Annotated in this window: 48 protein-coding genes and 1 pseudogene; 30 read left to right on the top strand and 19 right to left on the bottom strand. The window is 68.1% G+C overall.

Going from position 1 to position 51,509, the window contains the following annotated elements:
* Positions 1-600: 600 nt before the first annotated feature.
* Genes VGP60_RS31065 through VGP60_RS31055 form a run of 3 tightly spaced genes read left to right on the top strand, consistent with a single transcriptional unit; the run spans position 601 to position 3,373 of the window.
* A complete protein-coding gene (locus tag VGP60_RS31065; RefSeq protein ID WP_327551701.1) occupies positions 601-1,500 on the top strand; it encodes an SRPBCC family protein in 900 nt (299 codons plus the stop codon).
* Positions 1,501-1,550: 50 nt separating this feature from the next.
* Positions 1,551-2,705, top strand: a complete 1,155-nt coding sequence (locus VGP60_RS31060; protein ID WP_327551700.1) for a sensor histidine kinase — start codon at positions 1,551-1,553, stop codon at positions 2,703-2,705.
* Positions 2,702-3,373 (top strand): response regulator transcription factor, encoded by a 672-nt coding sequence (locus VGP60_RS31055; RefSeq protein ID WP_327551699.1) that lies wholly within the window; start codon positions 2,702-2,704, stop codon positions 3,371-3,373. The genes VGP60_RS31060 and VGP60_RS31055 overlap by 4 nt, the downstream gene beginning before the upstream one ends.
* On the opposite strand, the gene VGP60_RS31050 is transcribed toward VGP60_RS31055, so the two are convergent.
* Together VGP60_RS31050 and VGP60_RS31045 are read right to left on the bottom strand one after the other, a co-directional pair.
* Complete coding sequence (locus tag VGP60_RS31050) at positions 3,366-3,761, bottom strand: PPOX class F420-dependent oxidoreductase (protein WP_327551698.1); 396 nt, start codon at positions 3,759-3,761, stop codon at positions 3,366-3,368. The genes VGP60_RS31055 and VGP60_RS31050 overlap by 8 nt on opposite strands.
* Positions 3,762-3,775: 14 nt before the next feature.
* A complete protein-coding gene (locus VGP60_RS31045; protein ID WP_327551697.1) occupies positions 3,776-4,606 on the bottom strand; it encodes a GNAT family N-acetyltransferase in 831 nt (276 codons plus the stop codon).
* 102 nt (positions 4,607-4,708) lie between these two features.
* On the opposite strand from VGP60_RS31045, the gene VGP60_RS31040 reads away from it, so the two are divergent.
* The 5 genes from VGP60_RS31040 to VGP60_RS31020 all read left to right on the top strand — a co-directional run bounded on the left by VGP60_RS31040 (position 4,709) and on the right by VGP60_RS31020 (position 10,885).
* Positions 4,709-6,346 carry an acyl-CoA carboxylase subunit beta gene (locus VGP60_RS31040; RefSeq protein WP_327551696.1) on the top strand — a complete coding sequence of 546 codons (1,638 nt, stop codon included), beginning with the start codon at positions 4,709-4,711 and terminating at the stop codon, positions 6,344-6,346.
* Positions 6,347-6,353: 7 nt separating this feature from the next.
* Positions 6,354-6,572, top strand: a complete 219-nt coding sequence (locus VGP60_RS31035; RefSeq protein ID WP_327551695.1) for an acyl-CoA carboxylase subunit epsilon — start codon at positions 6,354-6,356, stop codon at positions 6,570-6,572.
* A 79-nt stretch (positions 6,573-6,651) separates the two neighbouring features.
* Positions 6,652-8,547, top strand: coding sequence for a Xaa-Pro dipeptidyl-peptidase (locus tag VGP60_RS31030; RefSeq protein ID WP_327551694.1), 1,896 nt, complete (start codon positions 6,652-6,654; stop codon positions 8,545-8,547).
* 101 nt (positions 8,548-8,648) lie between these two features.
* Complete coding sequence (locus tag VGP60_RS31025; RefSeq protein WP_327551693.1) at positions 8,649-9,281, top strand: PadR family transcriptional regulator; 633 nt, start codon at positions 8,649-8,651, stop codon at positions 9,279-9,281.
* Positions 9,278-10,885: a DHA2 family efflux MFS transporter permease subunit gene (locus VGP60_RS31020; protein WP_327551692.1), complete on the top strand. Its 1,608-nt coding sequence runs from the start codon at positions 9,278-9,280 to the stop codon at positions 10,883-10,885. The genes VGP60_RS31025 and VGP60_RS31020 overlap by 4 nt, the downstream gene beginning before the upstream one ends.
* Before the next feature lie 64 nt (positions 10,886-10,949).
* Here the strand turns inward: VGP60_RS31020 and VGP60_RS31015 are convergent, their stop codons facing one another.
* On the bottom strand, positions 10,950-12,710 hold the full coding sequence (locus VGP60_RS31015) for a glycoside hydrolase family 3 protein (protein ID WP_414640431.1): 1,761 nt from the start codon (positions 12,708-12,710) through the stop codon (positions 10,950-10,952).
* A 216-nt stretch (positions 12,711-12,926) separates the two neighbouring features.
* Between VGP60_RS31015 and VGP60_RS31010 the strand changes: the two genes are divergently transcribed.
* Together VGP60_RS31010 and VGP60_RS31005 are read left to right on the top strand one after the other, a co-directional pair.
* On the top strand, positions 12,927-13,556 hold the full coding sequence (locus VGP60_RS31010; RefSeq protein WP_327551690.1) for a nucleoside triphosphate pyrophosphatase: 630 nt from the start codon (positions 12,927-12,929) through the stop codon (positions 13,554-13,556).
* A gap of 100 nt (positions 13,557-13,656) precedes the next feature.
* A complete protein-coding gene (locus tag VGP60_RS31005; RefSeq protein ID WP_327551689.1) occupies positions 13,657-15,036 on the top strand; it encodes a dicarboxylate/amino acid:cation symporter in 1,380 nt (459 codons plus the stop codon).
* A gap of 68 nt (positions 15,037-15,104) precedes the next feature.
* On the opposite strand, the gene VGP60_RS31000 is transcribed toward VGP60_RS31005, so the two are convergent.
* Entirely contained in the window at positions 15,105-15,368 is a 264-nt protein-coding gene (locus VGP60_RS31000; protein ID WP_327551688.1) for a hypothetical protein, read from the bottom strand.
* A gap of 608 nt (positions 15,369-15,976) precedes the next feature.
* On the bottom strand, positions 15,977-16,165 hold the full coding sequence (locus VGP60_RS30995; RefSeq protein WP_327551687.1) for a hypothetical protein: 189 nt from the start codon (positions 16,163-16,165) through the stop codon (positions 15,977-15,979).
* Positions 16,166-16,168: 3 nt separating this feature from the next.
* Here VGP60_RS30995 and VGP60_RS30990 point away from each other — a divergent pair, with 3 nt between their 5' ends.
* The gene (locus VGP60_RS30990) at positions 16,169-17,029 is read left to right on the top strand and encodes a hypothetical protein (RefSeq protein WP_327551686.1); all 861 of its coding nucleotides are present in this window, start codon (positions 16,169-16,171) and stop codon (positions 17,027-17,029) included.
* 72 nt (positions 17,030-17,101) lie between these two features.
* Here VGP60_RS30990 and VGP60_RS30985 read toward each other — a convergent pair whose 3' ends face one another.
* Complete coding sequence (locus VGP60_RS30985) at positions 17,102-17,821, bottom strand: hypothetical protein (RefSeq protein WP_327551685.1); 720 nt, start codon at positions 17,819-17,821, stop codon at positions 17,102-17,104.
* A gap of 50 nt (positions 17,822-17,871) precedes the next feature.
* Between VGP60_RS30985 and VGP60_RS30980 the strand changes: the two genes are divergently transcribed.
* The 7 genes from VGP60_RS30980 to VGP60_RS30950 all read left to right on the top strand — a co-directional run bounded on the left by VGP60_RS30980 (position 17,872) and on the right by VGP60_RS30950 (position 24,167).
* The gene (locus VGP60_RS30980; protein ID WP_327551684.1) at positions 17,872-18,159 is read left to right on the top strand and encodes an SAV_915 family protein; all 288 of its coding nucleotides are present in this window, start codon (positions 17,872-17,874) and stop codon (positions 18,157-18,159) included.
* A 122-nt stretch (positions 18,160-18,281) separates the two neighbouring features.
* Entirely contained in the window at positions 18,282-20,075 is a 1,794-nt protein-coding gene (locus VGP60_RS30975; protein ID WP_327551683.1) for an acetyl/propionyl/methylcrotonyl-CoA carboxylase subunit alpha, read from the top strand.
* A 77-nt stretch (positions 20,076-20,152) separates the two neighbouring features.
* Positions 20,153-20,671, top strand: coding sequence for a DUF1707 domain-containing protein (locus VGP60_RS30970; protein WP_327551682.1), 519 nt, complete (start codon positions 20,153-20,155; stop codon positions 20,669-20,671).
* 36 nt (positions 20,672-20,707) lie between these two features.
* A complete protein-coding gene (locus VGP60_RS30965; RefSeq protein WP_327551704.1) occupies positions 20,708-21,070 on the top strand; it encodes a DUF1707 domain-containing protein in 363 nt (120 codons plus the stop codon).
* Between the two features lie 22 nt (positions 21,071-21,092).
* A complete protein-coding gene (locus tag VGP60_RS30960; protein WP_327551681.1) occupies positions 21,093-22,223 on the top strand; it encodes a dipeptidase in 1,131 nt (376 codons plus the stop codon).
* A 10-nt stretch (positions 22,224-22,233) separates the two neighbouring features.
* Positions 22,234-22,767, top strand: a complete 534-nt coding sequence (locus tag VGP60_RS30955) for a GNAT family N-acetyltransferase (protein ID WP_327551680.1) — start codon at positions 22,234-22,236, stop codon at positions 22,765-22,767.
* On the top strand, positions 22,746-24,167 hold the full coding sequence (locus VGP60_RS30950; protein WP_327551679.1) for an AMP-binding protein: 1,422 nt from the start codon (positions 22,746-22,748) through the stop codon (positions 24,165-24,167). Before VGP60_RS30955 ends, VGP60_RS30950 begins: the two co-directional genes overlap by 22 nt.
* Positions 24,168-24,171: 4 nt before the next feature.
* Here VGP60_RS30950 and VGP60_RS30945 read toward each other — a convergent pair whose 3' ends face one another.
* Positions 24,172-25,920: a glycerol-3-phosphate dehydrogenase/oxidase gene (locus VGP60_RS30945; RefSeq protein WP_327551678.1), complete on the bottom strand. Its 1,749-nt coding sequence runs from the start codon at positions 25,918-25,920 to the stop codon at positions 24,172-24,174.
* A gap of 246 nt (positions 25,921-26,166) precedes the next feature.
* On the opposite strand from VGP60_RS30945, the gene VGP60_RS30940 reads away from it, so the two are divergent.
* Together VGP60_RS30940 and glpK are read left to right on the top strand one after the other, a co-directional pair.
* Entirely contained in the window at positions 26,167-26,907 is a 741-nt protein-coding gene (locus VGP60_RS30940) for an MIP/aquaporin family protein (protein ID WP_327551677.1), read from the top strand.
* A gap of 15 nt (positions 26,908-26,922) precedes the next feature.
* A complete protein-coding gene (gene glpK, locus VGP60_RS30935; RefSeq protein WP_327551676.1) occupies positions 26,923-28,437 on the top strand; it encodes a glycerol kinase GlpK in 1,515 nt (504 codons plus the stop codon).
* Positions 28,438-28,512: 75 nt separating this feature from the next.
* Here glpK and VGP60_RS30930 read toward each other — a convergent pair whose 3' ends face one another.
* From VGP60_RS30930 to VGP60_RS30915, 4 genes are all read right to left on the bottom strand, one after another.
* The gene (locus tag VGP60_RS30930) at positions 28,513-29,286 is read right to left on the bottom strand and encodes a VOC family protein (RefSeq protein WP_327551675.1); all 774 of its coding nucleotides are present in this window, start codon (positions 29,284-29,286) and stop codon (positions 28,513-28,515) included.
* Between the two features lie 92 nt (positions 29,287-29,378).
* A complete protein-coding gene (locus tag VGP60_RS30925; RefSeq protein WP_327551703.1) occupies positions 29,379-29,981 on the bottom strand; it encodes a class F sortase in 603 nt (200 codons plus the stop codon).
* A gap of 137 nt (positions 29,982-30,118) precedes the next feature.
* Positions 30,119-30,610: a hypothetical protein gene (locus VGP60_RS30920; RefSeq protein WP_327551674.1), complete on the bottom strand. Its 492-nt coding sequence runs from the start codon at positions 30,608-30,610 to the stop codon at positions 30,119-30,121.
* A 94-nt stretch (positions 30,611-30,704) separates the two neighbouring features.
* Positions 30,705-32,108: an NAD(P)H-quinone dehydrogenase gene (locus VGP60_RS30915; RefSeq protein ID WP_327551673.1), complete on the bottom strand. Its 1,404-nt coding sequence runs from the start codon at positions 32,106-32,108 to the stop codon at positions 30,705-30,707.
* Positions 32,109-32,239: 131 nt separating this feature from the next.
* Here VGP60_RS30915 and VGP60_RS30910 point away from each other — a divergent pair, with 131 nt between their 5' ends.
* Positions 32,240-32,692, top strand: a complete 453-nt coding sequence (locus VGP60_RS30910; protein ID WP_327551672.1) for a gamma-glutamylcyclotransferase — start codon at positions 32,240-32,242, stop codon at positions 32,690-32,692.
* 76 nt (positions 32,693-32,768) lie between these two features.
* Here VGP60_RS30910 and VGP60_RS30905 read toward each other — a convergent pair whose 3' ends face one another.
* The 6 genes from VGP60_RS30905 to VGP60_RS30880 form a co-directional block, all read right to left on the bottom strand.
* On the bottom strand, positions 32,769-33,602 hold the full coding sequence (locus VGP60_RS30905; RefSeq protein ID WP_327551702.1) for a DUF559 domain-containing protein: 834 nt from the start codon (positions 33,600-33,602) through the stop codon (positions 32,769-32,771).
* Positions 33,603-33,850: 248 nt separating this feature from the next.
* Complete coding sequence (locus VGP60_RS30900; RefSeq protein WP_327551671.1) at positions 33,851-35,161, bottom strand: amidohydrolase; 1,311 nt, start codon at positions 35,159-35,161, stop codon at positions 33,851-33,853.
* A gap of 249 nt (positions 35,162-35,410) precedes the next feature.
* Positions 35,411-35,713: a hypothetical protein gene (locus VGP60_RS30895; protein ID WP_327551670.1), complete on the bottom strand. Its 303-nt coding sequence runs from the start codon at positions 35,711-35,713 to the stop codon at positions 35,411-35,413.
* Positions 35,714-35,790: 77 nt separating this feature from the next.
* A complete protein-coding gene (gene meaB, locus VGP60_RS30890) occupies positions 35,791-36,777 on the bottom strand; it encodes a methylmalonyl Co-A mutase-associated GTPase MeaB (RefSeq protein WP_327551669.1) in 987 nt (328 codons plus the stop codon).
* Positions 36,778-38,946: a methylmalonyl-CoA mutase gene (scpA, locus tag VGP60_RS30885; RefSeq protein ID WP_327551668.1), complete on the bottom strand. Its 2,169-nt coding sequence runs from the start codon at positions 38,944-38,946 to the stop codon at positions 36,778-36,780.
* Positions 38,946-40,835 (bottom strand): methylmalonyl-CoA mutase family protein, encoded by a 1,890-nt coding sequence (locus VGP60_RS30880; protein ID WP_327551667.1) that lies wholly within the window; start codon positions 40,833-40,835, stop codon positions 38,946-38,948. The genes scpA and VGP60_RS30880 overlap by 1 nt, the downstream gene beginning before the upstream one ends.
* Positions 40,836-41,026: 191 nt before the next feature.
* Here VGP60_RS30880 and VGP60_RS30875 point away from each other — a divergent pair, with 191 nt between their 5' ends.
* The gene (locus tag VGP60_RS30875; RefSeq protein WP_414640430.1) at positions 41,027-42,721 is read left to right on the top strand and encodes a serine/threonine-protein kinase; all 1,695 of its coding nucleotides are present in this window, start codon (positions 41,027-41,029) and stop codon (positions 42,719-42,721) included.
* On the opposite strand, the gene VGP60_RS30870 is transcribed toward VGP60_RS30875, so the two are convergent.
* On the bottom strand, positions 42,705-43,346 hold the full coding sequence (locus tag VGP60_RS30870) for a MerR family transcriptional regulator (RefSeq protein WP_327551665.1): 642 nt from the start codon (positions 43,344-43,346) through the stop codon (positions 42,705-42,707). The genes VGP60_RS30875 and VGP60_RS30870 overlap by 17 nt on opposite strands.
* 92 nt (positions 43,347-43,438) lie before the next feature.
* Between VGP60_RS30870 and VGP60_RS30865 the strand changes: the two genes are divergently transcribed.
* From VGP60_RS30865 to VGP60_RS30855, 3 genes are read left to right on the top strand one after another with little or no spacing between them, the layout of a single operon-like run.
* The gene (locus tag VGP60_RS30865) at positions 43,439-44,392 is read left to right on the top strand and encodes a hypothetical protein (RefSeq protein ID WP_327551664.1); all 954 of its coding nucleotides are present in this window, start codon (positions 43,439-43,441) and stop codon (positions 44,390-44,392) included.
* Positions 44,389-44,820, top strand: a complete 432-nt coding sequence (locus VGP60_RS30860) for an ABA4-like family protein (protein WP_327551663.1) — start codon at positions 44,389-44,391, stop codon at positions 44,818-44,820. The genes VGP60_RS30865 and VGP60_RS30860 overlap by 4 nt, the downstream gene beginning before the upstream one ends.
* On the top strand, positions 44,813-45,610 hold the full coding sequence (locus VGP60_RS30855) for a purine-nucleoside phosphorylase (RefSeq protein ID WP_327551662.1): 798 nt from the start codon (positions 44,813-44,815) through the stop codon (positions 45,608-45,610). Before VGP60_RS30860 ends, VGP60_RS30855 begins: the two co-directional genes overlap by 8 nt.
* A 63-nt stretch (positions 45,611-45,673) precedes the next feature.
* Here VGP60_RS30855 and VGP60_RS30850 read toward each other — a convergent pair whose 3' ends face one another.
* Positions 45,674-46,837, bottom strand: coding sequence for a glycosyltransferase (locus VGP60_RS30850; protein WP_327551661.1), 1,164 nt, complete (start codon positions 46,835-46,837; stop codon positions 45,674-45,676).
* Between the two features lie 31 nt (positions 46,838-46,868).
* Between VGP60_RS30850 and VGP60_RS30845 the strand changes: the two genes are divergently transcribed.
* The 5 genes and pseudogenes from VGP60_RS30845 to VGP60_RS30825 all read left to right on the top strand — a co-directional run bounded on the left by VGP60_RS30845 (position 46,869) and on the right by VGP60_RS30825 (position 51,362).
* A complete protein-coding gene (locus tag VGP60_RS30845; protein WP_327551660.1) occupies positions 46,869-48,527 on the top strand; it encodes a phospho-sugar mutase in 1,659 nt (552 codons plus the stop codon).
* Between the two features lie 45 nt (positions 48,528-48,572).
* On the top strand, positions 48,573-49,025 hold the full coding sequence (locus VGP60_RS30840; RefSeq protein ID WP_327551659.1) for a flavodoxin family protein: 453 nt from the start codon (positions 48,573-48,575) through the stop codon (positions 49,023-49,025).
* Positions 49,026-49,305: 280 nt separating this feature from the next.
* On the top strand, positions 49,306-49,728 hold the full coding sequence (locus VGP60_RS30835) for a helix-turn-helix transcriptional regulator (RefSeq protein ID WP_327551658.1): 423 nt from the start codon (positions 49,306-49,308) through the stop codon (positions 49,726-49,728).
* A pseudogene (locus VGP60_RS30830) lies at positions 49,725-50,244 on the top strand (hypothetical protein). Before VGP60_RS30835 ends, VGP60_RS30830 begins: the two are co-directional and overlap by 4 nt.
* Positions 50,245-50,273: 29 nt before the next feature.
* The gene (locus tag VGP60_RS30825; RefSeq protein WP_327551657.1) at positions 50,274-51,362 is read left to right on the top strand and encodes an MAB_1171c family putative transporter; all 1,089 of its coding nucleotides are present in this window, start codon (positions 50,274-50,276) and stop codon (positions 51,360-51,362) included.
* Positions 51,363-51,509: the final 147 nt, after the last annotated feature.

Raw genomic sequence — 51,509 nt, 5'->3', positions numbered from 1 at the left:
GTTAGAACACTCGTTGCCACTCACGACCCCACCCACAAAACCCAGCCATGCGGGTCTTTAGTCCGTAAAGCCGGTCACCACGACTTACGGCCGGCCACGGCCGGAAGTCTTCACCCGCGCGCGCTCGCCGAAGGCCAGGTTTGCGGGAGCAGGGCGCCCCCGGCACGATCGCAAGCGACCTGCCCATGCCACGCCCTGGTCACGCAAACCTGATCGCGCGCCTGCCAACAAACACAGGCTTCTAGCCGCACCTCACGACCCAACCGCCAGCTTTAAGCCGTACAAGCCAGAGGCCAACCACAACCTCAACCCACCGCATCCCCAAATACTCCGCGCACCGCCGATGACCGCCGACGAACTGGCCTGGAGCCGGGTACTGACACTGCACGCCCGCGTCGAGCAGGAACTCACCAAAGCACTGCACCGGCGGCACGGACTCGGCCGTCCGAATACCGCGCGCTCAGCAAGCTCGCCGCAGCCAAAGAAGGCGAGCTGCGCATGCAAGAACTCGCCGAGGCGGTGACCGCGGTCCGCAGCGCTTGACACCGTATATGCCTCACTGGATATATTGCTCTCACGGCACTAACGAGGAGAAGCATCGTGGACGAGCAGCGCGCGACCCTGCAGACCGTCGAAGGCCGACCGGCCGTGCGACTGGAGCGAAGGCTGAAGCACCCGCCGTCCAAGGTCTGGCCCGCGATCAGTGATCCCCAGGAACTCGCGCACTGGTTCCCCGCCACGGTCGAAGCCGAGCTGAAACCCGGCGCCACCATCCACTTCAGCATGGAAGGTACGACCGACGAAGGCGAAATCCTCGAGTACGACGAACCGAACGTCTTCGCCTTCACCTGGAACAGTGACGTGCTGCGCCTGGAACTCTTCCCCGACGGCGACGGCTCGCGGCTGGTGTTCACGCATACCTTCGGCCGCGGCGAACCTGTCATCGCGAAGCTGACCGCCGGGCGTACCGCGACCGGCTGGGGCGTCTGCCTCGATTCGCTGGAAGCACGGCTCGACGACCGGCCGTTCGAGCCGCCGACGGACTGGCTCAGCCCAATCGAGCGCTACGTCGAGGAATTCGGCCTCGGCGAAGGCGAGGTCCTCGATCGGCCGGACGGGTACCTGGTGCGGTTCCGGCGGGATGTGATGTGGAAGTCCGTCGAAGAGATCTGGGCACTGCTGACCGAAGAGAACACGACAAACGTCCATTTCACGCCGGGCGAAGTCACCGAGACCGAAGCGCCGCGAGTCCTCGAATACGAGTGGCTGCAAGGAAACACCCCGAACGGGCGGGTGCGCTGGGAGATCTCGCACGACCCGGCCGAAGGCACGCGCGTCGAACTCACACAGACCCTGCCGGACGTCGAACGCGTCCCGACCGCGCTCGCGGTGTGGCAGGTCCAGCTCGAACTGTTCTTCGCCGTGACCCACGGCCAAGTGCGCCTGTGGCCCGCCGAGCGCGTGAAGGAACTCGAAAAGCGGTATCAGTCCAGAGGATGACGGTCGCCGGACCGACGCGCCGACCCCCCGCGCGCCGCTACGGTCAGACGGTGTCCGAAACACATTCGCTGTTCGCCGCCGGTCGGCTGAAACGCCCTTGGCTCATCATGTTCGACGTCGTGGCCGCGGCGGCGATCCTGCTGGCGACCGGCGGCAATCTCGCGGCGGGCGGCTGGGAGACTCCGTCCGGGATGCCGCACTCGCTGGCGTGGGTGCTGGCACTGGCGGTGGCCGTGCCGATCATCCTCCGGCGGGTGTGGCCGCGGGTCGCCTTCGGGCTCGGCCTGGCGCTCTCGTTCCTGGCCGTGCCGTTCGGCGGCCCGGTTCTGGCGCTCATGCCGTTGGTGATCGCGTTCCCGCTGTACGTGCTTTCGGCGAACGAAACGCGGCGGAACTCCTTGCTGGCACTGGGCATCGGCCTCGCCACGGCCGTACTGACGAACGTTCTCACCCCGAGCCTGGCGTCGCTGGGGTCGATCGCCTTCGCCACCGCGGCGCTCGTGGTGATGTGGACCTTGGGCCGATCGAGCTTCGAGCGCCGCGTCTTCGCCGAACGCGCTGTCGAGGGTTACGCGCAGCAAGCCGTCGCCGAAGAACGGCTGCGGATCGCCCGCGAAATGCATGATGTGGTGGCGCACGGCATGAGCCTCATCGCGGTCAAAGCGGCCGTCGGCAACCACGTCGCCGTCGAGCAGCCCGAAGAAGCCCGCGATGCGCTGAGGGTCATCGAGGCCACCAGCCGCGACGCGCTCGTCGAGATGCGGCGCATGCTCGGCGTGCTGCGCTCCGGAAGCGACGACGTCACCGAACTCGTCCCCGCGCCGACGGCCACGGACATCCGCGAACTCGCCGATCGCGCGGCGATGGCCGGAATCCCCGTGGACATCGAGGTGCGCGGTGTGGACGATCTTCCCGAGGGGGTGGGGTTGTCGGTGTACCGGATCGTGCAGGAGGCGCTGACCAACGTCGTCAAGCACGCGCCGTCGGCGAAGTGCCGGGTGAAGGTGGTGGCGGACGGCCAGGAGGTGCGCATCGAGGTCGTCGACGACGGCCACGGCGAGCCCGTGCTGTTCGGTACGCCGGGCCACGGCCTGATCGGGATGAGGGAACGCGTACTGGTCTACGGCGGCGACTTCTCGGCCGCGCCCCGCCCGGAAAGCGGCTTCCGCGTCTTCGCCCGGCTGCCCTACGAGGTGGCTTCATGATCCGCGTGCTCGTCGCCGACGACCAGGCGTTGCTGCGCGGCAGTTTCCGCGTGCTGGTGGACAGCGCGCCGGGACTCCAGGTGATCGGCGAGGCGGCGAACGGCGTCGAAGCGGTCGAGTTCGCGACGCGGGAACTGCCGGACGTCGTGCTCATGGACGTGCGGATGCCGGAGATGGACGGCATCGAGGCGACCAAACGGATCTGCGGCGCGCCCGAAACGGCGGGCGTCCGCGTGCTCATCCTGACCACGTTCGACCTCGACGCGTACGTCTTCTCCGCGCTTCGAGGCGGTGCCAGTGGTTTCCTGCTCAAGGACACCCCGCCCACCGAGCTGCTCACCGCGATCAAGGTGATCGCCGACGGCGACGGCCTGCTCGCGCCTTCGGTGACGCGGCGGCTGATCGCCGAGTTCTCCCGCCGGCCGGAACCCGCGACGACGCCGGCCCGTGCGCTCGGCGGGGTCACCGAACGTGAGCGTGAGGTGCTCGGGCTCGTCGCGCGCGGGCTGTCCAACACCGAGATCGCCGCGCATCTGCACCTCAGCCTGGCCACGGTGAAAACCCACGTCGGGCACCTGCTGGCGAAGCTGAACTCGCGTGATCGGGCTCAGCTGGTGATCGTCGCCTACGAAAGCGGCCTGGCGATCGCCGGGAAGCCCGTTACTTGATGTGCCCGGTGACCTTCGCCGGCTCGACCCGCACGACCACGCGGACCGCGCCCGGGGCGTCCTCCCCCGCGTCCTTGCCGTCGTACTTCCACGACAGGTCGTTGTCGAGTTTCAGGCCGCCCTCTTCGGTGATCGTCGCGGTGCCGCGGATCTCCGTGTAGTTCTCCGGGTTCTCGCGCTGCATGATCGTCACGCTGACGCGGGGGTCCCGCCGGATGTTGCGGTCCTTGAGGCGCCCCGCGATCGTCGAGAACAGCAGGTCGTCGCCATCACGGCCGACCCACATCGCGGAGGTCTGCGGACTCCCGTCGGCGTTGATCGTGGCGAGCGTGGCGTAGTTCTTTCCGTCGACGAGCTCCCGGACGGCGTCACTCAGTGAGATACCCATGAGGGCCAGCGTATTCACCCCAGCGCGCGCAGCACCGGGGCGTAGCGGCGGGCGACATCGCCGGGCAGCTCGCGGTCGCCGAACACCATGCAGGGCGCGACCACCCCGGGCGCGAGCCCGCCTTTTTCGGCCCACTCCAGCAGATCCGGGTTGCGGGTGTCGATTTCGATGCGGACCGGACCCTCGACGGCCGCGGCGATGTCGGCGATCAGCGCCCGCGCGCTCGGCTCGTCGGCGGCGATCACCGGGCCGATATGGGTCAGGTTCTCGTGGCGGGTGCCCGTCGCGTAGCCGGTGACCTTCCCGCCGGTTTCGACGATCCGCACCTGCTCGGCCTCGCGCAGCAGGACGTCGAGCAGCGCGCCGCGCTCGGACCCGGTGACCTCGGCATCGAGGCGTCGGAGCCCCGGCGAGTCGTCGACCTGCTTGGTCGTGAGCGGCGCGGCCGCGTCAAAGTACCCGAAGAAGTTGGTCGCGGAGCTGACGTGCCGGAAGCCGAGCTTCTCGTACATCGGCCGCCCGAGGGTGCTGGCGTGCAGCAACACCGTGCGCTGCCCGGCCCGCTCGATCGTGTGCCGCATGATCCGCTGCCCGAGCCCCTGCCGCCCGAACCGCTCGGCGACCACGACCATCGAGATGGCCGCGAGCCCGTCACCCAGGTTCGTCAAGATCCCGCAAGCGGCGAGCCCGCCAGAGGGATCCTCGATGCCGTACGCCTCGCCGACCTCGAACAACATCCGCCACTGCCGCTCGGCACGGGCCCAGTCGCGGCTGACCGCGAGATCCAGGCATTCCGGCAGGTCCACGACGTCGAGCCGACGGATCGGCGAGTCCAAGATCGTCACACCATCGAGCGTATTGCCTTATTACCGGAAAGTAGAAACGAGCCGTGACGTTGGCTACGCCACACCCGCAAAAAAGGTGAACAGTCGTTAAGCTGCCGTGCCATGAGCAGCGCGACGGAGTCGATGGGGACTCCCCCCGAGGAAGAACCGGACATCCACACCACCGCCGGCAAGCTCGCCGACCTGTATCGCCGCTACGACGAAGCGGTGAACGCGGGCTCCGCGCGCGCGGTCGAGAAGCAGCACGCGAAGGGCAAGAAAACCGCCCGCGAGCGCATCGACCTGCTACTGGACGCCGGTTCGTTCGTGGAGCTCGACGAACTGGCCAAACACCGCTCGACGGCGTTCGGCCAGGAGAAGAACCGGCCGTACGGCGACGGCGTGGTCACCGGCTACGGGACCGTCGACGGCCGCGGCGTCTGTGTGTTCAGCCAGGACGTCACCGTGTTCGGCGGGTCGCTCGGCGAGGTCTACGGCGAGAAGATCGTCAAGGTGATGGACCTCGCGATCAAGACCGGCCGCCCGATCATCGGCATCAACGAAGGCGGCGGCGCGCGCATCCAAGAGGGTGTCGTCTCGCTCGGGCTCTACGGCGAGATCTTCACGCGCAACGTCAAGGCCTCCGGGGTCGTCCCGCAGATCTCGCTGATCATGGGCGCGAACGCCGGCGGGCATGTGTATTCGCCGGCGCTGACCGACTTCGTGGTGATGGTCGACAAGACCTCGCAGATGTTCATCACCGGCCCGGACGTGGTCAAGACCGTCACCGGTGAAGACGTCACATTCGAGGAGCTCGGCGGCGGGCGCACGCACAACACGAAGTCCGGGGTCGCGCACTACCTCGGCTCCGACGACGAAGACGCGATCGCCTACGTCAAGGAACTGCTCGCGTACCTGCCCAGCAACAACCTGTCCGAGGCGCCGGTGTTCGAAACCACCGAGCCGCCAAGTGGTTTCTTCGAGGACGTGTCGGAGTCCGACCGCGAACTCGACACGCTCATCCCCGACTCGCCGAACACGCCGTACGACATGCGCGAGGTGATCACGCGGGTCGTCGACGACGGCGAGTTCCTCGAGGTGCACCAGCTGTTCGCGCCGAACATCCTCGTCGGCTTCGGCCGGGTGAACGGTCAGAGCGTCGGCGTCGTGGCGAACCAGCCGACGCAGTTCGCGGGCTGCCTGGACATCGACGCCTCCGAGAAGGCCGCGCGGTTCGTGCGGACCTGCGACGCGTTCAACGTGCCGGTGCTGACCTTCGTGGACGTGCCGGGCTTCCTGCCGGGCACCGACCAGGAGTGGAACGGCATCATCCGACGCGGCGCGAAGCTGATCTACGCCTACGCCGAAGCGACCGTCCCGCTGATCACGGTCATCACGCGCAAGGCCTACGGCGGTGCGTACGACGTCATGGGCTCGAAGCACCTCGGCGCGGACCTCAACCTGGCGTGGCCGACGGCCCAGGTCGCGGTCATGGGTGCCCAGGGCGCGGCGAACATCGTGCACCGCAAGACGCTCTCGAAGGCCGCCGAAGAGGGCAAGGACGTCGACGCGTTGCGCGCCGAGCTGATCCAGGAGTACGAGGACACCCTGCTCAACCCGTACGCGGCCGCCGAGCGTGGATACCTCGACTCGGTGATCGTGCCCGCCCACACCCGCGGTCACATCGCCCGCGCGCTGACCCTGCTGCGGGACAAGCGCGAAACCCTGCCGCCCAAGAAGCACGGCAACATCCCGCTGTGAGGTGCGTATGACTGAGCAGAAACGTCCGCTGCTGCGTGTCGTGCGTGGCAACCCCGACGACGCCGAACTGGCCGCGTTGACCGCGGTCATCGCCGTCGCGGCTTCGGCCCCCGCCGCGGAGCCGAAGCCGCCTCGGCGGTCTTGGTGGGGCGACAAGGGACTAGGCGTCCGGCAGCCGTTGCGTCCCGGCGAGGGTGCTTGGCGGGCATCGGCGCTGCCCCGGTAGAGCTCCAGACTTTCGGCCGTGCCGGGAGGAGTTCGTGAACGTCTAACGTGATGCGCATCGCGACGGACGGGAGTTCTCCTTGAGGCGTCTAGGTTTTCCGGTTCTCCTCGCCGCGGGGTTGCTTCTGCTGGGCGGCACGCCCGCTGTCGCGGCCCCGCCGCCGTTCGAGCTTCGCGACGGGGTGTCGCAGCCGGTGTTTTCGTCCGCAGACGCGATCAGGGAGACCGTCTGGGTCGAAACCGGGCTCGACCGTGATCGGGACGGCGTGAACGACCGCGTCGCCGCCGACATCGTCCGGCCGTCGGAACCGGCGGCGCGCGGGCAGCGGGTTCCGGTGATCATGGACGCCAGCCCCTACTACCAAACCCTGGGGCGCGGCAACGAAGCCGAGTTGAAAACCTATGACGCGGCGGGCAAACCGGTGCGGTTTCCGCTGTTCTACGACAACTACTTCGTGCCGCGCGGGTACGCGGTGGTGCTCGTGGACGTCACCGGAACCTCCCGCTCGCGGGGTTGTCTCGACGCCGGAGGGCCCGGTGACATCGCGTCCGGCAAAGCGGTGATCGACTGGCTGAACGGCCGCGCGCCCGGGTTTTCGGCGCTGTCCGGCGGTTCCGCGGTCACCGCGAACTGGGCGACCGGCGCCACCGGGATGATCGGCAAGTCCTGGGACGGCACCATCGCGAACGGCGTCGCGGCCACCGGCGTGGACGGCCTGCGCACGATCGTGCCGATCGCCGCGATCAGCTCCTGGTACGACTACTACCGCTCCGACGGCGTCTCGCTCACCAACGGCACCCTCGCGAACCTGGCCAACAGCCAGGAAAACAGCACCGCGCGGAGCAAATGCGGCACGGTGCAGAGCGAGCTGACCGCGGGCACGCCGTCCAACGGTGATGTCACTCCACTGTGGACAGAGCACGACTTCACGCGCAACGCGAGCAACGTCAAGGCGAGCGTGTTCGTCGTGCACGGCCAGGCCGACCTCAACGTCAAGACCGTCAACTACGGCCAGTGGTGGACCGCGCTGAACGCGGCGAACGTGCCGCGGAAGATCTGGCTTTCCCAGACCGCGCACGTCGACCCGTTCGACTTCCGGCGCGCGGAGTGGGTCGACACGCTGCACCGGTGGTTCGACCGGTGGCTGCTGGACGTGCCGAACGGGATCGAAAACGAGCCGCAGGCGTCGATCGAGCGCCGGCCGGACGTGTGGGTCGACGACCAGGTCTGGCCGGGCACCGCGCCGACGGGCACCCGGCTGTACCCGAACGCGGGCAGCGTCGCCGGCGTCGGCTCGCTGTCGACGACCCCGGGCACGCAGACCACGGCCTTCACCGACAGCGGCAGCGGCTCGCCGTCGAACTGGATCACGCGCCCGTCGGAGACGTCGACGTCCCGCGTGCTGTTCAGTACCGGCGCGCTGACCTCGGACCTGCGCCTTTCGGGGACCGGCCGCGTCACCGCGAAGGTCACGCCGTCGACGACCACCGCGCACCTCTCGGCGTACCTCGTCGACTACGGCCCGGCGACCATCCGCAGCGGTGAAGGCATCCGCACCCTGACGACCGAGTCGTGCTGGGGCGAGAACCGGACCGGCGACGACGCCTGTTACCTCGACGCCGCCGCGACCAGCCAGAACGTCGACGCGCAGATCATCAGCCGCGGCTGGACGGACCTGGCGAACTACGCCTCGCTGAGCCAGCCCCGGGCCTTGCAAGCCGGGACCGCGTACTCGATCACCTTCCGGCTCTCGACCACCGACCGCGTCATCCCCGCCGGGCACCGGCTCGCGCTGGTCATCGCGGGCACCGACAGCAGCGCCATCGTCGCCCCCGCGCGCCCACCGAAACTCACTGTCAGCCTCGCGGGCACCTCCGTCCTCCTGCCGACGGCCTCCCTCCCCCTCACCACCCACGCCCCCGCCCTCCAGGCCACCCACCTCCCCGTCGAGTCCCTCCCCACCGACTTCCGCTAGTTCGCGCGGTGGCTGGGGTCTCGCTGGACAGGTGATTGCTCCTGGTCGTATAGTCCGCGTGGAATAACCGGAACGGACTTATCCACGAGGAGTAACTGATCATGGCCGCCGCGAAGCTGACCACGCTCGCCATCGCTGTGCTGGAGCTGCTGCACGAGCAGCCGATGCACCCGTACGAGATGTCACAGCTGATGCGGGAGCGCCACGTCGACACGCGGGTCAAGGTCAAGGCCGGGTCGCTCTATCACACGGTCGAACGCCTGCTGGACAACGGTTTCATCGAGATCGTCGACACCCAGCGCGACGGGCGGCGGCCGGAACGCACGGTGTACGGGATGACCGAGGAGGGGCGCGACGCGTTCGTCGCGCGGGCGCAGGGCATGCTCGCCACCCCCGCCGAGGAGTACCCCGAGTACCTGAGCGGGCTGGCCGTGCTCGACGAACTCGGTCCGGACATGGCGAAGGAACAGTTGCGGCACCGCATCTTCCGGCTCGAGACGACGGTCGCATCGGACCAGGCCGTGGTCGCCAAGCTGAGCGAAATGGAACTGCCGGAGATCTACTGGCTGGACTGGCGCTACTCCACCGCACGCCGGGCTTTCGAGCTCGAGTGGACCAAGAAGCTGTTGGAAGAACTGGAATCCGGTGCGATTGGGTTCATGAAGGCCGGGCCAACGGCGGCCGCGACCGCACACACACTGGGGAAACCTGTCTCGAAGGAAGACGAACAATGACCAAGCAACCGAACCCGTGGGCCGCGCTTTCCGCGCTGTGCCTGGGTTTCTTCATGATCCTGCTGGACACGACCATCGTGTCCATCGCGATCCCCGCGATGCTGAGAGAGCTGGACGCCGGGCTGAACTCGATCGTCTGGGTGATCAGCGTCTACCTGCTGACCTACGCGGTGCCGATGCTGTTCACCTCGCGGCTCGGTGACCGGTTCGGGCCCAAGCAGGTGTTCCTCGCCGGACTCGTCGTGTTCACCGCGGCTTCGCTGTGGTGCGGCCTGTCCGGCACGGTCGAGATGCTGATCGTGGCGCGCGCGTTCCAGGGCATCGGCGCGGCGCTGATGACCCCGCAGACCCTCGCGTTCATCACGCATCTCTTCCCGCCCGCCAAGCGCGGCCCCGCGATGGGCATGTGGGGCGGGATCGCTGGGCTGGCCACGATCACCGGACCACTGCTGGGCGGCGTGCTCGTGCAGCACCTGGGCTGGGAGTGGATCTTCTTCGTCAACGTGCCGATCGGCGTCATCGCGATCGTGCTGACCGTGATCCTGGTGCCGAACTGGCAGCCGAAGCACTCGCACTCGTTCGACGTCCTCGGCATCGTCCTGTCGAGCCTCGGGCTCTTCCTGGTCGTCTTCGGTGTCCAAAATGGACAGCAGTACGACTGGGGCACGGTGACCGGCCCGATCACGGTGTTCGAGATCATCGGCGCCGGCGTGCTGTTCCTCGTCGGGTTCGTGGTGTGGCAGCGCTACAACCGCTCCGAGCCGCTGCTTCCGTTGCAGATCTTCAAGAACCGCAACTTCTCCGCCGGCACGCTCACCGCCACCACGGTCGGGTTCGCGATGACCGGCATGTTCATCCCGCTGGTGATCTACATCCAGTCCGTGATCGGCCTGACGCCCACGCTGGCCGGGCTGCTGACCGCGCCGATGTCGCTGCTGGCGGGCATCGTCGCACCGTTCATCGGGAACCTCTCCGACAAGGTCAACGGCAAGTACCTGGTGATGGGCGGCCTCGCCTCGCTCGCGGCGGGTCTCGGCGTCATCGCGCTACAGGCCGGGCCGACGACCAGTTCGTGGGCGCTGATCCCGGCGCTGCTCCTGTGCGGCATCGGCATCGGCTGCATCTTCTCGCCGATGAGCAACGTGACCATGGGCTCGGTCGAGCCACGGCTCGCCGGCACCGCGTCGGGCATCTTCAACACCGCCAGGCAAGTCGGCGGCGTGCTCGGTGCCGCGGCCATCGGCGTGCTGCTGCAGGCCAGGATCACCGCGTCGATCACCGATGAGGCGGGCAAAGCCGCCGCAGGACTGCCGGAGCAGTACCGGGCGCCGTTCCTCGAAGGGATCGGCCGCGCCGCGTCCTCGACGAGCGAGTTCGGCGGGAACACGGCCGGGCCCGCGCCGTCCGGACTTCCGGCGGACGTCGCCGCGAAGGCCCAGCAGCTCGCCGAGCAGGTCGTCCACAGTGGACTCACCGACGCGGTGAAGACGACGTTGATCCTGCCGATCGTGGTACTGGTGCTCGGCATCTTCGCCGCCGCGGCGATGAAGCCCACCGCCCCGCGCCACTACCCGGCCCGCTCTCCGGAGCCCGCCGCGGCGTGAAAAACGCTATGAACGGACCTTTCCTCGCGTCGGGGGCGAGGAAAGGTCCGTTCATAGCCCCGGGCTAGCGGCGGTAGGTGAGGCCGTAGCCGTAGGGGTACAAGGGTTTCTTGCCGTCCCCTGGGTTGATCGGCTCCTGGGCGATGCTGGTCGGCCAGGTGAAGGAGAGCTTGCCGGTCGGCTTGTAGTCACCGAAGAGCACGTCGGCGACGCCGGCGCCCTCGCTGCCCGGCAGCCAGGCCGCGACAAGTCCCTTCCAGCCCGGAAGTTCGCTCGCGACGTCCAGCACGCGGCCCGACACCAGCACCACGACCACCGGCACGCCGGTCGCCTTCAGCTTGGCGATGGTGGCGAGGTCTTCGGCGTCGAGCTTGAGATCTGTCGGACGGTCTCCGGCGCCTTCGGCGTACGGCTTTTCACCGACCACCGCGACCGCGACCTTGTAGCTGGAATCGATTCCGTTACCCGCACGGTCATAGGTCACCGTCGAGCCCTTCCCGGCTTCGGACTTGATGCCGTCGAGGATGGTGGTGCCCGGAATTACCGCGCCACTCTGCCCCTGCCAGGTGAGCGTCCAGCCACCGGACTGATTACCGATGTCGTCGGCGTTCTTGCCGGCCACGAAGATCTTGTTGTTCTTCTTGGCCAGCGGAAGCACGCCGTCGTTCTTCAGCAGTACCTGCGATTCCCGCACCGCCTGGCGGGCGAGGTCGCGATGCTGCGGGCTACCGACCGTCTTCAGGTAGGAACGGTCGGTCAGCGGGCGCTCGAACAAGCCGAGCTCGAACTTCTTGGTGAGGATCCGCCGGTTGGCGTCGTCGATCCGCGACAACGGGACGTTGCCCGCGTCGACCTCGCCGCGCAGCAGGGTGATGAACTTGAGGTAGTCGTACGGGACCATGAAGAGGTCGATGCCCGCGTTGACCGACTGGGAGACCTCGGCGGCGGTGAAACCGGTCTGGCCGTCGATCTGGTTGATGCCGTCCCAGTCGGAGATCACGATGCCGGAGAAGCCCAGTTCACCCTTGAGCAGATCGGTGATCAGGTACTTGTTGCCGTGGTCCTTGACGCCGTTCCAGCTGTTGAAGCTGACCATCACCGAACCGACGCCGCGTTTGACGGCCTCGCGGAACGGCGGCAGGTGGATCGCGCGCAGTTCCCATTCGCTGATCTCGGTGTTGCCCTGGTCGGTGCCGGTGGTCGTGCCGCCGTCGCCGATGTAGTGCTTGGCGGTGGCCATCACCGAGCCGGGCGCGCTGAGCGAGCGGCCCTGCAAGCCGTTGATGATGGTGGCGTTGGCGACCGCGTTCTGCGGGACTTCGCCGTACGACTCGTAGGTCCGGCCCCAGCGGTCATCCCGCGCGACACACAGGCAAGGCCCGAAGGCCTGGTCGATGCCGGTGGCGGAGACCTCTTCCGCGGTGGCCTTGCCGATCTTCTGGACCAGCTCGGGATCGTTCGCGGCGCCCAGCCCGATGTTGTGCGGGAAGACCGTGGCGCCGTAGACGTTGTTGTGCCCGTGCACCGCGTCGACGCCGTAGATGCTCGGAATGCCGAGCGGGGTGGCGATCGCGGCCTTCTGGTAGGCGTCGTACATGTTCGCCCAGGATTCGGGCGTATTGGGCGTCGGCACCGAGCCGCCGCCGGAAAGGATCGAGCCGAGCTTGGCCTGTGCGGCCTGCGCGGGCGTCGCCGCTTGCCGCTCGGCCTGGGTCATCTGGCCGATCTTGTCGTCGAGGCTCATCCTGCCGAGCAGGTCGTTGACCCTGGCGGAGACCGAAGCGTGCGGATTCTTGTAGACGGGCGCCGGTGCTGCGGAAGCCATCGGGGCGAGTGCGGTACCGGCCAGCAGCGCGCAGGAAAGGACCACGGTTTGCGTCGTCAGCAGGGCTCTTCGGACGCGGAGGCGAGGCGTCATTGGTTCCTCCGTAAGTGATCTATAAACGATCTAGATATGTTGCGCGCCACAACAAACTAGCTCTCCCAGGAAGTGCCCTGGGTCACAATTCGGCAACGGTCACTGTCCGCTAACGTCCATCCGGTGCACTTCGTCTTAGCCTCCGCGTCCCCCGCCCGCCTCGGCATCCTTCGCGCCGCGGGCATCGATCCGAGCGTCGTCGTCTCCGGCGTGGACGAGGACGCCGTCGCCGCCGGACTGACCGATCCGAGCCCGTCCGAGCTGGTCACAGCCCTGGCGCTGGCGAAGGCCGAAGCCGTTCTCGACAACGTCGCCGGGATCCACACCGACGCCGTCATCGTCGGCTGCGACTCGATGCTCTCGATCGGCGGCGAGATGCTGGGCAAACCGGGCACCCCGGAAATCGCCAGGGCGCGCTGGGCCGACATGGCGGGCCGAACCGGTGAACTTCTCACCGGACACGCGATCATCCGTGTCGACGGCGGCGTGCGGTCCAAAGAGACGTCGGGCAGCCAGACCACCGTCGTCCGGTTCGCCGATCCGACCCCGGCCGAGATCGACGCGTACATCGCCACCGGCGAGCCGCTGGCCGTGGCCGGTTCCTTCACTTTAGACGGCTTGGGCGGCTGGTTTGTCGAAGGCATCGACGGCGACCCGTCGAGCGTCATCGGCATCAGCCTGCCGCTGACGAGGCGGCTGCTCGCCGACGTCGGCGTCAGCGTCGTCGATCTTTGGCGCCGTTCCACATCCTGAGAGCCGCCCCACACGGACGGGTGATTTGGAAGAGTCCTCCCTTGCTGAGCGTTGCCAGTACCCGGCAAGGCAGGAAAATTTCACCCACCGGAGAAGCCCTGTGTCTTTCGTACGGACCTACAACAAGCCGAGGGTCTTCGCAGCGGCCGTGCTCGGCGCGCTGGTTCTCGGCGCACTACTCGGAGTCATCGCCCGAACGGCGGAAGCCACCTGGTTGACCGACACCCTCGACCAGATCGGCTCGATTTTCACCACGCTGCTGCAGATCGCGGTCATCCCGCTGGTCTTCACCGCGATCATCGTCGGCATCACGAGCCTCCGGAAGCTCGGCGGCGGCAAGACGGCCGCGAGGCTCGGCGGCAAGACGCTGCTGTGGTTCGCGATCACCTCGTTCATCGCCTCGATCATCGGCATCGTGGTCGGGCTGCTGTTCAACCCCGGCAACGGCGGACTCGCCGCGGGGGTCGCGGCCACCGCCAAAAACGCCGACAAGGCAACGAAAAGCGTCAGCAGCTGGGGCTCGTGGGACGCGTTCATCGAGGGCCTGATCCCGCAGAACTTCTTCTCCGCGTTCTCCGAAGGCGCGACGCTGCAGGTGCTCTTCCTCGCGGTGATCATCGGGGCCGCCGCCTACAGCCTCGGTGACAAGGCGAAGCCGTTCGTCGACTTCACGGCCAGCGCCTTCGAGATCATCCAGCGCTACCTCGGCTGGATCGTCCGGCTCGCCCCGCTCGGCATCCTGGGCCTGATCGGCGCCGCGGTGGCGAACTACGGCGACTCGCTGTTCCGGCCGCTGCTTTCGGCCACCCTCGCGGTGTACGTCGGCTGCCTGCTGGTGCTCTTCGTGGTCTACCCGATCCTGCTGCAGTTCGTCGCGAAGGTCAGCCCGCTGAAGTTCTTCGCCAAGGCGGGCACCGCGATCCAGTTCGCGTTCGCTTCGCAGTCTTCGGCCGCGACGCTGCCGCTCACCCGGCAGTCCGCGGTGAACCTGGGCGTCAACCCGGGCTACGCCGCCTTCGCCGCGCCGCTGGGCAGTGCGACCAAAATGGACGGTTGCGCCGCGGTGTTCCCGGCCATCGGCACGATCTTCATCGCGAACATCGCCGGGGTCTCGCTGAACGTCGGCCAGTACGTCCTGATCGTGGTCGTCGCCGTGCTCGGCGCGCTGGCCACCGCGGGCACCACCGGCTGGCTGACCGCGCTGACCCTCACGACGTCACTCGTCGGGCTCGACCCGGCCCAGGTGGCGCTCGGCATCGCGCTGATCTACTCGGTCAACCCGATCATGGATATGATGCGCACCGCCACGAACGTCGCTGGTCAGATCGTGGTCCCGGTGATCGTCGCACGCAGCGAAGGCCTGCTCGACGACGACGTGCTCAACGCGCCGAACACGCTCCCCGTGCCGGACGCCACCACCCCGGAACCCGCACCCGAGGCGAAGCCCGCCGAGCCCGAGAAGGCCGGCGCCCCCGCCTAAGCCCTAAAGGAGGGGATCAAGGGAGCTTTACTGCCGTCTCGCGGTAGTAAAGCTCCCTTGATGCCGCTTCAGGGGTGTGCGAGGGCTGGATGGTTCGGGAGCACCGGGATACCGATGGCCCTCCGGTAGGCGAGATCGCAGCCCCAGCACGTCGTGAGGGCGGGTTCATCCATCGGCCAGGCGGCGACGAACTCGGCGGGGGCCGACTCGCCGCACATCATCGTGATCACTTCGCCGGGATGCGGCAGGCGGCGTAAATACGCGACGCGGTGCCACCGGCCGTGGGTGACCGGGTGGACGACGTCGAGGTGGATCAGGATGCGGGCGTTCATGAGCTCTGGGCCTCTCGCCGCCTGGACGAAGATCCGTCTCTACCAGGGAAACGCACAGTTCAAAGGCCTGGCAGTCAGTCTTGGACGACACTTCGCACCGCTTGGCGACCGGGTCCCACTTGAGTCCCACTTCGCTCGCGAACCTTCACAGGGTGATGAGCAATGCGTCACGATCGGCTACAGCGAGCAAGCCACTGGCGCTGAGGGAGGTGACGGGGTGGGTCGCGAGGAGCCGATTGTCGGCGGGAATCCCGCGTTGCACGCGCTGCTGGACGAAGCGGGGCTGAGCAACGCGGCACTGGCGCGGGCGGTGGCGGCGGCCGGTGCCGAGGTGGGGATCCATGTCGGCACGAACACGACCTCGGCGAAGCGGATGCTCGACGGCAGCCAGCCTCGGTGGCCGGTGCCGAAATTGGTCGCCAGGGTGCTGTCACGTCACCTGAACCGCGAGGTCGGCGTCACCGAGTGCGGGTTCGCGGATCGAGATCTTTCGAACGACACGTTCAACGGCTTTGGGTGCGCGACGACGATTGATGGCACGATCGCCACTGTGGCTGAGCTGTCGGGACGAGATATCAAGCGGCGGAACTTCCTACTCGGTTCCGCCTTTACCGCGGCTGCTTTTGCCGAGCCCGCATGGTTGGCGGTGACGATGCCCCCCGGAGGCTTCGGCCACCAAAATCGCAGGTCAGCGCATCGGCGCAGCAGATGTCGAAGTCGTCCTGGACATAGTCCGCCGGTTCGAGCTGCTTCAGCGGCGTTTCGGCGGCGGTGTGGTGCGGCCGCAGATCGTGCATTTCGTGCACCAGCAGACTCAGGCTCTGCGGGACGGCAGCTACGGAGAGCGAGTGGGCCGTGCACTGTCCCGTGCGCTCGCCCAGGCCACCTGGCTCGCCGGACTGACCAGTGTGGACAGTGGGCGCCATGCCCTTGGCCAGCGCTACTACGCCCAAGCTCTCAATCTCTCGAAGCAGGCAGGCGACAATCTCTTCGCCGCCAATGTGCTGTCCGAAATGAGCCGGGTGACGATCGACGTCGGCAACGCCGCGGGCGACCGGAAGACCACCCAGCACCACGGCCAGCAGGCGACGGCGCGCGCCAGGTCCGCACTCCAGGTGGCGAACGGCTCGGCGACTCCCGCGTTCGGAGCGTGGCTGTACGCGATAGAGGCACGCAGCCTGGCGCTGCTCGGCGATGCGCGGGGTGCCGCCGACGCGGTGGACAACGCTCAGCGCGCGTTCGACCGGCCGGGCGGAGCCGAACCGGACTGGTTCGGCTTCTACGGTGATCCCGATCTTCTCGCCGACATCGGCCAGTGCATGCGCGACACCGGCCGTCCTCAGCAGGGATTGGCGCTGCTCGAACGCGCCGCCGATTCGCTCCCTGCCCACCGGATCACGGCTCGCGCCAAGACACAGGTCCACATCGCGGCCGCGCAGCTCGAACTCGGCGAATTCGAAGCGGCCGAAACCACCACGGCCAAGGCGCTGACCGCGATCGGCGAACTGTCGTCGAACCGCACTGTCGACCGGGTGAAGGCGCTACAGCACCGCGCTCAGCAGCACGGCCAACATCCACGACTACGGGACATGGACGAACGGATCACCGGTTTCCTCGCCGGGAACACGCGTTCCACTCGGGACGAGCCGACCTCCACCTGACGGCGGGATCAAGGGAGCTTTACTGCCGTCTCGCGGTAGTAAAGCTCCCTTGATGCCGCTTCAGGGCCGGATTCAGGGGCAGGTGCGGACGTCGGCTTTGACGAGTTTGATGTCCGGCCAGCCCCGTAGCTGCGACGGTGACGTGTACTTCCTGGTGCAGCCCAGCTGGGTGCCGTCGAGGTCGAACACCGCCGCCAGCACCGGCGCCGCCGCGCAGCTCGACGAGCCGGGGAGCTTGCCGGGGCATTCGTGCCGCACGACGATCACCTCCGCCGAGTTGTCGCCGACGGCGTCGGACAGCGAAATGTTGCCGGCGTCGGAGAAGTACGGCTTCTCCGTGGCTTCCCAGCCGCCGCCGCGGAAGGACAGCACCTCCCCCACCACGCCGCCGTCGCCGGTTCCGCGGACCAGACAGGCGACGACCACGCCTTCGCGGCAGCGCAGGGAGTCCGGCCCCAGCCGCGCGCCGATCGCCGAGATCGTCGTCTCGATCGAGGTGTTCGCGGTCTCGGGGCCGAACCGCACGCGGCCCGAGGTGCCGTCCGGCGCGGCCAGCAGGGCCAGCTCCGTGCCGCCCGCCGTCGTCGCGGCGAGCTGCACGCACGCCGACTGGCCACAGTTCGGCGCCATCGCGGGTCCCGCCACCTGGTTGGGACCGGGTGCTTCGGCCACGGTCACCTCGGTCTGCGCGCGCAGCACGACGACGGCGATCAACACGCCGGCCGTCACCACCGCGGCGACCAGCACGGTGACCAGCACAGAGCGTGGCGCCCGCGCTCCGGAGTTCTGCATAACCGAGACTGTAAGCGATCTAGCTGAGCGTGCACGTCTATGTTGTTCCAGTGACGAATCCGAACCTTCCCTCCGCCCTGTACCTGCCGACCGGGGGATTCACCCAGGCAGACGACACAGCGGCGTCGATCGAACTGCGCAACACCGACGACGGCAAAGTGGCCTTGGTCGCCTTCTCTTCGCTTGCCCAGTTGACGGACTGCTGCGGCAAGAACCAGCCCTGGGTCCTGGTCTCCACCAAGCACCTGCCGAAGCTCCACGCGGCCCGTCCCTACGACGTCATCGTGCTCGACAGCCCACTTCCCCGGGGCCTCCAGCACACCGGGGCGCTCGTATAACGGATCGTTCGGGTGGTCCGTCTCTCACTCCCACTCCGGCGATCCATCATTAAACTGCTGACCGGGCCGCTGGGGGTTCGCCGCCGGCCGGTCGCAGGTGTCGACGACTCAGGAGGTACGGCGTGCCCGAGCAGGCCAGCGCGAAGATAGGCGGACCGGTGACCAAGGTCCTCGTCGCGAACCGCGGCGAGATCGCCGTCCGGGTGATCAGGGCGGCGAAGGACGCCGGCCTGGCCAGCGTCGCCGTGTACGCCGATCCCGACCGTGACGCTCCGCACGTCCGGCTCGCCGACGAAGCGTTCGCGCTGGGCGGCACCACGGCCGCCGAGAGCTACCTCGTCTTCGACAAGCTGCTCGACGCCGCCAAGCGGTCCGGCGCCGATTCGGTGCACCCGGGTTACGGCTTCCTGTCCGAGAACGCGGACTTCGCGCAGGCCGTGATCGACGCCGGGCTCACCTGGATCGGCCCGTCGCCGCAGGCGATCCGCGACCTCGGCGACAAGGTCACCGCGCGCCATATCGCGCTGCGGGCGGGCGCGCCGCTGGTGCCCGGCACGAAAGACCCGGTCGAGACGGCCGACGAGATCGTCGCGTTCGCCAAGGAGCACGGCCTGCCGGTGGCCATCAAGGCCGCGTTCGGCGGTGGTGGCCGCGGGCTGAAGGTGGCGCGCACCATCGAGGAGATCCCCGAGCTGTTCGAGTCGGCGACCCGGGAGGCGATTTCCGCGTTCGGCCGCGGCGAGTGCTTCGTCGAGCGCTACCTCGACAAGCCGCGTCACGTCGAAGCGCAGGTACTGGCCGACCAGCACGGCAACGTGATCGTCGTCGGCACGCGTGACTGCTCGTTGCAGCGCCGCCACCAGAAGCTCGTCGAAGAGGCCCCGGCGCCGTTCCTGACCGACGAACAGCGCGCCACGATCCACAAGTCCGCCAAGGCGATCTGCAGCGAAGCGGGCTACTTCGGCGCCGGCACGGTCGAGTACCTGGTCGCGGTCGACGGGACGATCTCGTTCCTGGAGGTCAACACCCGGCTCCAGGTCGAGCACCCGGTGTCGGAAGAAACCGCCGGGATCGACCTCGTGCGTGAGATGTTCCGCATCGCCGAGGGCGAGAAGCTGCGCTTCACCGAGGACCCGGAGCCACGCGGTCACTCCATCGAATTCCGTATCAACGGCGAGGACGCGGGACGCGGTTTCCTGCCCGCACCCGGCACGGTGACGAAGTTCGTCGCGCCGTCGGGCCCGGGGGTGCGTGTCGACTCCGGTGTCGAGTCCGGCACGGTGATCGGCGGCCAGTTCGACTCCATGCTGGGCAAGCTGATCGTCACCGGTTCCGACCGGCAGAACGCGCTCGAGCGCAGCCGCCGCGCGCTGGCCGAGATCGTCGCCGAGGGCATGGCGACCGTGCTGCCGTTCCACCGCGCGATCGTAGACGACCCGGCGTTCATCGGCGACGAGAACGGGTTCAGCGTGCACACGCGCTGGATCGAGACCGAGTTCGACAACCAGATCCCGCCGTTCGTCGCGCCGGACGCGCCCGACGCCGAGGACGAACAGCCGCGGCAGAACGTCGTCGTCGAGGTCGGCGGACGTCGTCTCGAGGTCTCGTTGCCGGGCAACTTCGCGCTCGAAGGCGGCAGCAACAGCGCGGTCAAGGCCAAGCCGCGCAAGCGCGCCGGTGGCACGAAAGCCGCGGTCAGCGGGGACGCGGTGGCCGCGCCGATGCAGGGCACCATCGTCAAGGTCGCCGTCGAGGAAGGCCAGCAGGTCGAAGCCGGCGAGCTGATCCTCGTCCTCGAAGCGATGAAGATGGAAAACCCGGTCACGGCACATAAAGCGGGCACGGTGACCGGACTTTCGGTGGAAGTCGGCGCAGCCGTCACCCAAGGTTCGGTGCTTCTGGAACTGAAAGATTAGAATTTGCGGCGCGAAGCGTCTCCGTTGAGGGTGGCGGTGGGAGACGGGCGGGTGAAAACAGTTCTAACATCGGTGGGGTGAGTACAGACCCTTCGCAGAACCTCCGCATCAGCGACCTCGACCGCGAGGCCGCGCTGCAAGCGCTCGGCGAACACATGAGCGTCGGGCGAATCGACCTCGAGGAGTACGGCGACAGGTCGGCCGAGGTCACCACGGCGAAGACCCGCGCCGACCTCGCCAACGTCTTCGAGGATCTGCCGGAGCCCCACCCGAAGCTCGACGACGCTCCCGCCCAGCCCGCCGCGGCCACGGCAGTCGAGCCTGTTGCCAAGCGTGACGTGATCACGACGTGGGCGGATCGGCCGCTGGCGCAACGGCTCACCGCGGCGGCCGTCCCGGTGGCCTGGGCCGCCGGGATCGTGCTGTTCTTCGCGGCCGGGCACATCTGGCTGTGGTTCCTGCTGCCGGTGGCCGTCACCGCGATCGGCCGCGGGCTGTGGGGACAGGAGTGGGAACACGGCCGCGACGGCCGTGGTCACGACCGGCACCGTGACAGGGATGAACGCCGTGATCGTCGTAGGGGCATAACCGATTGAGCACCGTAGGATCATGGCGTGAGCGACCGAGCGAAAATGCGCATCAGCGACGCTGAACGCGAGGACGCCCTGGAGGTGCTGGCGGAGCACGTCCGCACCGGGCGACTGGACATCGACGACTACGGCTCGCGATCGGCGAAGGTCAACGCCGCGAAGACCGTCCGCGAGCTGGAACCGCTGTTCGACGACCTTCCCTCGCCCCAGCCGAGTGTGCTGATCGCCCGCACGGTCAGCGAACCGCAGCAGCGCGGCGGCAAGCCGGTGCGCTGGATGAACATCAGCGCGGCGCCGATAGCCGCGGCCACCGCGTTCGGTGTGCTTCTCCTCACCCGCAACTGGATCGTGGCGCTGATCGCGGCCGCCGTCATCGCGTTCTTCTTCCTGACCCAGCGTCGCTGAACGCGAGAAGTAGGGTTGGACCATGACTTCCGGTGAACTCGCGCGCGCGACGGCCATGCTGGATTCGGTGATCCTCGCGGACGGGCACAACGACCTGCCGTGGGAACTTCGGAACCGGTCCGGCCCGAACCCGGTCAAGGCGGTCGCGGGGACAGATCTCATCGTCTCGCAGCCTGGCCTGCACACCGATTTCCCCAAGCTGCGGGCCGGACGGCTCAGCCTGCAGTTCTGGTCGGTCTACGTGCCGTGCACCTACGAAGGGCACAGCGCGGTGACGGCGGTGCTCGAACAGATCGAGGTCGTGCACCAGCTCATCGAGCGCTACCCGGACAAGCTCGCGCTGGCGACCACGGCCGATGAGGCCGAAGCCGCGTTCCGCAGTGGGCGCATCGCGTCGCTGCTCGGCGCCGAGGGTGGCCACAGTATCGCGGAATCCCTTGGCGTGCTTCGGATCCTGCGCCGCCTCGGCGTCCGGTACATGACGCTGACGCACAACTACAACACCCCGTGGGCCGACTCCGCGACCGACGAACCCGTGCACGGCGGGCTCACCGAGTTCGGCCGCGAGATCGTCCGCGAGATGAACGAGATCGGCATGCTGGTCGACCTTTCGCATGTCGCGCCGAGCACCATGCGCGACGCGCTGAGCGTCAGCACCTCGCCGGTCATCTTCAGCCACTCGTCGTGCCTCGCGGTCAACGACCACCCGCGCAACATCCCCGACGACGTCCTCGCGATGCTGCCGGGCAACGGCGGTGTCGCGATGGTGACCTTCGTGCCCGCGTTCGTCTCCCCCGCCGTCGCGGCCTGGGACCTGGAACTGAAGGCCGCCATGGAAGCCGCGGGCGAGGATTACCGGCAACTGGACCTGCGCTCGAAGTTCGCCGAGGGCTGGAACGGCCCGGTGAAGCCGAAAGCGGGCGTCGACGACGTGGTCGCGCATATCGAGCACGCCCGTGAGGTCGCCGGGATCGACCACATCGGACTGGGTGGCGACTACGACGGCGTCGGCGAGCTGCCACAGGGCTTGGAGGACGTTTCGGGCTACCCCGTGCTGTTCGCGGCACTGCTGGAGCGCGGCTGGAGCGAGGCCGACTGCGCGAAACTCGCCGGGGCGAACACCGTCCGAGTGCTGCGCGAAACCGATAGTTAAGGTCCGTCACGTGGATGCGGTGGAGATCAACACGGGCGAGTACTACCTGCGCCAGTTGCGCGCGGACAGGCTCATGGACGACAGGCCGGCGCTGATCGAGGGGTTCGCCGATCCCAAACATCGGCGCTACGTCCTGAACTACCGGCTGCGGAACATCGACGAGGCCACGGAGTACGTCGCGCTGCGGGCGGCCCAGTGGGCAGGCGACGAGCGGTGCTCCTGGGCCATCGCCGAGCCCACCACCGGTGATCTGCTCGGCGAGGTCGGCCTCAAGGACCTCGATCTGGAGCACGGCACGGCCGACGCGGCGGTGTGGGTGCACGCGAAGGCGCGGGGACGCGGTGCCGCGGCGAAGGCGCTGAGTGCCGCGGTGCGCTGGGGTTTCGGCGCGCTCGGGCTCGTCGAAATCGGCTACAAGTACGAAGAGACGAACACGGCGTCGGCGGCTGTCGCGCAGAAATGCGGGTTCCAGTTCCTCGGCGCGGCGCTCGAACTCGCGCCGACCGGCGAGAAGGTCATGCGGTGGAGCAAAGTTTCTTCCTGACGCGGGTGCTCGGCTCGCTCGCCGAGCGCGGGGACGCGATCCTGTTCCACCGCGACGGCGTCGACACGACGTACGGCGAAGCGCTGGATCTGTTGCGGCGCCTGCACTTCGCGTTGGACGTCACGCCGGACGACGTCGTCGCGATCGTGGGCGGGAACCGGCCGGAGACGATCCTCGTGCAGCTGGCCGCCCAGCTGCGCGGGGCGACGGTGCTGCTCGTCGCGGCTTCGTCGAGCCTGCCCGACCGGAAGGCCGCTGTCGCCGCCGCGGGTGTCACCGTGCTGGTCGTGGACCCGGAACCTGCCGAACTGACCGCACATCGGGTGTTCTCGCTGCCGGATCTCCTTACGGGACAACGAACCGAGTCGACGACGCTGCCGCGATCGGTTCGCCTGATCTTCCCCACGGGCGGGACGACCGGCGTACCGAAGCTGATCCAGCACAGCGAGATCTACGATGGCATGGCGTATATCTTCACGCCTGATCCTTCGGGTCCGCTGAGGACCCTTCTCGTCGCGCCGATGTCGCATATGACCGGGAACGCGACGGTGCTGGGCGCGATGTTGCGCGGGGATTCCGTGGTACTGCACGAAGGATTCGACGCGGGCGCGGTGCTGGAGGCGATCGCCGCGCACCGGATCACCACGCTCTCGCTGACCCCGGCGCGCCTGGCCGCGGTGCTCGACCATCCCGCGCTGGCCACGACCGATCTGTCGAGCATGCGGTCACTTTCCCTTGGCGCGAGCCCACTTTCCGCGCGGCGGCTGCAGCAGGCGCTGGACACTTTCGGCCCGGTCGTCGGGCAGGGTTATGGCCTCACCGAAGCGCCGATGATCGCGAGCATCGCCGCCGACGAACTACTCGGGCGGCCCGAACGGCTGGAATCCGTCGGGCGGATCGTGCCCGGGATGGAAGCGCGGATCGAGGACGGAGAGGTCGTCGTCCGCGGACTGTCCATGATGGACGGTTACCTCGGCGCGCCGCCGATGGGCGACAGCTGGCTGCACACCGGCGACATCGGGCGCTTCGACGACGAGGGCTACCTGTACCTGCTGGACCGGGCGAACGACGTGATCATCACCGGCGAACACGGCACCAAGGTGTACTCGAACGTGGTCGAAAACGCCCTCGCCACTCACCCACTCGTGCGAGCCGCGGCCGTGATCGGGATTCCCGGCGCCGACGGCGAACTCGTGCACGCGTTCGTGGTTCCGTCCGCACCGGACGCGCTCACCGTGCCGGACGTCCAGGCGTACGCGCTGGCCGCCTTCGGCAGGCCGCATTTCGTGCCGTCCAGCGTGGACTTCGTCGACACGCTGCCGCTCACGCCGATCGGCAAGGTGGACAAGGTCGCGCTCCGGACCCCGTTCTGGTCCGGCCACACTCGCCACATCGCCTGAAGACCTACGTGACCGGCTCGATGATCCCCGCGCGAGCTTCCGGAGCGGCCGACCGAAGCGCGTCGGCGGCCGCGTCGCTCGGCTGGGACTGGGATTCCCGCTCCGCCTGGACCCGCGCGTTGTAGACCTCGATCTCGCGGGACTTCTGCTCCTCCGACCAGCCGAGCACTTCGCCGACGAGCCCGGCGACCTGCGCCGCGCAGTCGACCCCGCGGTGCGGGTACTCGATGGAGATCCGCGTCCGGCGGGCGAGGACGTCCTCCAGGTGGAGCGCGCCTTCGTGGCTCGCCGCGTAGACGACCTCGACACCCAGGTAGTCGGGCGCCGACTCGATCGGCTTGAGCAGCTCGGGACGGCCGACGGCCAGCGCGAGCACCTCGTGGATGAGCGAGCCGTACCGGTCGAGCAGGTGGCGGACGCGGTACGGGTGCAGGCCGTGTTCGGCCGCGAGGTGATCGGCCTGGTTGACCAGCGCGTGGTAGCCGTCCGCGCCGAGCAGCGGCACCTTGTCCGTGATGGACGATTGCGGCCTGCCCGGCAGGTCCACCGCCGCCGCGTCGACGGCGTCGGCCGCCATCACCCGGTAAGTGGTGTATTTGCCACCGGCGATCGCCACCAGTCCGGGCGAAACGCGCGCCACGGCGTGCTCGCGCGACAGCTTCGAGCTTTCTTCGCTCTCGCCCGCCAGAAGGGGCCGCAGTCCCGCGTAGACACCTTCGATATCGTCGTGGGTCAACGGCGTCGCGAGCACCGAGTTGACGTGTTCGAGCAGGTAGTCGATGTCGTGCTTGGTCGCCGCCGGATGCGCGAGGTCGAGGTTCCAGTCGGTGTCGGTGGTCCCGATGATCCAGTGGTTGCGCCACGGGATCACGAACAGCACGGACTTCTCCGTGCGCAGGATCATCCCCGATTCCGACACGATCCTGTCGCGCGGGACGACGATGTGGACACCCTTGCTCGCGCGGACCCGGAACCGGCCGCGGCCACCCGAAAGCCGCTGCAGTTCGTCGGTCCAGACGCCGGTGCAGTTGATCACCGCGTTGGCGTGGATCTCCACCTCCCGGCCGTCCTCGACGTCGCGTACCCGCACGCCGGAGATCCGGTCCGCTTCCCGCAGGAAGCCCACGACCTGCGTCGACGTCCGGACGACGGCGCCGTAGTGCGCGGCCGTGCGGGCGACGGTCATGGTGTGCCGGGCGTCATCCGATTGGGCGTCGTAATAGCGAATCCCGCCGATCAGCGCGTCGCGCTTGAGTGCCGGGACCATCCGCAGCGCACCCGCCCGGGTGAGATGTTTCTGGCCGGGGACGGACTTCGAGCCGCCCATCGTGTCGTACATCAGCAGCCCGGCGGCGGTGTACGGCCGCTCCCACACGCGATGCGTCAACGGGTAGAGGAACGAGACCGGCTTGACCAGGTGCGGGGCGATCGTGGTGAGCATCAGTTCGCGCTCACGCAGCGCCTCGCGCACCAGGCCGAATTCGAGCTGCTCCAGATACCGGAGCCCACCGTGGAAAAGCTTGCTGGACCTGCTGGACGTGCCCGACGCCAGGTCCCTCGCCTCGACGAGGGCGACGCGCAGGCCACGGGTGGCGGCGTCGAGCGCGGTGCCGGCCCCGACCACTCCGCCGCCGATCACGACCAGGTCGAAGGTGTCCTTGCCAAGGCGCTGCCAGGATTCCTCTCGCTTGGCCGGGCCCAGATGAGCCGGGTTGTTCGTTCCGGCATCGGATCCGCGCGGCGACTCAGTCACGTGACATCCCTCCTTGCGTTCCTCGAGGCTTCCAGCATGGCATGTCGCGGGCTCGGCGCATCCTGACGACGCGGCGCGTGTGGCGCAACCCTCGTAGAACCTCGTCGATCTTGAAGATTGCGGCGCTTGGCGCTTGGAATGATCTTGTACGCCCCGGTAACGTTCGATCTATCGTGGGTGGGCAATGGCGCCGCAACACGCTGTGGCCGACCCTGTGCAGCAAGTGTCCAGTGTGGAGGGCGGCCAATGAACGCGGGCTCGATTTTCTTTTGGGAAATGCTAGGAACCGCGGTTTTGATCCTTCTCGGGACCGGTGTCGTCGCGAACCACGTGCTTCGCAAGACGAACGGCAACGGCGGAGGAATCCTTTTCATCACCGTCGGGTGGGCGTTCGGCGTCTTCGCCGGCGCGAGCATCGCGGACAAGAGCGGCGCTCACCTGAACCCGGCCGTCACCCTGGGTCTCGCCGTAGCCGGCAAGACAAAGTGGGCGGACGTTCCCTTCTACATCGCAGGCCAGATGGTCGGCGCGATCCTCGGTGCGATGCTGTGCTGGGCCGTCTACAAGCTCCAGTTCGACGACCACCCCGAGCCCGAGAACACCCTCGGCATCTTCTCCACCGCTCCGCAGATCCGGAACACCGCGTGGAACCTGGTGACCGAGATCATCGGCACCTTCGTGCTGCTGGCGTTCATCCTGTTCAGCCCCAGCGCGGGGATGGACAAGGAAGGCGTCCCGCAGTTCGGCAACGGCGCGCTCGGGTACGCCGGCGTCGCGTTCGTCGTGCTCGTGATCGGTACCTCGCTCGGTGGCCCGACCGGGTACGCCATCAACCCGGCCCGTGACCTCGGCCCCCGTATCGCCTACTCGTTCCTCATGCCGATCCGCAACAAGCGTGACGGTGACTGGAGCTATTCCTGGATTCCCGTGGCCGGACCGCTCGTCGGCGGGGCGCTCGCCGGACTGCTCTTCCTCGCCACCAAGTGAACTGGAGTTTCATAGATGACTTCCTACGTCGCCGCGATCGACCAGGGCACGACGTCCACGCGCTGCATGATCTTCAACCACGAAGGCCGGGTCGTCGCCTCGGACCAGCGTGAACACGAGCAGATCTTCCCCAGGGCCGGCTGGGTCGAGCACAACGCCGAAGAGATCTGGGAGAACACCCGCGCGGTGGCCGCCGGCGCGGTCGCCAAGGCCGACCTGCACACCAAGGACATCGTCGCCGTCGGCATCACCAACCAGCGGGAAACCGCGCTGGTGTGGGACAAGAAGACCGGCAAGCCGGTGTACAACGCGATCGTCTGGCAGGACACGCGCACCGACAAGATCGTCAACGAACTGGGCGCGCTCGGCGGCGGCCAGGAGCGGTACCGGCAGAAGGTCGGGCTGCCGCTGGCGACCTACTTCTCCGGCCCCAAGGTCAAGTGGATCCTCGACAATGTCGACGGCGCCCGGGAGCGTGCCGAGGCCGGTGACCTGCTGTTCGGCAACATGGACACCTGGGTGCTGTGGAACATGACCGGCGGAGCCGACGGCGGCCTGCACGTCACCGACCCGACCAACGCGTCACGCACCATGCTGATGGACCTCGACACGCTGAGCTGGGACGAGGAAATCGCCGCGGAGATGACCATCCCGCTGTCGATGCTGCCGGAGATCCGGTCGTCGTCCGAGGAGTACGGCAAGGTCCGCGAGAAGGGCGCGCTGGCGGGGGTGCCGATCGCGGGCATCCTCGGTGACCAGCAGGCGGCGACGTTCGGGCAGGCGTGCCTTTCCCCCGGTGAAGCCAAGAACACCTATGGCACCGGCAACTTCATGCTGCTCAACACCGGCACCGAGAAGGTCATGTCGGAGAACGGCCTGCTCACCACGGTCTGCTACAAGATCGGCACCAACGACACGATCTACGCCCTCGAAGGCTCGGTCGCCGTCACCGGTTCGCTCGTGCAGTGGCTTCGCGACAACCTCGGCCTGATCGGCACGGCCGCGGAGATCGAGGAGCACGCCCGCAGCGTCGAGGACAACGGTGGCGCGTACTTCGTGCCCGCGTTCTCCGGGCTCTTCGCGCCGTACTGGCGCTCGGACGCTCGGGGCGCGATCGTCGGGCTGACCAGGTTCGTCAACAAAGGACACCTGGCCCGCGCGGTGCTGGAGGCCACCGCTTTCCAGTCGCGTGAGGTGATCGACGCGATGAACGCCGACTCCGGGGTGCCGCTGAAGTCGCTCAAGGTCGACGGCGGCATGGTCGTCAACGAGCTGCTGATGCAGTTCCAGGCCGACATCCTGGGCGTGCCGGTGATCCGGCCGGTGGTCAACGAGACCACCGCGCTCGGCGCCGCCTACGCGGCCGGGCTTGCCGTCGGGTTCTGGGAGAGCGAAGACGACATCCGCAACAACTGGGCCAAGGACAAGCAGTGGGAGCCCACGATGGACGACGCCCGCCGTGAGTCCGAGTACAAGAACTGGAAGAAGGCCGTCACCAAGACCTTCGACTGGGTCGACGCCGACGACTGACCTCCCGGCGGGAGCAAGGGACCTTTACTGCCGTTTGGCGGTAGTAAAGGTCCCTTGCTCCCGCTTCAGGGAGCTTTAGCGAGCGCTGATCACCCGGAAGGGTGCACCCTGATCGTCGGCGACCGCGGCGACCCGGCCGTGCGGGGAGTCCACCGCGGGCATGATCACGGTGCCGCCGAGCTCGACGACCTTCGCCACGGCGGCATCGGTGTCCGTCACCGAGAAATAGGTCGCCCAATGCGGTGGTACTTCGGCCGGGATCTCGTCCGACAGGGCACCGACGCCGCCGACCACGTTGCCGCCGACGGCGATCGTGGCGTAGTCGAAGCCGGGCGCGGACAGATCGTCCAACTCGTAGCCGAAGACCTTGCCGTAGAACGCTTTCGCGCCCGCGAAATCGCGGGACATACCTTCGTTCCACGTCACCGCGCCCGGTGCGTTGGCGAGCTGGAACCCCGTGTGCGTACCGGCCTGCCAGATACCGAACACCGCGCCGCCCGGATCCTCGGCGATGGCCATCCGCCCCAGGTCCATCACGTCCATCGGCGCACTGGCAATCGTGCCGCCGGCCTCCGCGATGGCCTCGGCCGTCTTGTCCACGTCGGACACGGCCAGGTACGTCGTCCAGACCGCGGGCATCGACTCCTGGCCCGGCATCACCTGCATGAGGCCCGCGAGGTTGCGCCCGTCGTGCTTGGCCAGGGTGTAGAAGCCCGTTTCCTCGGTGCCTTCTTCGTAGTCCCAGCCGAACAACGCGCCGTAGAACGCCAAGGCGCGCTTGCGATCCGGCACGACCAGGTCGACCCAGCACGGTGTTCCGTCGGGCCAGGGTGAATCGCGAAAGGTCATCTCGTACTCCAAGGTGTCCGCAGGGATGTGACGATTGCCCCCAGTCTCACACCACCCACCGACAAAAACAGGGCCGTTCGCCCCTCTGAGTTTCAGGCCAGTGTCGCGAAAACGATGATGTTGTCGCGATAGCTGCGCGCTTGACGATCGAAACTGCCGCCACAGGTGATCAACCGCAGCTCCGGATCGAGCGTGTTGCCGTAGACGGCGTCGGTGGGGAAAGTGTCCTTCGGTACCCGATCCACCTTGGTCACCACGAAATTCGCGGTGGAGCCGTCCTTCCTCGCGACGGCGATCTTGTCCCCCGGCGCCATTTCCTTGAGCCGGAAGAAAATCCCTTTTTGCTTGTTTCCGTCGACATGTCCGAGAATCACCGACGGGCCGACCTCGCCCGGTGTCGGGCCGTAGGAGTACCAGCCCGCCTGGAGGGGTTTGGTCACCGGTGGCACCTCCACGGTGTTGTCCGCGTTGAGCCCCAGCGACACCAGGCTCGACCGGGCGCCGATCTTGGGGATGTCGACCGAAACCGGGTCGGACTTGGCCATCCCGGCCGCCGGTTCGGGCTCTTTTTCCACCGGGGGCGGCGGATTCTCCTGCACGACCGGCGGCGGCGGACTCACGACCGGCGGGCTCGCGCCGCACCCCGCGAGCAGCAGGGCCCCGACGATCAGCGCACCCCGGCGACGCAGGTTCATGCGCACCATCTGAGCACAAGCCGTGCCCGATGCAAAGCTGTGCCCGATGCAAACTGTGCCTGATGCAAACTGTGCCTGACACAAAGAAGCCGCCGGCGGAAACACTCCGCCGGCGGCCTTCACGCTGCTGTGGTCTTTTAGCGTGCCGTGCTGCCGTCACCCGCGCGGGCGGCGCCCTCGGGCACCTTGCGCACCTGCTGCTCCACCGAGCCGGGCACGGTGAACGTCGCGTTGAACGACTTTCCGTTGCAGTTCATGGTGATCTGGTAGCTCCCGGCACCGGTACCGGGCTTGAGCTCGGCGTCCGCGGTGACGTTGGCCTTGACGCCCATGGTCGGGTTGAACGCGTAGTTGGTGAAGGACAGCACCGGCGACGAGAAGGTGGTCGACGTCGGCGCCTTCTCGCTGCCCGGGGCCGGGCACAGGCCCAGCGCGACGTTGAAATCGTTAGGCACGTATTTATTGGCCAGGCCGTGGGTGACGGCCGTGTCGGAGTTCAGCTGGACGGTCTCGGCGGTGGGCGCCGGCGCCTCCGGCGTGGTGGCCGGCTGTGCGAGCACTGCGGCCGGGCTCACCAGCGTGGTCAGCCCGATCGCCAGTGCGGCGATGAACGCGTTCCTCTTCTTCACCAAGCAACCCCTTGAACACTTCTTGGAAAACACGAGCCTCTTTAACACCAGCAAAGACGTCAAGGGGGCCAAGGAGGTTGCGTCCGTTCGAAGATCAGTCCAGATCGTCGTGGCGCATCAGCTGGCGGCCCGCTTCGGTGATCGAACCCGACAGCGACGGGTACACCGAAAATGTCAGTGCCAGATGTTCCACTGTCAGCTGGTTCTGCACCGCGAGCGCGATGGGAAGGATGAGCTCGCTCGCGTTCGGCGCCACGATCACACCGCCGACGACCACCCCGGTGGCGGGGCGGCAGAAGAGCTTCACGAAACCGTGCCGCAGGCCTTCCATCTTCGCTCGGGCGTTGGTGGCCAACGGAAGCATGATGGTGCGGGCGGGCACCTCGCCGGAGTCGATCGACTGCTGGCTGATGCCGACGGTGGCGATTTCCGGGTGGGTGAAGACGTTCGCGGCGACGGTCTTGAGCTTGATCGGGGCCACGCCCTCGCCGAGCGCGTGCCACATCGCGATGCGGCCCTGCATGCTCGCCACCGAAGCGAGCATGAGCACGCCGGTGCAATCGCCGGCCGCGTAGATCCCGGAGACGGTGGTGCGCGAAACGCGGTCGACGGTGATGAAGCCGCCGGGGCCGGGTTCGATGCCGACCTTCTCGAGGCCGATGTCGGCGGTGTTCGGGATCGAGCCGACCGTCATCAGCGCGTGGCTGGCTTCGATGACCCGGCCGTCGGCGAGGTGCACCTTGACGCCGTCCGCGGTGCGCTCGACCTTGTCGGCGCGCGCGTGCTTGGCGACGGTGGTGCCGCGCTGGGAAAAGACCTCTTCGAGCACGGCGGCCGCGTCGGCGTCCTCGTGCGGCAGGACCCGGTCACGACTGGAGACGACGGTGACCTTGACGCCCAGTTCGGTGTACGCCGAGGCGAACTCGGCGCCCGTGACACCGGAACCGATGACGGCGAGGTGTTCGGGGAGCTCCTGGAGGTTGTAGATCTGACGCCAGTCGAGGATGCGCTCGCCGTCGGGGACCGCACCGGGCAGCACGCGCGGGGTGGCGCCGGTGGAGATGAGGACGACGTCGGCGTCGAGGACCTGGGTCTCGCCCGAGGAGTGCGTCACCGCGACCTTGTGCAGGGCGAGGCCCGGCTCCTCGTCGCAGAACCGCGCCTGGCCGACGATGACACGGACACCTTCGCGCTGGACGCGGGCGCGGATGTCGGCGGACTGGGCGAGCGCGAGGCCTTTCACCCGGCCGTGGACGGTCGGCAGGTCGACGCTCGTGTCGTCGAGATCGGTGTTGACGCCGAGCTCGCGCAGGCCGTGCATGTTCGCGCGGGCACCGGAGGAGGCGATGAACGTCTTCGAGGGCACGCAGTCGTAGAGCACGCACGCGCCGCCGAGGCCGTCACGCTCGACAATCGTGACGTCAGCGCCGTGTTGCGCGGCAACCAGAGCTGCTTCGTAACCGGCAGGGCCACCGCCCATGATCACGATCCTGGTCACCTGAATCCTCCTTTTGGCACTGCTGGGGTCGACGGGCCCAACCGTACGCGGGCGAGGTTTCGCCGGTTTGGGTGCCTGGACACGCTCCCGCCCGTCCAGCGGCTGATCACCGGGTCGCTAGGCTGTGCGTCGTGACGTTGTATGCCGCGTACGGATCCAACATGGAGCCCGCTCAGATGATGCAGCGCGCCCCCCATTCTCCGATGGCCGGGACCGGCTGGCTGGAGGGGTGGCGCCTGACCTTCGGGGGCGAGGACTTCGGCTGGGAAGGCGCGCTGGCCACGATCGTCGAAGACCCCGGCTCGCGGGTGTTCGTCGTGCTCTACGACGTGACCGCGCAGGATGAGGACGGCCTCGACCGCTGGGAAGGCGGCGAGCTCGGCATCCACACCAAGATCCGGCTGCGCGTCCAGACCATGGACGGCTCCGCCCTCGTCTGGCTCTACGTCCTCGACGCCTACGAAGGCGGCCTCCCCTCCGCGCGCTACCTCGGCGTCCTCGCCGACGCCGCCGAAGCCGCCGCCGCCCCCGTCGACTACGTCGATGCCCTCCGCACCCGCCCCTGCACCGGCATCACCGGCTAACAGCCTTCCCTGCACGCTCAAGTGCAGTCTGTGCACGCCTAAACGCGTTCCACGCGCACTCGAGCGCGTTCTGTGATCATCGGCTGCGGTTGGCGAACGCCACCCGGAGCTCGCCGAGCACCCGGCTCGGATCCTTCAGGTCCGCCGCCCCGGCTCGGATCACGATCCACCCGCGCTTGGCCAGCCGGTCGTCCCTGTCCATGTCGTACTCCCGGCGCTCCTCATGTGCCGCGTACCCGTCGTACTCCAACGCGATCCGGAGCGTCGGCCAAGCCATGTCGAGGATGTAGAGCCGTCGGCCGTCGATGGTGAGGATCTCGTACTGGGCCACCGGAATCGGAAACCCGGCTTCGACCACGATCAGGCGGAAGAAACTCTCCGGCGGTGAATCCGCCTTGCCAGTCGCGAGGTTGGCCAGCATCAGCGCCTTGTTCACGCCCCGCCGGTCCTCGCGTTGACCGATCCGCCCGACGACAGCGCCGAGCAGCGCACGATCTTCGGCATCGGAAAGACCAGCCAACGCCTGGTCGAGGCAGGCGAACGCCGTCTGCGAGTCGCCGTCGCACAAGAACTCGGCCAGCGCGAGATCGAGGTCGAACACGGGAAGCTCGTTCACCGTGACGACGTCGCTCGGCTCGTACCGGCTCCGGTGCACCACGAGCCCGGGTTTCGACCTCCCCGATCGATAGCTCGGGACGGCGACATGAATCTCGACGGACGCCGCCGCGGTGAGTCCGTGCAACGCGAGTGCCGTCGGCCCGGTCAATGCGGCCGGTTGCCCGACGGCCAGCAAGGCCGCGGCCGCGCGGGTGTACGGGTTGAGCGAGTCGGCAGCGTGCACCACCACCCCGCGCCAGATCTGCGCGAACACACCGGCGCTCAATGCCGCTCGCAGTGTTCGCTCGCCCATCTCTTTGGCGACCTCTCGACGCAATGCCGCGCCGTGCCACCCGGAACTGTTTGCCACCGATTCAGCATGGTCGGCGGCGGTCTCCCGGTAAACCCGCGAAGGCCAGCCTGTGGATAACTCGCGATCTGTGGATAACTAGGAAAACCGCGTGTCTACGTCGCAAAACGCAGACACGCGGTCATCAAGTGCACTCAGTTGTACACAGACTGCACTCGGGTGCGCATAACTTGCACTCGGGTGAGGGACGGTTAGGCGAGGGAGGCTAGGGCGGTGTGGACCATGACTCGGATGCCGACCATCAGGGCTCGTTCGTCGAGAACGAAAGAAGGGCGGTGGATGTCGGACATGGGGCCTTCGCCGGACCAGACGCCGAGGCGCGCGAAGGCGCCTTCGACGTGCTCGAGGTACCAGCCGAAGTCCTCGCCGCCCGAGGACTGCTCGGTGCCGGTGAGGGCTTGCTCGCCGAGCGCGGCTTCGACGCCGGCGCGCAGGAGTGACGTGCTGTCCGGGTCGCTCACGACGGGCGGGACGCCGCGCCGGTAGTCGAGGGAGAACCCGACGCCGGTCGGCGCCAGCAGGGACTCCACCGAGGCCGCGACCAGCGGCTCGAGCGCGCTCCACACCTCGTGGTCGGCCGTCCGCAGCGTGCCGCGCAGCAGCCCGTCCTGTGGGACGGCGTTGGCGGCCTGGCCGGCGTGCACCGCACCCCAGACCAGCACCGTGCCGGAGCGCGGGTCGACGCGCCGCGAAAGCACCGAAGGCAGCGACGTGATCACCGTGCCGAGCGCGTGGACCAGGTCGGCGGTCAGATGCGGCCGCGAGGTGTGCCCGCCCGGCGAGGTCAGCCGGAGCTCGATCAGGTCCGCGGCCGAGGTCAGCGCGCCGACCCGGGTGCCGATCTGGCCGACCGGGACCCGCGGGTCGCAGTGCAGCCCGAAGATCCTTTCGACGCCTTTGAGCGCGCCCGCGGAGATCATGTCCAGCGCACCGCCGGGCATGACTTCCTCGGCGGCCTGGAAGATCAGCCGCACCCGGCCGGGGAGCTCCGGAGCGGAGGCCAGCGCCCGGGCGACACCCAGCAGGATCGCGGTGTGGGCGTCGTGACCGCACATATGCGCGGCGCCCTCCGTGGTGGAGGTGAACGGCAGCCCGGTGTCCTCGATCAGCGGCAGCGCGTCCATGTCGGCCCGCAGCGCCACGCACCGGTCGCCGGTGCCGATGTCGCAGACGACGCCGGTGCCGCCGGGCAGCACCCACGGCTTCAACCCGACCGACGTGAGGAGCTTGACGATCAGTTCGGTCGTCGCGAATTCCTGCCGTGACAGTTCGGGGTGCGCGTGGATGTGCCGGCGCCAGGCCAGGACGTCGGTGGAGTTCGCCTGCAGCCAGCCGTCAAGCCAGAACGGTCCTCTGCCGGCCCCCATGTCGTGCACAGGTGCCATGGTGACGCCGGCTTCCGTAATCAGCGCGCCGGGCGCCTCGATAGGGGCAACGCGACCATCTCGGTCGCCTGGAATGTCCGGTCGCGCTCGTTCGCCTGAAAAGTCCAGCACGGTCACGCCGCACCTCCGTTCGCGACACCGATGGCCGAAACGGTGATCGACACTGCGATCACAGCATCGACCACGCTGTGTGCCGTTGGTTCGGTGATGACTGTCGTACTCATTTGCAGACGATCGTGCACCATGCAAGCGGCAACCGGCGCGCTGAGCAGCGGCGTCCGAGACGGCCGGTAGCGGATCTGCGTTGAACGGCGTAGCGACTTCGGCTAGGCCGAACACTGCATGTTATTGGGCTTTTTGCTGCTCTCAGCTCTTCGGGGCCTTCTTCTTGCGGACGCTGCGACCCCACCACACGAGCAGCAAAAGCACCACCGCGGCACCACCGGCGATGAGTTTGTTCTTCGTCGTGGCGGCGTCGGCTTCACTCGTCTGGGCGGGATCGAGGACCGGCCCGGGCGGCGCCGTCTGCTCCGGGAACGGCTGTACCAGCGCCGATACCGACACCGCGGCCGACACCGAGGGTTCCGCGGCGACGGCTTGAGCGGGGGACGCGCACACGGCGAGCAGCCCGATGAGCCCGGCCAACACGATTGCGCGGAACTTGGTCATCAGCACCCTTCCGGAGACGAACCTCCATTGTGACGCTTCACCGTGTGACTCGTCGACGGCCATTGGGCGTGTCCCGGTTACCGATCGGAGAATGCCCGCAAGATCCGCTGCGCGGCGAGCGTCGGGGTCAGCTCGCCGTCGCGGACGGCTTGCTCGACTTCCGGCACGAGCGCGCGGACGTCGGGGTGCGCGGAGAGCCGTCCCAGCAGCTGTTCCCGCACCATCGCCCAGGTCCAGTCCACTTGCTGACGCCGTCGCCGCTCCTCCAGCTCACCCGACTCCGACAGCGTCGCGTGGTGACGTCCGATCTCCTGCCACACCGTGTCGAGGCCGACGTCGTTGAGTGCGCTGCAGGTCAGCACGGGCGGGGTCCACGGCGCGTCGTGGCCGTAGATCATCCGCAGCGCGCCGGCCAGCTCACGCGCGGCCCGCTTGGCGTCGCGTTCGTGGTCACCGTCGGCCTTGTTGACCGCGATGACGTCGGCGAGTTCGAGCACGCCCTTCTTGATCCCCTGCAGCTGGTCGCCCGTTCTCGCCAGCGTCAGGAACAAAAAACAGTCCACCATGTTCGCGACGGTCACTTCGGACTGTCCCACCCCGACAGTCTCGACGAGCACGATGTCGTACCCGGCGGCCTCCATCAGCACGATCGTCTCGCGGGTCGCGCGGGCGACGCCGCCGAGCGTGCCGGACGTCGGCGACGGCCGGATGAACGCCTTCGGGTCGACCGCGAGCCGGGCCATCCGGGTCTTGTCGCCGAGGATGCTGCCGCCGGTGCGCGTCGACGACGGGTCGACGGCGAGCACCGCGACCTTGTGCCCTTCTTGCGTCAGGTCGGTGCCCAGCTGGTCGATGAAGGTCGACTTGCCGACTCCCGGCACGCCGGTGATACCGACCCGCCGCGCGCCACCGGCATGCGGCAGCAGCTCCACCAACAGCTCCTGCGCCTGCTCCCGATGGTCCTCACGCTGGGATTCCACCAGCGTGATCGCCTTGGACAGGATCCCGCGGTCGCCCGCGAGCACGCCCTTGGCGTACGCGGCGACGTCGACTTTGCGCGGCAACTACGACTCCTGGGCGCTGAGCTGCTCCAGCAGGTCGATCGCCGCGTCCGCGATCACCGTGCCCGGCCCGAAGATCGCCGCCGCGCCCGCCGCGCGCAGCTCGTCGTAGTCCTGCGGCGGGATCACGCCACCGACCACGACCATGATGTCGGCGCGATCCAGCTCGGCCAGCTCCGCGCGCAACGCGGGCACCAGCGAAAGATGCCCGGCCGCCAGCGAAGACACCCCGACGACGTGCACGTCCGCCTCGACGGCCTGCCGCGCGACCTCGCCGGGCGTGGAGAACAGCGGGCCGACGTCGACATCGAAACCGATGTCCGCGAACGCCGTCGCGATCACCTTCTGGCCGCGGTCGTGCCCGTCCTGCCCCATCTTGGCGACCAGGATCCGGGGACGGCGGCCTTCCGCCTCGGAGAACGCTTCGACCAGCTCACGGGCCTTGTCCAAGTTCTTCGACTTCCCGACCTCGTCGCGGTACACCCCGGAAATAGTACGAATCTGACCGGCGTGACGGCCCCACGGCTTCTCCAGCGCGTCGGAGATCTCGCCGACGGTCGCCTTCGCGCGCGCCGCGTCGATCGCCAGTTCCAGGAGATTGCCGTTGGCCTCGGCGCCCGCCGTCAGCCGCCGCAACGCGTCCTCGGTGGCGTCCGAATCGCGTTCTTCCTTGAGCCGCCGCAGTTTCTCCAGCTGCTGCGTGCGCACCCCGGCGTTGTCGACCTTGCGGACGTCGATCGCCTCGTCCTGCGCGCCCTGGTACTTGTTGACGCCGATGACGGCCTGCCGCCCGGAGTCGATCCGCGCTTGCGTGCGCGCGGCGGCTTCCTCGATGCGCAGCTTCGGGATCCCGGCGTCGATCGCCTTGGCCATCCCGCCCGCGGCCTCGACCTCGCTGATATGGCCCCACGCTTTACGCGCGAGGTCGTAGGTGAGTTTTTCGATGAAGGCGCTGCCGCCCCACGGGTCGATGACCCGGTTGGTGCCGGATTCCTGCTGCAGCAACAGTTGCGTGTTCCGCGCGATGCGGGCGGAGAAGTCCGTCGGCAGCGCGAGCGCCTCGTCGAGGGCGTTGGTGTGCAGCGACTGCGTGTGCCCCTGGGTGGCGGCCATCGCCTCGACGCAGGTGCGCACGACGTTGTTGTAGACGTCCTGCGCGGTCAGCGACCAGCCCGAAGTCTGGCAGTGCGTCCGCAGCGACAAGGACTTTGAACTCTTCGGCTCGAACTGTTTGACCAGCTTGGCCCAGATCATCCTGGCCGCGCGCAGCTTCGCGACCTCCATGAAGAAGTTCATCCCGATCGCCCAGAAGAACGACAGGCGCGGCGCGAACTTGTCGATGTCCAGCCCGCCGTCCATGCCCGCGCGGATGTACTCGACGCCGTCGGCGAGGGTGTACGCCAGCTCGAGATCGGCTGTCGCCCCGGCCTCCTGCATGTGGTAACCGGAGATCGAGATCGAGTTGTACCGCGGCATGTTCCGCGAGGTGAACGAAAAGATGTCGGAGATGATCCGCATCGACGGCTGCGGCGGGTAGATATAGGTGTTGCGGACCATGAACTCTTTGAGGATGTCGTTCTGGATCGTCCCGGCGAGCTTGTCCGGCGTGACGCCCTGTTCCTCGGCCGCGACGACGTAGAGCGCCAGCACCGGCAGCACGGCGCCGTTCATAGTCATCGACACGCTCATTTTGTCCAGCGGGATGCCGTCGAAGAGCTGGCGCATGTCGTAGATCGAGTCGATGGCGACCCCGGCCATGCCGACGTCCCCGGCCACGCGCGGGTGGTCCGAGTCGTAGCCGCGGTGCGTGGCCAGGTCGAAGGCGACGGACAGTCCTTTTTGGCCGGCCGCGAGGTTGCGGCGGTAGAAGGCGTTCGACTCCTCGGCGGTGGAGAACCCGGCGTACTGCCGGATCGTCCACGGCTGGTTGACGTACATCGTCGGGTACGGCCCGCGCAGGTAAGGCGCGATCCCCGGGTACGTGCCTAGGAAGTCCACACGGAGGAGATCGTCCGCGGTGTACACGGGCTTGATCCCGATGCCCTCGGGGGTTTCCCACGCGAGCGCGTCAGGCCCCTTGCCGGTGGCGTCGTGCAGCGCGTCGGCCCAGGCGGCTTGCGCGCCCGGCTCGATCGAGCCGAGTTCGACGTTCGAGAAGTCCGGGATGGCCATCACTGAACTCCCAGCGTTTCAAGGGTTCCGGTCAGTACTTCGAGCGCGTCGCAACCGGTGAAGAGGAAACCGGTGACGTCGGCGTAGTCCTTAGTGGGCTTGCCCGCGAGCAGCACGGCCTGTGCGCCGGCCTTCTTCAACGCCGTCGCCACCTCGCCTGCCTGTTCGCCGTAGGAACGGTCGCTCCCGCAGAGACAGGCGAAGGTCGCGCCGCTCTCGGTGAACGCCTTGACGACGTCGTCGGTCACTCCCGGGTTGATCGCTTCGATCCCGCCCGCCTGGAACAGGTTCGCCGCGAATCCCGCGCGCCCGGTGTGCGACGCGAGCGAGCCGAGCGTGGCCAGGAAGACCTTCGGGCGTTCGCCGTGTTCCGCGAGGTAGGCGTCCGAGCGGTCACGTAGTTCCTCGTACTCCTGCGCGTATCTCACCCGCGGCAGACCACCATGAGCGTCCACAATGGACGGAACCGGCACGCGCTCGACCTTCTTCTCGGTCAGGTTCGCGAACTCACTGACACCGGTGATCGGATCTTCACGGGTGGCGATCCGCTTCGACCGCGCCGCCCAGGTCGCCGCGAGGCGTCCGGCGAGCGCGCCGGAGTCCAGCACCGCCTCGATCCCGCCGTCGCGCTCGATCCCGGTGAACTCCTGCCAGGCCACGCGGGCCAGCTCTTCGGTCAGGTTCTCGACGTACCAGGAGCCGCCCGCCGGGTCGATCACCCCGGCCAGCTTGGACTCCTCGAGCAGGATCGCGTGGGTGTTGCGGGCGATCCGGCGGGAGAACGCGTCCGGCAGGCCGATCGCGCCGTCGAACGGGACCACGGTGATCGCGTCCGCGCCGCCGATCCCGGCCCCGAAACACGCCAACGTCGTGCGCAGCATGTTCACCCACGGGTCACGCTTGGTCAGCATCGCCGACGACGTGACGGCGTGCTGGTGCATGCCGCGCGCCTCGGCACTCACCCCGGACACCTCGGTGACCCGGGCCCAGAGGCGCCGCGCGGCGCGGAATTTCGCGATGGTCAGGAACTGGTCGGCGCTCGCGGCGAGCCGGAACTCGAGCTGCGAAGCGGCCTCGTCGACGCTGAGTCCATCGACACCAGGCCCCGCGTCGGTGAGCGCCCGCAGGTACGCGACGCCGGTCGCCATGACCGCGCCGAGTTCCTGCGCGTCCGAACCGCCTGCCTCGTGGAACACCGTCCCGTCGACGACGATCGTGCGCAGTTTCGGGTACTTCGCGGCCACGCGCGCGGCGAGCGCGGCGGCCGGGGCGACGTCGTGAGGTTCACCCGTACGGGCCCGCAGCCCGATGGGATCGGCGCCGAGGGTGCCGATCGCCTCGCTGGCGGGGATCTCACGTTCGGTGAAGACGTCGAAGAGCGCTTCCGCCGCGGCTTCGTACTCGGCGCCGGCGTCCAGCGTGACGGACGCGAGGTCGACGTAGACCTCGTTCAGCGCGTCGGCCAGCGACTCCACCGGCAGCGCGTCACCGCCGAGGCGCAGCCAGATCGAGCTGACGCCGCCTTCGAGGTCGGCGAGCACGGCCTTGTTCGTGGCGCGCGGGTCGGCCTCGGCGTGCTGGGCGCGGATGTCCCAGCCGGTGGCGACCGAACCTTCCGGCCGCGAACCGCGCACGAACGGCGGCAGCCCGGGGAATCCAGGCGCGGTGACCGTGTCTTCAGCGGTGTACAGCGGCTGCACGGCGATACCGTCGTAGGTGGTGCTGACCAGCAAACTCTCCGGTTCGACGGCACTGCCCTCGGGCAGCGCGCCGCTCTTGCGCAACACACCGGCGACGAGCTCTTGCCAGTCCGCGCGGCTCGGTGTCGCGAATTCGGCGGCGAGCTTCAGCTCGTCCGGCACAGACGCCTTCGTCCCAGCCTCAGTCATACCTAGTCATGTTAGAGCCAACATTCAATGGTTCGCTGTGACACTAGTCGCCGCTGACACGGACCAACCGGGTGCTCGACCGCACCGAACTCTCCGTAGTCCGACAGAATGGGGGCGTGTCCACCTCCAGCGAAGAGACGCGCGTAGTCGCCGGGCGATACCGGCTGCGTTCCGTGCTCGGCTCCGGGTCCATGGGCACCGTGTGGTCCGCCTACGACGAGTTCCTGCACCGGCCCGTCGCGGTCAAGGAAGTCCGGCTGCCGCCCGGGGTCCCGGCCGCGCAGGCCGACGAGCTGCGCGAACGGACCCTGCGTGAAGCCAGGGCGATCGCGGTGCTCTCCCATCCGAACGTGATCATCCTGCACGACGTCGCCCGCGAAGGCGGCGAACCGTTCGTGGTGATGGAGCTCCTGCCGTCCCGCAGCCTCGCCCACCTGCTCCGCGACCACGGCCCGCTGAGCGTCGAACAGGCCGCCGCCGTCGGCAACGCCGTGGCCGCCGCACTCGAAGCCGCACATGCCGCCGGTATCACCCACCGTGACGTCAAGCCCGGCAACGTACTGGTCGCGGCGGACGGCCGGATCAAGCTCACCGACTTCGGCATCGCGCGCAACGTGTCCGAAGCGACGATGACCCGCACCGGGATGATGCTGGGCTCCCCCGCCTACATCGCGCCGGAAGTGGCTTCGGGCGGCGCCGTCACCACGGGCGCCGACCTGTGGGGCCTCGGCGCGACGCTGTTCGCCTCGATCGAGGGCCACCCGCCCTACGACGCCGACGGCGATCCGCTCGAAACCGTCGGCAAGGTCGTCCACGGTGACGTGCCGAAGCCGACGCCGGGCCCGATAGCCGACGTCATCACCGAGCTGATGGACAAGGACCCGACCGCGCGGATCTCGCTGCGCGAGGTGCGGCAGCGGCTGCACCGGCTGCAGCCGAAGACCCCGCACGACCTGTTCCCGTCCGAGCTGTTCCACACCCCGGACGGCAAGCGGACCACCGCGCAGCTCGACGCGACCGACACCCAGATCATCAAGACGGTCTCGCCTGCTCCGGCTCCGGCGAAACCTTCGTCCGAGACGAGCTCGCAGCTGGCGGTGGATCCCGGTCCGCTGCCGTTCCTGAACAACCCGCGGGCGCCTGTCGCCGAGTCGAACGACCCGCTGACGGTGTTCTCGCCGCGCCCGGAGCTGCCCAGCCGCGGGACGACGGGCAAGCTCGCGCTGGCGCTGGTGGCCATGGTGCTGTTCCTCGCCGCGGCCTTCGGCGGGTTCGCGCTGGCCAGGACCGTCGGCGGCCAGTCGGTCATGCCGCCGAAGAAGGAAACGCGGCAGGCGGCGCCCCTGATGGCCCCGCTCCCGCCGCCGACGCTCGTCAGCGATGGCGGCGACGCATCCAACGTCAACGGCATCAGCGCCAAGTTCAGCATCGAAGTACCGGAGAAGTGGGCCAAGTTCGTCACCCAGCAGGCAGGCCGCCCGAAGCTGCTGCCGGTGAGCACCCTCGTGCAGTACGTGTCGCCGGACGGCAAACAGGCCGTCAGCGTCCAGCGGTTCGCCGACTACTTCCCCGCGCACATCTCCGAGCACGAATACCTCATCGCACTCGGCACGATCCTGGGCCCGAGCAACTTCGTCCAGGCCCCGTCCACCCCGAACGGGGAACACAGCCTCAACGTGACCTACCGGACGCTGGAGAACAGTCCTGGGGCACGCGCCAAGACCGACGACGGCGCCGGGCCGGCCTGGCGTTCGACGTTCGCCAACGTCTTCAAGCGTGGCAACAGCCTGTGGGTGGTTTCGGCGACGGTGCCCGTCGAGCAGGAGACCAGCGGCCGGGCCGACCTGTTCGACCGCGTCGCGGGGACGTTCAAGATCCTCGAATAGGCTCGCCGAACTTCCTGGCCGAAGCGTTCTGGTGGGCGAGCCGGCGCAGGACGACGAACAGTGCCTCGCCAAGGACGGTGCTGACCACGGCAGTCTCCACAATGGACTCCGTGGTGGGCAGGCCGTCGACGACCTCGAGATCCCGTTCCCCGATCCGGTCGGCCATGTCCACGTAGTACCGCTCGAAACGGTCGAGCAGCTCGACGCGCCCCACCTCGCGGAACGAGCACAGGACACCGACGAGCGCCTCGATCACGACGTCGTCCGGCTTGACCTTCCAGTTCCGTGGCTCCGCCATGGTTTTGATCCGCGCCATCGCCCACGCCCTGCCCTCGGCATCGACGGTCGTCTTGGGCACCTTAAGGCCGTGCTGCGCGACACCGAGCACCCGATACGTCGACTTCTTTTCGTCGATCGCGTCGAGCACCTCGCGGACGTCGGCGACCGACAGCCCGCCGGTGTCGATGAGTGCGCGGACCAGCTTCAGCCGCCGGACGTGGACATCGTCGTAGCGCGCCTGGTTCGGGCTGGTCCGCCGGCCTGGCGGCAGGAGACCTTCACGCAGGTAGTACTTGATCGTCGCGACCGGCGCGCCGGACTCTTCGCTCAGCTCGGCCATGCGCATGCCGGGCCTCCTCGTGGTTCGCTGGGAAACTCTCAGTATGGATAGTCTAGCTTTCCGAAATGGAGACAGTGGTATCCATTTCTGGAGGGAACATGAAGATGTTGACCGAGTTGAGAGGCTGGCACCGGCCGTCTGTGGTGTTCGCCGGGGTGATGGCCGTGCTGGCCGTCGTCTCGATCGGTGGCCTGGTCTTCGACGATCGCATGCTGACCGGCGTACCGATCTGGCAGAAACCGTTCAAGTTCGCCGTTTCGATGACGATCTACGCCTTGACCTGGGCATGGATGACGTCGTTGCTGACCAGGGGCAAACGGCTGGCGGGGCACCTCGCCACCGCGCTGGCGGCGATGCTGGCCGTTGAATACGTGATCATCGTGGCGCAGGTGGTTCGTGGCAAGGCCAGCCACTTCAACTACGAGACCCCGTTCGACGCGCTGCTCTACCAGATCATGACCGGGTCGATCGCTGTGTTGTGGGTCGGCACGTTCGCCATCACGGTGGTGCTGTTCCGGGCGCCGATCGAGGACGCCGCCAGCCGGTGGGCCATCCGGCTCGGCGGCGCGATCTCGCTGGTCGGCATCAGCCTCGGCATGCTGATGGTCAGTCCGACGGCCGAGCAAAGCGCGGGCACGGAGCGGGGCGTGGCGCAGGACATGATCGGTGCCCACAGCGTCGGCGTCGCGGACGGCGGCCCGGCCATGGCGATCACCGGCTGGAGCACCACCGGCGGCGATCTCCGCATCCCGCATTTCGTCGGGATGCACGCCCTGCAGGCGTTGCCGCTGTTCCTGATGCTGCTGGGAATGCTGGCGACGAGGTTCCCGCGCCTGCGTGACGGCGTTGTCCGTGGACGGCTCGTGCTGGTCACGGCCGCCGGGTACGCGGGCCTGGCCGGGCTCGTCACCTGGCAGGCGCTTCGCGGGCAGTCGCTGATCCGTCCCGACCTGCTGACGCTCACCGCGGCCGGCCTGCTGGCCGGAGCCGTCACACTCGGCACGCTGTTCGTGCTCCGGGCACCTTCGCGAGAGATGGCAGGCGCGCGATGACCACAGTGGGGCTGTTCACCTGGACGTTCTACCTGGCCGTGCCGTTCTGGGCGCTGATGATCCTGGCGCCGACGTGGTCGGTGACCCGGCGCGCCGTCGCGTCGCCGTGGGTGACGCTGATTCCGCTGGTCGTCTACTTCGCACTGGCGATCCCGCGTTTCGGGGAGCTGTGGACTGTGGTCAGCACGCCGAATCTGGCCGCGCTGCAAGCGTTTCTGGGACAGCCGTACGGTGCGGCGACGATCTGGGCACACCTGATCGCGTTCGACCTGTTCATCGGGCGCTGGATGTACCTGGAGGCACGGGCACGCGGTATCCACCCGCTGATCGTCAGCCCGATCCTGTTCTTGACGATCTTCCTGTCACCCTTGGGGCTGGTGGCTTTCCTGGTGGTCAGGAGTCTCCGGATACGCTCGGCGCATGAGTGAGATCGAAGCCAACGAAGCAGCCGAAGCCGCTGCGGTCATCGCCGAACGCACCGGAGTCGCCCAGCACGACATCGCCGTCGTGCTGGGTTCCGGCTGGCGGCCCGCCGCCGACGTCATCGGCGAACCGGAGACGGAGATCGGCCTCGGCGAGCTGCCCGGTTTCGTGGCCCCCAGCGCCGTCGGGCACGGCGGCACGGTCCGCTCGGTGAAGGTCGGCGACAAGCGCGCCTTGATCCTGCTCGGCCGCACGCACTTCTACGAGGGCAAAGGCATCGGCCCGGCGGTGCACAACGTGCGCACCGCGGCCGCCACCGGCGCGAAGACCGTGCTGCTCACCAACGCCGCCGGTGGGCTGCGGCAGGGCTTCCAGGTCGGGCAGCCGGTGCTGATCTCCGACCACCTGAACCTGACAGCGCGCTCCCCCATCCTCGGCGCGAACTTCGTCGACCTGACCGACCTGTACTCGGCGCGGCTGCGCGACATCGCCCGCGAGATCGACCCGTCGCTCGAGGAAGGCGTCTACGCGGGGCTGACCGGGCCGCATTTCGAGACCCCTGCCGAGATCCGCATGCTCCGCACCATGGGCGCGGACCTCGTCGGCATGTCGACCGTGCTGGAAGCCATCGCCGCGCGGGCCGCCGGAGTCGAGGTGTTCGGCTTGTCGCTGGTCACCAACCTGGCTGCCGGGATGACCGGAGAACCGCTGAACCACACCGAAGTCCTCGAAGCCGGCCGCGCCGCCGCCGAGAAGATGGGGACTTTGCTGCGGGACCTCGTCGCGCGGGCTTAATGATGGTTCCGCTGGGCAGGTGGGGTCGTGAGTGGCAACAAGTGTTCTAACACTCGTAAACACTCACGACCCACCCACCCGAGCCAATTCAGCCAGCTTGGGTAGGCGCGCGACGATCGATTCGGGCGAAGGCATCTCGGCGATTTCGTCGCGGAAGCGGTGGGCGACGGCTTGCATGGCTTCGTCGGCCAGCAGGCGGCGCGCGAGTTCGGTGACGGCGTCGGCGTTCAGTTCCCCTGGCAGGAGCACCGCACAGGCGCCGGCGGCCACGAGCGCCTCGGCGTTGGTGAACTGGTCCGCGCCCTGGGGGATGCACAGCTGCACCTTCCCCGCGGCCAGCGCGCCGAGCGTGGTGCCGCTGCCGCCGTGGTGCACGACAAGGTCGACGTGTGGCAGCAGGTCGCCCTGCGGCACCCAGGCTTCGAGACGCACATTGCCGGGCATCTCGCCGAGGTCCACGTCCGTCAGGCTCGGGCCCGACGCGACGAGCACGTCGACGGGAAGCTTCGCCAGGCCCTCGATCGCCTGGCGCAGCACGAGCGCGTTGCCCATCGCGGTGCCGAGGGTCAGGTAGACCAGGGGGCGCTTGCGGTAGCGGACGCCCGACGGCAGCTCGCCCGGTTCGTTCCACGCGACAGGTCGCAGTTCGATGCGGTCGACAGCGGCCTTGAACTCAGGCGTCTGCCACGACGGCGGGCAGATGTCGAGATACCGGTTGCCCGCCGCGGCCGGGTAGTCACCGGGCAGGTCGAGGCCCTGTTCAGCGGCGAAAGCGCGCATCCGGTCGCCGATCACGGCAACCACCGGGCTTGCCGACTCGCGGCCGAAACCGTGGCACAGCCCGGGAATCCCGGCCTTCCAAGCGGCGACGGCGGCGCCGGGATTGCCTGCTTCGTGCACCACCAGATCAGGCCGGATGACGTCCAGCAGCGGCTTGAGGTCCTGCATGACCTGGCGCGGCATGATCTCGCCGAAGACCTCCGAGATCATCTCGTTGAGCTGCTCAGGGGTGCGGGATTCCGGGATGCCGCCGTGCAGCTTGCCGAACGCCGCGCGTATCGGCAGACCGGCCGCCGCGACTTCGAGCCCGGCTTTGCGCAACGGCGCGAGAAACTCTTCGGAGGTCGCGAAAACGACGTCGTGTCCAGCATCCTTGGCGGCGAGCGCCAGCGGGATCAGCGGATAGATATGTCCGTGGGAGGCCAATGAGGCGAAGATCAGACGCACCGCCCCGACCCTACCCCCGTAGGCTGCCCCCGTGACGATCTCCTTGACACCCGCATTGCGCGACAAGGCCTTTCGCTGGATAGCCGATGACGTCGACGTGGACTCGCGCGCCGAGCTGCAGAACGTGCTCGCCAACGCGATGGGCGGCGCGCCAGGGGCCACCGAAGAACTCGCGGACCGGATGGCCGGGCCGCTGGAGTTCGGCACCGCGGGACTCCGTGGTCCGGTGCGCGCGGGGCCGAACGGGATGAACGTCGCGGTGGTCACGCGGACCACCGCCGGAGTCGCCACGTGGTTGAACGGACAGGGCAAAAGCGGCGGCGTGGTCATCGTCGGCCGGGACGCCCGGCACGGCTCGGAAGCGTTTGCCAAGGCTGTCGCCGAAGTCCTCACGGCCGCGAAGTTCCAGGTGAAGGTGCTTCCCGGGCCGCTGCCGACACCGGTGCTGGCCTTCGCGGTCAAGCAGCTGGGCGCGGTGGCCGGGATCCAGATCACCGCGTCGCACAACCCGCCCGCGGACAACGGGTACAAGCTCTACGACGAGACGGGCGCCCAGATCGTGCCGCCCGCCGACGGCCAGATCGAGCAGGCCATCGAGGCCGCTCCGGCCGCGGTGAGCGTGCCGCGCGAGCCGGGCGCGACGACGTTGGGCGACGAGCTGCTCGACGCGTACCTGGCGAAGGTCGCCGCGTTGCCGCGCACGGCCGAGCGCACGCTGAAGGTCGCCGCCACCGCGCTGCACGGCGTCGGCGCGGAAACCCTCGGCAAGGCCTTCGAGCTGGCCGGTTTCGTTGACCTGCACCAAGTTTCCGCGCAATCCACGCCGGACCCGGACTTCCCGACGGTGTCCTTCCCGAACCCGGAAGAACCCGGCGCGACCGACCTCCTGCTGGCTCTGGCGTCCGAAGTGGACGCCGATCTGGCCATCGCGCTGGACCCGGACGCGGACCGCTGCGCGCTCGGTCTCCGCGACCGCGATGGCTACTGGCGGATGCTGCGCGGCGACGAAACAGGCGTCCTGCTCGGTGAGCACATCCTGTCCACTTTGGACGCCGCTGTTTCGCCGAATCCGTTGGTGGCAACCACTATCGTCTCGTCGTCCATGCTCGGCGAGATCGCCAAAACCCACGGCGCCCAGTACATCGAGACGCTCACCGGGTTCAAGTGGCTCGCCCGATCCGGTGAAAATCTCGTGTTCGCCTACGAAGAGGCGCTCGGCGTCTGCGTGAACCCCGATTTCGTACGGGACAAGGACGGCATCGCCGCGTCGGTACTGGCGTGCGGCTTCGTCGCCGCGCTGAAGGCCGCCGGGAAGTCGCCGCTCGACGTGCTCGACGAACTGGCCGTGCGCCACGGCGTGTACGTGACGGACCAGGTTTCGTTGCGGGTCACCGATCTCAGCGTCCGCTCACGGCTGATGGACGGCCTGCGCGCCACCCCGCCGGCAGCGCTGGCGGGCACCGGCGTCGACCTCGAAGACCTCATGCCCGACGCCGACGTCCTGCGCCTGCGGGGCGAGGGCCTGCGTGTGGTGGTCCGCCCGTCGGGCACCGAGCCGAAGCTGAAGGCGTACCTGCAGGTCATCGAGCCGGTCGCGGAGGCCGCCGGTCTCGCGCGGTCCCGCGCCGCCGCGAAGAACCGCCTCGCCGCCGTACGGGACGAACTGGAGCAACTACTGACGGAGGCGTAGCTCACCATCTTGCGCGCCGGAGGGCGAGCGGGCAGGGTCCGGAGGGTGCCTACGTTGCTGATCGTTCATCACACGCCGTCGCCGTCGATGCAGGCGATGTTCGAGGCCACCGTGTCCGGCGCGACCGATCCGGAGATCGTGGGGGTCGACGTCGTCCGGCGGCCCGCGCTCGCCGCGACGGTCGCCGACGTGCTCGCGGCGGACGGGTATCTGCTCGGTACGCCGGCGAACCTCGGGTACATGAGCGGGGCGTTGAAGTTCTTCTTCGACACCATCTACTACCCATGCCTCGACACGACCCGCGGCCGGCCGTTCGGATATTTCGTGCACGGCAACAGTGATCTGTCCGGCACCACACGCGGTATCGACGCGATCACCACGGGACTGGGCTGGGAAAAGGTTTCGGCACCGGTCGGGGTGAGGGGTGAACCGGACAAGGATGAGCTCGCGGCCTGCTGGGAACTCGGCGCGACGCTTGCGGCTGGCCTCACCGCGTAAAAGTAAGGGGGCCTGTCACCGGAAGCCCTGGGGGTCGACCTCCGGCGACAGGCCGAGTCGAGGGTTCGTCGCGAAGACGATCAACCTCAACAACTAAAGCGTACTACAACTCCAGAGTTTTCGGCGGACGAGCGGCCGTTAAAAATGCGCGGGTTCGACACACACCGGTTCACCAGGCCGCTGAGCGGCTCTACTGTAAACCTCTGCATACGCCAGCTGTCAACATTTGCGTACATGTCACTGCGGGCTACACTTCGGCTACTGCAGTGGGGAGACGGACGTGAGCCAGAAACGGACGTTCGCGGAGAAGCTGAGCGCGCTGATCGAGGGGTCGCGCGCCAACGAAGAAGCGCCGCACAGTTACCGGGAGATGTCCTCGGCCATCGACCGCGCGGCGGGCCCGGCGATGTCGCCGGCGTACATCCAGCAGCTGGCCACCGGCAAGCGGATCAACCCGAAAATCCACTACGTCGAGGCGCTGGCCAGGCTGTTCGGCGTACCGGTGAGTCATTTTTTCGATGACACGAGCTTCGATGACACGAGCTTCGATGAAGAGGAACCAGCGGAAGCCCAAGCGGGGGAAGCGAAACTCATGGCGATGCGCGCGCAGGAGCTCTCGCCCAAAGGCCGTCGCCAGGTCATGGACCTCCTCGACCTGGTCGAGCGCTACGAGCGTGCCGAGCGGCGGAGGTCCGGCGAGTGAAGGAACGCGAACTGCGCAAACGCTGTCGCCGGTTGCTGAACGACCTCGGCATCGAGCCACCGCTGGACGTCGCCGTGCTCTGTGAACGGCTCGGTGAGCAGCGCGGGAAACCGATCCGGCTGATGCCGTATCCGCTGGAGGTGCCCGGCCCGTTCGGCTGCTGGATCGCCACTCCGACCGCCGATTACCTCTTCTACCAGCAGGAAACGACCAAAACGCATCAGGATCACATCGTCCTGCACGAGCTCGGGCATATGCTCGCCGATCACCACCCGAACGGGGACGCCCCCGAAGACTTCCTGCCCGGCCTTCCCGCCGACATCGACAGCGACGCCGTCCGCCGGGCGCTTCGCCGCAGCTCCTAATGACGAAGCCCACGAGTGGGAGGCCGAAACCGTGGCCACCATCATCCTCGAATGGGCGGCGGTCCTGAACTACACGATCCCGCGGCGTGCCGAAGACAAGGATCTTCGCCGGATCCAAGGCACCCTGCGCGACCATCAAGGGTGGTTGTGAACAGATTCTTCACTCCTCCGATACTGGCCATGACCGTCCTGTTCGGTGCGGCCCTGGGCTGGCGGATCCACCAGCTGCAACGCGCGCCGAGACGGTTGCCGCTCTGGGCCGTCACGGTCACGGTCGCCGGGGTCTTCGGTTCCTCCCTGTGCCAGCAGAAAGTCGTCGCCGACGCACTCGACGAGCTCTCCGTTCCAGGCGCGGGCCGGCTGTTGAACAACGTCCTGCTGACGATCGCACTCTGCTCGCTGCTGGTGTTCTTCCGCGGCTCGGCGCAAGGCCCGGGTAAATACCGGCGCGCGGCCTGGGAACTGATCCCGCTGGGCGCCGTGATCGTGCTTATGTGCGTGGCGCTCGCGATCACCCCGCCGGACGTCCGCGGTCTCAGCCTCGGCCCGGACGTCGTGCACGTCCCCGGCGCCGCCCTGTTCTACCTCGGCGCCGGGCTCTACCTGATCTACGGCCTGATCGCCTGTGTCGTCTGGATCTTCCGCTATCTCCGCACGACCGACCGGCAGTTGCGCATCGGCCTTCGCATCGGCGGGTACGGTCTCGCGCTCGCCGCGGCGGGAAGTGTGCTGCGCGCGCTGTACGTCGTGATCGCGTGGGCCGGCGGCCCGACGCTGCCCGTGCTGCTGACGATCGCCGTCCCGCTGGTGATCCTCGGCATCGTGGGATTCCTGGTGGGCATCAGCTATCCGGGGGTTCACGCCAGGGTCGCCGCGCTCCGCCGGCGTCGGCGGCACGGCCGGTACTACCGCGAGCTCAATCCACTGTGGACACTGCTGGCGGCGGCGTATCCGAACATCGTCCTGCGCGCGGCACCGGCGAAACCGCTCGAGTCACTCCGCCCCCGCAACGTCCATCGCCGCTACTACCGGCGGGTGATCGAGATCCGGGACGGCTTGGTGCAGCTCAGTCCCTATCTCGGTTCCGATCTCGCCTCGGTGGCCGAAGTGGACGCGGCGAGCGCGGCGGCCGAGCTGAAGTCCGCGCTCGGCAAACAGGCCGCGGGCGAGGACACCGGCCGTCAGGCGCATCTCGTCCTGCCCGCCGCGAACGACATCGAAGCCGACGTGCGGCCGCTGCTGGCGCTGTCCCGCGCGATCGACGCCTAAGTGGTCACGATTGGAAGTCTGTCGGGGGTCTCGACGGCCCAGCTTCCCGCTGGCCGCACGGCCGGAAGACCCGAGTACACCGGTACGAGGGTCTCCCGGCCGCACACCCACCAGAAACCTGGATCCGCCGAATACCCCCAACGAACT

Origin of the sequence: Amycolatopsis sp., assembly GCF_036008905.1 — a bacterium.
GTDB lineage: Bacteria > Actinomycetota > Actinomycetes > Mycobacteriales > Pseudonocardiaceae > Amycolatopsis.
This window is presented reverse-complemented; position numbering and strand designations above follow the sequence as displayed.

Coding starts and splice junctions, on each gene's coding strand:
- VGP60_RS31055 (WP_327551699.1), top strand. CDS start 2,702: ATGATCCGCGTGCTCGTCGCCGACGACCAGGCGTTGCTGCGCGGCAGT.
- VGP60_RS31050 (WP_327551698.1), bottom strand. CDS start 3,761: ATGGGTATCTCACTGAGTGACGCCGTCCGGGAGCTCGTCGACGGAAAG.
- VGP60_RS31040 (WP_327551696.1), top strand. CDS start 4,709: ATGAGCAGCGCGACGGAGTCGATGGGGACTCCCCCCGAGGAAGAACCG.
- VGP60_RS31035 (WP_327551695.1), top strand. CDS start 6,354: ATGACTGAGCAGAAACGTCCGCTGCTGCGTGTCGTGCGTGGCAACCCC.
- VGP60_RS31025 (WP_327551693.1), top strand. CDS start 8,649: ATGGCCGCCGCGAAGCTGACCACGCTCGCCATCGCTGTGCTGGAGCTG.
- VGP60_RS31020 (WP_327551692.1), top strand. CDS start 9,278: ATGACCAAGCAACCGAACCCGTGGGCCGCGCTTTCCGCGCTGTGCCTG.
- VGP60_RS31015 (WP_414640431.1), bottom strand. CDS start 12,710: ATGGCTTCCGCAGCACCGGCGCCCGTCTACAAGAATCCGCACGCTTCG.
- VGP60_RS31000 (WP_327551688.1), bottom strand. CDS start 15,368: ATGAACGCCCGCATCCTGATCCACCTCGACGTCGTCCACCCGGTCACC.
- VGP60_RS30995 (WP_327551687.1), bottom strand. CDS start 16,165: ATGCACGATCTGCGGCCGCACCACACCGCCGCCGAAACGCCGCTGAAG.
- VGP60_RS30985 (WP_327551685.1), bottom strand. CDS start 17,821: ATGCAGAACTCCGGAGCGCGGGCGCCACGCTCTGTGCTGGTCACCGTG.
- VGP60_RS30965 (WP_327551704.1), top strand. CDS start 20,708: ATGCGCATCAGCGACGCTGAACGCGAGGACGCCCTGGAGGTGCTGGCG.
- VGP60_RS30960 (WP_327551681.1), top strand. CDS start 21,093: ATGACTTCCGGTGAACTCGCGCGCGCGACGGCCATGCTGGATTCGGTG.
- VGP60_RS30940 (WP_327551677.1), top strand. CDS start 26,167: ATGAACGCGGGCTCGATTTTCTTTTGGGAAATGCTAGGAACCGCGGTT.
- glpK (WP_327551676.1), top strand. CDS start 26,923: ATGACTTCCTACGTCGCCGCGATCGACCAGGGCACGACGTCCACGCGC.
- VGP60_RS30930 (WP_327551675.1), bottom strand. CDS start 29,286: ATGACCTTTCGCGATTCACCCTGGCCCGACGGAACACCGTGCTGGGTC.
- VGP60_RS30925 (WP_327551703.1), bottom strand. CDS start 29,981: ATGAACCTGCGTCGCCGGGGTGCGCTGATCGTCGGGGCCCTGCTGCTC.
- VGP60_RS30905 (WP_327551702.1), bottom strand. CDS start 33,602: ATGGGCGAGCGAACACTGCGAGCGGCATTGAGCGCCGGTGTGTTCGCG.
- VGP60_RS30895 (WP_327551670.1), bottom strand. CDS start 35,713: ATGACCAAGTTCCGCGCAATCGTGTTGGCCGGGCTCATCGGGCTGCTC.
- scpA (WP_327551668.1), bottom strand. CDS start 38,946: ATGGCCATCCCGGACTTCTCGAACGTCGAACTCGGCTCGATCGAGCCG.
- VGP60_RS30880 (WP_327551667.1), bottom strand. CDS start 40,835: ATGACTGAGGCTGGGACGAAGGCGTCTGTGCCGGACGAGCTGAAGCTC.
- VGP60_RS30875 (WP_414640430.1), top strand. CDS start 41,027: ATGGGCACCGTGTGGTCCGCCTACGACGAGTTCCTGCACCGGCCCGTC.
- VGP60_RS30870 (WP_327551665.1), bottom strand. CDS start 43,346: ATGCGCATGGCCGAGCTGAGCGAAGAGTCCGGCGCGCCGGTCGCGACG.
- VGP60_RS30865 (WP_327551664.1), top strand. CDS start 43,439: ATGAAGATGTTGACCGAGTTGAGAGGCTGGCACCGGCCGTCTGTGGTG.
- VGP60_RS30860 (WP_327551663.1), top strand. CDS start 44,389: ATGACCACAGTGGGGCTGTTCACCTGGACGTTCTACCTGGCCGTGCCG.
- VGP60_RS30855 (WP_327551662.1), top strand. CDS start 44,813: ATGAGTGAGATCGAAGCCAACGAAGCAGCCGAAGCCGCTGCGGTCATC.
- VGP60_RS30825 (WP_327551657.1), top strand. CDS start 50,274: ATGACCGTCCTGTTCGGTGCGGCCCTGGGCTGGCGGATCCACCAGCTG.